Below are 57671 nucleotides of genomic sequence, written 5' to 3' on the forward strand. Positions count from 1 at the left end.
CGCCTGTGCTGCGACCCCGTTTTCCGCCATCTGGTTCTTTAGTTTCTCATAGACTAGTCGTTCGTGGGCAGCGTGTTGATCGACAATCACGATCCCATTTTCGGTCTGGGCGATGATGTAGTTTTCGTGCACCTGCGCACGCGCTGCCCCTAATGGAAGGTGTGCAGGCTCATCTTCGACGACTGGTTCGACGCGCCCTGATGGTGCTTCTTGGAAACCCGGTGCTTGGGCCTGAAATGTCATTGAACGGGCGCTGAAACTTGGGCGCGTTGGTCCAAGGCTCTTTTGGTCCATTTGATAGACGCGCGGTTCAGTTGGCGGCTGTTGTGGCTGCATCGCACCCAGCGTTGCCGTTGCGACAGTCGTCGATGCCCGGTGCCCTGCGCCAGCAAGCGCATGGCGTAGCCCGGATACGATCAACCCACGCACGGTACCGGGATCGCGAAACCGGACCTCGGATTTGGCAGGGTGGACGTTGACATCAACCAAGGTTGGCTCGCAGTCGATAAACAGCGCAGCAACCGGGTGCCTATCGCGCGACAGCACATCCATATAGGCGGCGCGCAATGCGCCCAGCAGCATTTTGTCACGAACCGGACGCCCGTTAACGAATAGGAACTGCGCAATCGCCGCACCGCGCGAATACGTCGGCAAGGCCGCATAACCTGTCAGGTGAAAACCATCGCGTTCGGCGTCGATTGCCAATGCGTTTTCTGCAAATTCGCGTCCTAGCACAGTTTGCAAACGACCGTGCAGCGCGTCGAATAAATCGCCAGTTTGCGCATCGGCGCGGAAGGTTGTCCGGTTGTCGCCATTTGATGCGTCACGCAGGATGAAGGTGATGAAAGGTTCGGCCATTGCGAGCCGTTTGATCACGTCACCTACGGCTTGTGCTTCCGCGCGGTCGGTGCGCAGGAATTTCAGCCGGGCAGGGGTCGCATAAAACATGTCACGCAATTCAACGACCGTACCGGATGATAAGGCGGCGGGGCGAACATCGCTCATCTTGCCGCCCGCTACGTCGATGCTTGCGGCATCTGCATCGGGGACACGTGATGTGATGGTCAGGCGGCCAACGGCACCAAGCGACGGTAGGGCTTCTCCCCTGAACCCAAATGAATGGATGTTCAGCAGGTCAGATCCGTCAATTTTCGACGTGGCATGCCGGGACAAGGCGAGCGGCAAATCACTTGCCGCGATCCCACATCCATCGTCGGTGACGCGGATCAGGGTCTTGCCACCATCGGCAATCACAACCTCGATCCGGGTTGCGCCAGCATCTACAGCGTTTTCAACAAGTTCTTTCACGGCCGAAGCCGGACGTTCAAGAACTTCGCCCGCCGCAATCCTGTTGATCGCGGCGTCATCAAGCTGCCGAATTACCGGGCGAGGCTTTATTTGGGGGTCTGCTATGGCCATGCCACAAACTATAGCATGAATGCGCGATTCTGCGAGAGGTTTGAAACAGCTTTACATTTTATCATATATAACTTATATATTATATAATGAATGAATTACATAATGGACCTCTGGTCACCAAGTTTGCTGCATTATCTGACCCGACGCGCTTGGCTATTGTACAGCGGCTGGCCGAGGGCGAAGCAACAGTGACGGAGTTGGCGGCACCGTTCGCCATGACGCAGCCCGCCGTGTCACGGCACCTAAAAGTGCTGGAAAGCGCAGGGTTGATCACACGGCGTGTGGATAAGCAACGGCGCCCTTGCCGATTGGCCGAAGGGGCCTTGGATAATTTGGACGAATGGCTGGCGATGTTGCGCCAAACAATGTCCGCCCACTACGACCGGCTTGATGATGTGTTGGCCGAAATGCAAACCAAGGATGATAGGACGACGGAATGACCAAGCTTGATCTAAAGCTCGAAGGCGACACCCATGTCATCGTCACACGACGGTTCAAGGCACCGCCAGAGTTTGTCTATCGCGCCCACACCGACGCAGAGTTGATCAAAAAGTGGCTGTACGGTCCCGATGGATGGGTGATGACGAACTGCCTCTATGATGCGCGTCCCGGCGGCCAAATCCGATTGGATTGGCAGGACGCGAATGGTGAGAACGCATTCTATCTGACCGGAGAGTTCATTGCGCTGACGCCGAATAAACGGATCGAACATGTAGAGCGTATGCATCTACCCGATCCCACGCCTGATAATCACATAGTCACAACATTTGCACCCATTGATGATGGGACGCTGCTAAGCCTGCGGATGACCATGCCAGACGCAGACGCACGCGCAATGATGCTTGAGACCGGCATGGAGGAAGGCATGGAAGCCAGCTATGTCAGGGTTGATCCACTGTTTGCATTGGCGGATTAATTTAGCCCTTCAGGTTTCCCAACGACGACGAAATGCAGGTTGTCTGGCTGCAGCAGTTCACGCGCGACCCGATTGGCATCTTCCAATGTGACTGCTTCGATATAGTCGTTTCGGTTGGTCACATATTCCGGTGATAGGTCGATCATTTGCATGCCGACCATGATGTTGGCGATCTCGCTGTTGCCATCAAACCGCAGCGGGTACTCGCCCGTCAGATAGGTTTTGGCGCGGTCAAGCTCTGCCTGCGTAATTCCGTTTGTGGCAGTGTCGGCCCAAACGTCGCGCGTCACTGCGATCGCTTCGGCGATGGTTGCGTTGGATGACGCAACCGAGCCAAGCATCATTTCAGCGTGGAACTTGGGCACAAGATAAGTCCCGATCCCATAGGTCAGTCCGCGCTTTTCACGCACTTCGTTCATGAGCCGCGATTCAAAACCACCGGACCCCAGCACGTTATTCAATACATAGGCTGCAAAAAAGTCTGGGTCGTCCCGTTTCATGCCTGAATGGCCAAAGAATGCGACGGCTTGCGGGGTATCGTAGTCAATGACTGTCGTGCCGCCATCAAGGCCAAAGGCGATATCATCAGGGAGTTTTGGGCCTTGCGCCGGTAAATTACCCAATAACGTATCAAGCATCGGCCCGACCTCAGCTGCAGTGATGTCGCCGACAACCGATACGTAAAGCCGGTCATGGGTTAGCGCGTTTTGATGTGCGTCATGCATGTCGGATTGGGTTAGGCTGTTCACGCTTTCAACCGTGCCGTCGCTGTTGGTGCCATAGGGGTGGTCGCCGAATGCTGCGGAATTGAAGGCTTTGCTCGCGATGCTATTGGGTCGCTTTTCTTCGGATGCGATGTTGGCCAGAACCTGTGCCCGAACGCGGTCTAGGGCATCTTGGTCAAACGTGGGTTCAATCAGTGCTTGGCGCAAAAGTGCGATTGCCTCGTCCTGATTTTCAGTAAGGAATTGGGCCGAAACACCAATTGAGTCGTCATAAGCCGAAAACCCGTAACTTGCCGCTAAGGCCTCGCGCGCAGTCTGGAATTCTTGGGCGTTCATGTCGCCTGACCCTTCCTCTAGCAACCCCATCATCAGGTTGGTCGCGCCGCGTTTGCCTGGCAAATCCAACGATGTGCCACCCCGAAAACGGATTTCCACGGCAATGAAAGGGATGCTTGGTTCTTCGACGACCCATGCGTTGACCCCGCCGGGGGATGTTACTTCGATGATGTCGATTTCGGCGCTAGCCGTTGTAGCAAACAGGGCAAGCGTAAGGGCGATAAACGAGCGAAACATTAGCGGGCGTCCTCTTGGGTGGCGACAACCCAGCCGGTGACGGCCTGATCGCGGTTAAATACTTTGGCTGCGACGGCTTTGATGTCTTCTTCGGTGACAGATTGCAGAATGTCAGGCCATGCTTGCACATCTGCGACGGTCAGGCTTTGACTAAGCGCTGCACCGTATCGCTGGGCGAGACCCTGGGTGTCATCCAATGCATAAATCTCAGAGGCCCGCAGTTGCGTACGTATGCTTTCCATGCGCGCTGGATCGATATCGTTCGCGATGAAGTCTGCGATAACCTGATCCATTGCTGCTTCGGCTTCCGATAATTTTACTCCGGTCGCGGGGGCGACAGAAACGCTAAATGTAGCGGTATCCAACGAGTTCCCGTTATACGAGGCACCTGTGTAAAGGGCGGTTTGCGTGTCGAATTGAAGCGCAATGCCGAGGTCGGATGTGAAGGGTGAACCGCCCAAAAGCTCGGCTAAATACACTAGCGCTGCGGCCTCTTCTTGGGCGCCGGGGTCACGTTCGGGGGCCAAATAGCTGCGGATCAGATAGGGTTGGCTCACCCGTGGGTCGGTGTATGTGATCCGACGTTCCGCGCGCTGCGGTGGTTCTTGGGAGCGGATGCGTTCGGGTAGATCGGGTTCAGAAGGGATAACACCGTAGTAAGTTTCCGCCAATGCGCGAACATCATCGGGTTGCACATCACCGGCCACAACCAACACGGCGTTGTTCGGAGAATAGTACAGGTCATAAAAGGCCAGCGCGTCGTCGATATTCAGCTGCTCCATCTCGTGCTTCCAGCCGATGACAGGCACGCCGTAGCGGTGGTTTTGATACTGCGCTGCATTGAACTGTTCGCGGGCTAATGCGCCGGGATTGTTTTCGGTCCGTTGGTTGCGTTCTTCCAGCACGACATTGCGTTCAGTCGCGATGTTGTCTGCAGTGATGGCCAGATTGGTCATCCGGTTGCTTTCCATCTGCATCATCAGATCTAGCCGATCAGCAGCGATGCGTTGGAAATATGCAGTGTAATCGTAACTGGTAAAGGCGTTGTCGCTGCCGCCGTTCGCGGCAACGGTCGCTGAAAACTCACCCGATTCCAGAATGTCGGTTTGCTTGAACATCAAGTGTTCAAAGAAATGCGCGACGCCTGATGCACCGACGGGTTCGTCTGCTGAGCCGATTTTATACCAAACCATGTGTACAACAACGGGCGCGCGGTGATCTTCGATCACGACGACCTCCATCCCGTTGTCTAGGGTGAAGGTTGTCACCTCTTCCGCCTGCGCGGCGGCAGTTGTGGTGATCATCGCCAAAGCGGCAAGCAAACGTTTCATAGGCACCCTTCCGGTTTCGTCAGATGCAAATTGACGTCGGGCGCCGCGATGTTCAAGCAGACATACGGGGATGTGAGGATTGTTTTACTGTTCCGCAGGTGCGGTTGGCACGATGATGCCTAGCGCAGCAAGGCGTGCTAGCTCTGCATCGGCATCAAGCGCCTGACCTGCATAAAGTGGAAAGTACCGATCTCGGTTCAGTGGGTTGAACACGTTCGACAGTTTTTTGCGCTTGCGTGCGGCTTCATCACGCTCGGCCAGTTCAGTACGGATATTTGGGTTTACACCATAGCGGGCCGTTTGCGCGACAAGCGCGGCTTCGCTGGTTCGGATTCCACCAGCGATCTGCACGGCAGGGTTACCACCAAGTGCGCGGATAGCATCAGCTTTGGGTGTTGGATCAGCACGATTCACGCCGCCGGGTGTTGGTGTAGGCAAGGCCGTCGTCGCGGGAAGTTCTAGCGGGCGAGACGGAATGACAGAAAACTCATCAGGACCGCCGTCAGATGTACGCGTGTCGCGCAACGGGCGTTCTGTGTTTCCGCAAGCGGCAAGTGTGACAAGCGTCAGAACTGATAGAATAATTGCACGCATTAAAGCACCCATTGAAAGTATCGCGCTCTGTGTAACCTAAGCCCGTGGCGACGTCACGCGCTCTTCTTCTTGGGGCTGGATTTGTGATCTTCGCCCAAAAACGCAAGGCCAACGGCCCCAATAAAGATCGCGACATCAGCGATGTTGAAGGAATAGGGGTTGTTGAAACCACAGCAGGACATGTTCAGGAAATCGGCGACTGCGCCATAGAAAATCCGGTCAACGACGTTACCGATTGCACCACCAATCAGAAAACCCGCTGACATGTAGACCCATTTCGATCCACCGTTTTTACGCAGCCACCAAAGGACTGCGGCCGAGATGACGACCGCAAGCCCAATAAGAACCCAACGCATGTCGAAACCGGAAAATAGGCCAAAGTTGACCCCACGATTCCAAGCCATCTGGAATTCAAGGTAGGGCGGGAAGACCTCGATCTTGCCCCGCCCGGGATTTCCCAGACCAAGCCAATGCACCACGTAGTATTTGCTGGCTTGATCCAGCAGCAGCACCCATAGCCCGGCCCAGAAAGTTAGACGCATATCCGCCCCTTAGTGTTTAAAGTGGCGCATGCCGGTAAAGACCATCGCGATCCCGGCTTCGTCAGCTGCGGCGATGACTTCGTCGTCGCGCATTGAACCACCCGGCTGGATCACACATGTCGCACCAGCTGCGGCGGCCTCTAGCAGACCATCAGCGAATGGGAAGAACGCGTCAGACGCAACAGCCGAACCAATGGTCAGCGGCTGTGGCAGTTCCATGGCTTCGGCCATACGCTCTGCTTTTTTCGCAGCGATCAGGGCAGAGTCCAGACGTGACATCTGGCCAGCGCCTACGCCAACGGTTGCTTTGTCTTTGACGTAGACAATCGCGTTGGATTTCACGTGTTTCGCGACTTTCCATGCGAACAACAGGTCTGACATCTGTTCGTCTGTTGGCGCAACTTTGGTCACAACTTTCAGGTCGTCCATGCCAACGTAACCAGTGTCTTTGTCCTGAACCAACATGCCACCGGCGACCTGACGGTATGTGGTGATTGGTGTTTTTGGATCAGGCAGTGCCTCTGTTGTCAGAAGACGCAGGTTTTTCTTGGCAGCGAATACAGCTTTGGCCGCGTCTGATGCACCGGGGGCGATCACGACTTCGGTAAAGATTTCGACGATTGCCTTGGCTGTTTCTTCGTCCAACGGCTGGTTCAACGCCACGATCCCACCAAAGGCAGAAGTCCGGTCGCAATCGAATGCGTTTTTATATGCCTCAAGCAAGGTAGCACCACGTGCGACGCCGCAAGGGTTTGCGTGTTTGATGATCGCGACGGCTGGGCCGTCCGCAGGGTCGAATTCTGCCACCAATTCAAACGCAGCGTCTGTGTCGTTGATGTTGTTATACGACAGAGCTTTACCTTGGTGCACAACGGCGGTCGCAACGCCGGGGCGGTTTGTGCCGTCGGTGTAGAACGCAGCAGACTGGTGGCTGTTTTCGCCGTAGCGCATGGTTTGCTTGAATGTGCCGCTGAACGAACGACGGCGTGGCTCATTCTGGCCAATCGCGCCAGCCATCCAAGTGCTAACGGCAGTGTCATACGCAGCTGTACGTGCATAGGCGGTTTGGGCAAGACGTTGGCGCAGCGCCATTGTTGTTTGGCCGTCATTCGCATCTAGCTCTGCCAGAACCGCATCGTAATCTTCGACATCAGTCACAACAGTGACAAACGCGTGGTTTTTCGCAGCAGAACGGATCATTGCTGGGCCACCAATGTCGATGTTTTCGATGCAAGCCGCGTAATCGCCGCCTTTGGCTACGGTTTCCTCAAAAGGGTACAGGTTCACGACCAACAGATCGATTGGGCCGATGTTATGTTCGACCATCGCATCGCGGTGTCCATCTAGATCGCGGCGGGCCAGCAGGCCACCGTGAACAACGGGGTGTAGCGTTTTCACGCGGCCGTCCATCATTTCTGGGAAGCCAGTGACATCAGCCACATCGCGAACTTCTAGTCCTGCATCGCGCAATGCTTGGGCAGAGCCGCCAGTGGACAGCAATTCAACGCCGCGATCAGCAAGCGCGCGCGCAAGATCAACAAGTCCAGTTTTGTCGGATACAGAAAGAAGCGCGCGGCGCAGTGGTGCAAGGTCGGTCATTCAAAGTCCCCAGGTGTATATTCCACGTCGTCCACAAGATCGGTCTGGACAAGATCACGCAGGGCAGTCGGCGTATCTTGCGCCTTGGCCAGAGACCAACGGACGCGTGTCGCATAGGACATCGCGCGCCCAGATAAAACCACTTGATGCGTGCCAAGCGGCCTTAATCGACCATTTTGTAGGTAAACTGAGGGGATAATCGACAGCTCAGCGGCACCATCATGGGTAAATACCCATGTTTCGCCTGATTTGAGTGCAAGGAACACGTTTTGATGATCTAATGTCGCAGTGACGTCTGGGTGCAGGTGAAACCTGATTTTATAGCCCACACCATCGGTGCCACGCGCGGCGTCAAACTTTGCATCATCAGTATCGTCGAGCGTGGTTAGCAGGTCTTCACAAGTGAGTTGCCTGCCATCGATGGATAGTTGTAATATTCGCGCGTGGGTCAATCCATGGCCGGTTTGGTATCCGTTGTGTGATAGCTCGGCGCATCGTCCGCCTTCGACAATGGGTGCGTTGTAACGCACGGTGTCAGGCGTTTCGCTTAGTTCTGCGTTGTCAGTGTTCAGGCGCGAAGATGACACACCGTCAAGACCTAGCGTGGAATGGCTTGCCGTTGCACGGCTCGCACGCCGCCATTCAGCCCCAAAGCGTGCGCCAGAACCGCTGTTGACGATGATCGGCCGACGGCCAGAGTTTAGTTCAAACCCTAACGTACTTGCGTGCCCTTTGAGAGATGCAGCGCCGGTCGGCGGAGGGGAGGCATCGATGATAAGTGACGTGCGCCCGCCTGTTAGTTTCGCAAATCCCATATGCAAGCCCACATCCGGTGCCGTCCTAACGCCGGAATCCGCGAAAGCCTGATCGAGCCAACCTTCAAGTCCCGACCCGCCACCGTGAAACCGTGTTAGGCTTCCATCACTATGTCGAAGTGCGCGCAATGTCGGTACGGTTGTATCGATCGCTTGAACGATGCTGCGTGGAATACGCCGTTTTGCGTAGGTTAGTGTCTGTGCCGCAAGGTTTAATAGGGTCAGGATTTCCAATAATTCTTCGGGATTGCGCGTGGCAATCGCCCCATCGCTGGAAATTTGTGATGCGCATTCAGCCGCGAGCGCTTTGACGGCGCTGTCGACATGGCGGTCCATGCCACTCAGCATGAGGCCAGCATAGATAAGGCCAGCCAAGGTTTCGAACCGTGCAAGCCCATGTGGGGCAGCCACCCAGCGTCGCGATAAAAACAGGGTTTGCTGCCCAAGTGAACGCATGAATTGATCCGTGGCGGGCTGATCTTGTCCGCGCAAGATGAAAGGGCCGTGATTGATAAACCGTGTTAACCTGCGCCCGGTAACACTTGGTTCCCAGCCTGCGCTTCGTCCATTTCCGTACCGTTTAATCCAATCATAAACCCATGTTTGGGCACGGGTCCGTGCCTTTTCATCGCCAACCGCAACAAGGTCATCCATCCAAGCAGAGCCGTGGATCTCGTTCATCACATCTGGATTATCATGCGCGATGTCCCAGATTGATAGGTTGGGACCTTCAACGAATAGGCCAGAAAATAGAAAATTGCCGGTAATCAATTGCCGGCCACGGCCGACGGCACCAATTGTGCGCGGTTCGGGCGGTGTTACGAAGCTTGGTGTTACATCAGAAAACGCCGCACGCCGGGCGTGCACCCGGTTCATAAATGTCGTCCGGCGATCCCGCCATGTGGTCGCTTTTGCCAATTCTGCGCTGCCTCGGCCAATTGTTATTGAGCGCAGGATAGGAAATGATTGCCGTTAAGTCACTAAAACTTCTTAGCCTAAGCGTGGACCCGCCAAGGCTATGATGTCGTTTGAAAAAAACACGTCCTATGAATGGATTATTCTGCTTTTTGTAGAACGGCCACATAAAACCCGTCCATTCCACCAAGGTCGGACCAGTAATCAGGGCGCAGACGTAGCCCGCCCTCTTGGGTGATCCATTCTGGATCGACCCCGGGAATGCGCAGTACATCAGTATCAACCGTCAGCCCCGAATGGCGTGACAGTGCTTCTTCGACTTGGACTTCGCCTTCGTCGGGTAGCAATGAACAGGTGCAAAACACCAGCCGTCCGCCGGGTTTCAGCAAACCCAGCGCGTGATCAATCATCGTTTCTTGTTGGTCGATCAGTGCGCCGAACTCGGAGCCATCTTTTGCGTAGGGCAGGTCAGGGTGCCGACGAATAGTTCCGGTTGCTGAACAGGGTGCGTCCAACAAGATTGCGTCAAACCCAGTTTCTTCAAACGCAAATGCGTCGCTAACTACGGTGCGAGCCTTAAGGCCGACACGCGTTAGGTTCTCTTGTACCCGCTCCATGCGCCGTTCGGACAAGTCTACTGCGGTGACATCTGCACCTGCGGCAGCCAACTGCATTGCTTTGCCGCCGGGGGCTGCACAAAGATCGAGAACCTTACGGCCTTTCACATCACCCAGCAGTTTTACTGGAATAGCTGCGGCAGCATCTTGGACCCACCATTCGCCCGCATCATATCCGGGCAACGACGTCACCTGACCAGCGTTTGTGACACGTACGGAACCCGTTGGTAGAACGGTGCCGCCAGTTGCCTTGGCTACAGCGTCGGCATCTGTCTTTGCTGTTAGATCAAGTGGAGCGCCACTAAAGTGTGCTGCTTCCATGCCAACAACTGCCTCGCGGCCCCATGCCGCGACCAATGGCTGGCGTAGCCAACCGGGTGTCAACGGAACTGCACGCTTTTCCCAGCCCTCGGGGCCTTCAGCCGCGATTTTACGCAGGACCGCGTTGGTCAGGCCCTTCATCGCTTGCGTGCGTTTGTTCCGCCCCACGATTTCAACATAGGCATTCACGACGCCATGCGCCGCTTCGCCACCGCACAGTTCGATAACCCCAAGGCGAAGCGCATTCATCACGTGATCTGGTGGCGTCTTTTTAAGGTATGGCTTTAGCATCCGGTCGGCACGGTCCAACCCACGCAACGCGTCTGTCGCTAGGCGTTGGGCGCGCGCGCGGTCATCATTCGCTAGCTGGTTCAAGGCGCCGCCAGCAATCAATTCTGCCATCAGGCGACCTTCGGTCGTGATCTGCATCAATAGATGATGCGCGGTACGTCGGGCAGGCAAACCTGTTTGATTCATGGGGTATCTCTTGATGCTGGGTGCCAGCGGCGTATATCAAAGCCATGCCGCCGACAAGGAGAGTCCAAATGCCCGATCAAGACAAAGACCAGTCTACCCCAGCGCAACGTGCACTTGCCGAAGCCGAAGAACGACGTAAAAAAGACGCAGCGCAGGGCCTGCCGACAGAATTGGGTGGACGCGATGGCCCTGAACCGGTTCGCTTTGGTGATTGGGAACGAAAAGGGATTGCCGTCGACTTCTAAACGCGGGAATCGGCAACATTTTGCCCTCTCTAAGCGGATTCCGGCATGAAATTACCGACCTAAATTATACGTATTAGGTTTTCGTAATTCTTTGGCTACATCGGTTTTGAACCACTCACGGTTCTAACAAAAAGGGATGTAACCTATGAAAATCGAGGCACTTATTACTGCGATTGCTGTGTGCGTTTCTTCAGCCGCTTATGCGTCGGACGAATGCACTTCAGAGCTTGTAGATGTCAAACTTGAGCAGGCAAAAGAAGCAATCCAAATCATCGGCCAAAACGACCCCGATCTTATGTTTGCTGTGGTAAGCGAGTTTCAAGAAAATATAACTGTTGCCAAAGCTTCTGTTGAAATGGCACCGCTTTGCGAGACATATGACGCTGTGATCGCAGCTGTCGAAGGGTAAATTGTTTCGGCAAGGGGGCACTTTGTTCCCTTGCTTTTGTACCTTTGTTGGAACCAATTTGCCACTATCACCTATTTTGTAATTTTTCACTCTCTCTTTTCACGGTTAATTAGGATAATCGTGGAAAAAAATGATATCGTCATCAATGAATGGCGGTCGATTGATGGAGAGAGCATGCGTTTCACTTTGCATCGGGTCCTATTGCTGGGCCTGTCTTTGTTGACTGCTGGCTGCAGTCTTCCACGTGGTGCCGGATTTCAATCCGAGGTTTTAGCTGCGTCAAACGCAGGCAATCGGGAGGAGGGTGAAGAGCCGGTTTACGACTTCGAAGTCATTGAAGTTACCCGCGATACCCTTCCTGTTATCAATGCTTGGCCCAACCATGATTTCCATCCATATCCTTGGATCGCAGGGCAGGAACAGCCAGCGTCATTGATCATAGCACCCGGTGACACGGTTCAATTGACGATTTGGGACGCCGAAGAAAATTCGCTTTTGTCTGGAACTGGTCAGCGTGCAACGCCTTTACAAGAAACGCAGGTCGGGTCTGATGGTCGTATCTTTGTACCTTATATTGGTGACATGCGGATTTCCGGCATGTCTGCGATGACCGCGCGCGCGCGTGTTGAAGAAGAACTGAGCAAAACGATCCCGTCTGCACAAGTCCAGCTTGTCGTGACGCCGGGACGCCAAAATATGGCGAACCTAGCTTCTGGAGTGGGTGCGCCTGGTTTATATGAATTGCCTGACCGAAACTTTAAGCTATTAGATTTGCTTTCACTGGCTGGTGGTGCGAACCCTGCCCTTGCAAACCCACAGGTGCGTTTGATCCGGGATGGTCGAACTTATGGCATATCGCTTGAGCGGCTGTTGGAAGAACCTGCCCAAAACACAACCATGCGAGGCGGTGATCGGGTTATGATCATTGCGGATGATCGCAAATTTTTGTCATTGGGTGCGACGGGCACCGAAGCCGTGCACGAGATCACGGAAAAAGACATGACCGCGCTTGAAGCAATGTCACGTGTCGGTGGCGTTAGTGACGGGACCGCAAACCCAAAGGGGATTCTAATTATGCGCGAATATGATGCGTCAGTTGTGCGGGACGATACGACAGGCCCCGCGCAAGAACGCGTTGTGTTTACGATAGACTTAACTTCTGCTGACGGTCTTTTCTCGGCTGGCAAGTTCATCATCCAAGATGACGATCTAATCTATGGCACCGAAAGTGCACTTGGGCCCGCGCTCACTGTATTTGGACTGGGTCAGTCAATCGCATCGCTTGCAAACTGACTGCTTCAGAACAACGCAATATCATCGGCAAGCGCGCTGGGATCGGTCACGTCTTCGATCACCAGCGCATCACCGCCACCGAAATCTATCGTCATCTGACTGCCATCGAGATGTCCGTAGACCAAAAGCAAATCATCAACTGAGGTAAGTCCGGTCCACAGGTCCGGGCTGAGGGTGATGTGATCTTCGCCTTGGGTGAAGTCGCTGATCGTGTCGATGCCCCCATTGAAGATGAACTCATCTGCGCCGGCATCACCGAATAAAATGTCATTTCCAGCACCGCCGTCAATCACGTCATTGCCGGCGCCACCGCGTAAAATATCTTGCCCGGTGCCGCCATTCAGGGTGTCTGCGCCAGCGCCACCAAACAGAATGTCTGCACCAACGCCACCAAATAGCGTATCACTGCCGCTTCGGCCTAGAAGTGTATCATTACCGTCTTCGCCAGAAATGATATCATTCCCGCCGCCGCCTATGATGACATCGTTGGCAACGTCACCATTTAAGTTATCGTCGGTGTCCTGCCCTATGATAACGGGTGCGTACCCCGCTGATGTATCAGCGTGTCCACCCATAGCATCGCGCAACTCGTTAAGGTTTCCAGTTGTGATGACACCGATGCCGGTCACCGGATTAATGACTGCGGGATCGTCATTATCGACGGTTGGGGGATCAAGGTCGGGCGGAGGCGTATATGGTCCAGGGTACCCGGGCGTCACAGTCTGCGGAATGCGCGTAATTCCAATCAAGTCGGCGTTGGTGAAATCGCGGTAGTCGATAGGTCGACCGTCCACACTTTGAACGATTAATACCTCTTCTCCGTAACTGACCTGAACGCCGTTTGTTAGCATTGTCATCGTCAGCTGACTTGCGTCACGCAGCATCGGCCAAAGGGATAAATCAATGGTATCTTCGCCCAGCGAAAAGTCAGTGATCGTGTCTGTCGCGCCATCTGCGGACAAGATAAACACGTCAGCACCCGCCCCACCGGTTAGCGTATCGCTGCCACGGCCATCGCGTAGAATATCGTCACCTGCACCACCAAATATGACATCATTCCCAAGCTGACCTTGTAATATATCACCCCCATCCGACCCTAGCAGTACGCCACCTGCAAGGGTTGCTGTCGCGGTTACGCCTGCTGGTCCCGTTGAAAACCGCAGTTTTGTTATCCCGATTTCACTGCTGCTTGCGACGTAGATATCTAAACCGTTTCCATGTCCGTTGACCGCAAGCGCACTAATGTTGTCTAAGCCCATTTCTGTCGTGTCGGCGATGTGGCCGCGCGGCAAAAGTTGACCACCTTCAAGCAGAATAAACACGCTTATCCCGTCATCTGCCCCGCCTGCGATGACAAAGGTTTGCCCATTATGATTGATTACCTCTAGCGCTGAAATTCCACCGAAGCGTGTCTCAAGACCATCGAGCACATGATCGCGCAAGATCATATTGCCGTCTGGATTTAGCTGCATGACCGAAATGCTGTCGCTTCCGGCAGCCCCCAACAGCACATAGGTCTGCCCGTTCACGACGGTGGTTGTCATCACTGTTGGTACATCAATCCAAAGTTCTTGATCAGTCCCTAGATTGTCAACGGCTGATAGCGCTCCGGTTTGGTCAATTGACCAGCTGGTAACGCCATTGCCTGTCATACTGGCGGTTAAAAGAAAGTTTTGCCCATCTATTGCTGTGGTGGTCGTCGCCGATATTTGGTCGGTATATGTACCTGCAATTCCAGCCGTTGTTGTTTGCGCGGAAATTGTACCTGATCTGTCGAAGGTGATTTGCCCTAAACCATCTGCACCAACCAGACCTCCGTAAACAGCAAATCTGCTTGTTCCTAAATCCACAGTGGTGAAATGTTGATACCCGGTCAGTTGCTCGACCGATACAGCCGTATCGAGGTTAAATGCGCCGTTCGAATCAAGCGTGATAATTTGCGGAGCCGATTGGGTGCCGCCTCCGCTGAACAGCGTGACAATGCCATCATCGTTCAGCACGCTCAGGTTCGCTACACTACCAGCTTGCAGCGTTCCGTCAAAAGCTTGGCTATCAATATTCGCGGGTGTTGTTCCATCGATGTTCCAACTGCTTAGAACACCGCTACCGTCAGTGGTGCTGTACAAAACTTGTCTGCCGTTAACTAAAACCAAAGCAAGGTCTGTTACATGTGAATGTGCGAACGCGGCCCCAGAATTGAGGTAAGTTATCAAAGTGATTTGTGACATGTGTGGTCCCCCCAGGACCTGAAACAGTCGTCTGGGGTTCAGTATTGCGCTGTGGGTCGTCGCTTGCGTGTTTCAAATGCGGCAGGACTGGGGATATTGCCTTGAAATTGCTTAAATATTTTGGCGAATTTTACCGAATTCTACTCGCGCATCAGCTGCTTTTGTCCGTGCGGAAATCTGTTATTTTTAACGACGAAAGTTTATGATGCCCCCGAAATTCGGCACGAGCGGCCTGCGTGGATTGGTCACAGAATTGACCCCTGATTGTGTGGCCAAGTATGTCACCGCGTTCATTTCAGCATGCCCAATCGGTAGCGGGATATATGTAGGCCATGATTTGCGCGAATCGTCACCTGACATCGCAAAGTCTGTCGCAACGGCAGCGCGTGATGCGGGTGCAGATGTTACGATGTGCGGTGCGGTGCCGACACCAGCGTTGGCGTTGGCCTCTCAAAGGCAGCGCGCTGCTGCGATTATGGTTACAGGTAGCCACATCCCCGCTGACCGGAACGGACTGAAGTTTTATACGCCCAGCGGAGAAATCACTAAGGCGCATGAAAAACGGATTCTTGCATCGCTTGGGGGCAGCGGTCCTGTAGGTATTGGTCGTACGGTTCGGAACACGTCGGTTAACGATGAATATTGCGCGCGGTATACAGTTGCTTATGCGGATGCCCTATCTGGAATGCGTATCGGGTTATACGGTCATAGCGCTGTCGGTCGGGCAATGCTTGGTGAGCTTTTAGAAGCGCTTGGCGCAGATGTTGTGATGCTGGGTTGGTCTGATCAGTTTGTGCCCTTGGATACAGAAGCGATTCCCGACGAAACACGTGTGCAATTGCGCGCGTGGGCGCAATCATTTGGCGTTGATGCGATTGTGTCGACCGATGGCGACGGTGACCGCCCCATGCTTACTGACGGGAACGGCAATATCGTACCGGGTGACATTCTTGGGCAGATAACAGCGCAGGTTTTGGAGGCAGAAAACGTGGTTACGCCTGTTTCTTCAAACACGAGTGTTGGCCTTCTTCAATGCTTTGATAGCGTTGTACGGTCAAAAATTGGGTCGCCATTTGTGATTGCAGCAATGAAAGAGATGTCCGGCAAAACCGTTGGTTACGAAGCCAATGGCGGTTTTAGGGCTTTGGGACCGAACGGGGTTCTGCCGCCGCTAATGACACGGGATGCTGTTCTTCCCGTTGTTACAGTTCTTGCCGCGAGCCGTGAACATGGTGTGGCTGAGCTGGTTGCAGCGCAGCCAACGCGATTTACGGCGGCAAATCGGTTGCAAAATGTCCCAACGGAACGCGGGCAAGCGTTAGTGCAGCGGTTGACGGATGACGACAAGGCGCGCGCTGAATTTTTGCAACATTTAGATGCGGCCGAAGCTGAAAGCGATTTGACAGACGGTTTACGCATGACATTAACAGACGGTCGCATCATTCATCTTCGGCCCTCTGGAAACGCGCCTGAATTAAGATTGTATGTCGACGCGCAAAGTATTCAGGATGCTCAGACGACCTTATTTGCAGGCATATCGCTAATTTCCACACAATTAGATAGATTGAGTGCCCCTAGGTTAACCTTTGATTAACGTAGATAGTGACAAAACGCACAGACATTTGCCTACGGCCAGACCGTAGTCAAAAATAGGGCACGTTAGATTGGTTGACGTTTAACAATTTATGTCTGTGGGCTTCCCGTGCAGTAACGTGCGGGAAGCTTATTCTTTAGTTGTCATATCCGTTTGGATTGGCCGATTGCCATGCCCAAGTGCTTGCCGTCATGTCATCCAGGCCATGTGCTGCGCTCCAGCCAAGTTCTGCGGCTGCGCGTGATGCGTCGGCCTGCATCGCAGCGATGTCGCCCGCCCGTCGCGCCGCTTGTTTTGTGGGGATTGGGTTCCCGCATGCGCGTTCAAATGCTGCGATCATGTCGCGGACGCTATAGCTTTGGCCTGTGCCGATGTTAAATGGTCGTGCGCCGGTGGACTTTTCAGCGTAATTTATCGCAGCAACATGCGCGCGGGCCAAATCGACAACATGAATATAGTCGCGCAAACCTGTGCCGTCGGGTGTGTCGTAGTCGTTACCAAATACGGTCAACGCGTCCCGCTTGCCCACGGCGACTTGCGCGATGAATGGCATTAGGTTGTTTGGAATGTCTTTTGGGTCTTCACCAATTTTCGCAGAATGGTGCGCGCCAACTGGGTTAAAATAGCGCAGCAACACTGCTGACGTACCTGCGGTGGCTTTAGCCCAATTGGTTAGAATGTTCTCGGCCATCAACTTTGACTGACCGTACACCGACATTGGGGCTGTTGGATGGGCTTCGTCATAGGGGAGGTAGACCGGTTCACCGTATACCGTGGCGGACGATGAGAAAATGATGTTCTTACAGTCGATTCGATCCATCGCATGAAGGAGCGCGAGTGTTCCGCCGACGTTTACATCGTAATACAACAGCGGTTTTTCTTCACTCTCACCGACAGCTTTGAGCCCAGCAAAGTGAATCACTGCTTCGGGACGGAATTCTTGCATCACGCGGTCTAGGATCGCTGGATCACGAACATCGCCTGTGAAATCCGCGACATTTCCGTTCGATAACCCGCGCACACGGTTAAGAACTTCGGGTGTGGCGTTAGAGTAGTTATCGAGTACACAGACATCGTGGCCTTGGGCCATGAGTTCAAGAAGAGTGTGACTGCCGATATACCCGGCGCCACCTGTTACAAGCACACGCATTAGAGAATAAAATCATCCGTACTCAGACCCGTTACCCCAGTGACAAGAATCGCTATCTCGGCTGTGCCATCAAGGTCGCGGTCAATTTCAATTGTGGTGTCAAAACCGTTGTCGGTTACGACTAATGTGCTGGGTAACGTAAAATCTGTACCGAATCCAGAAACATCGATGAAATCAATGCCGACCTGAAAGTCAGTAATTGTGTCAGCGTGATCTGCCCAACTGTCACTAGCTGCGGCAAAGATAAATGTATCCGCGCCAGCACCACCCGTCATGGTATCTTGGCCCATACCACCTAAGATTCGATCTGCCCCATCGCCGCCGCTTATGGCGTCGTTGCCACGTCCGCCGGATAGGTCATCGCTGCCGAAATTGCCGTTGATCGTGTCGTTCCCGCTGCCGCCAAATATCGCATCTGCACCTGAACCGCCGTTCAGCGTATCATAACCACTTCCGCCATAAATGGTGTTCGTTCCACTCTCGGTTTCAACCGTATCGCTGCCAGAGTTCCCATAAAGTGTATCGCTGCCGGTTCCGCCGACTAAATGATCATCACCGCCGTTCCCGGATAAGGTATTGGCACTGTCGTTGCCGGTCAGCGTGTCGTTTCCAGATCCACTGCTTGCGTTTTCAATCACGACGCCATTGGCAATTGTGTAACCGCCGGAAATTCCGTTAGCAGCTGAAATAAAGCCGCCGCCGCCTACTTCGTATTGTAGCGTTGCAGGGCGAAGGTCGATGTTTACATCGAGGTTCCCGGTGTAGCCGATCGTATCGTCTCCGCCAGTGTCCCAAATAGCCAGCCAGCCTGTGCCACTGTTGGCACTGTTGCTGTCGGGTAATTCGTAAAAACTGTCGCCACTGGCATAGGTCGTGTTGGCACCATATATTTCTTGAAGTGCAGCGATATCCAAGGCCATCGGTCCAGCGGCGTCACCGTATGAAAAACTGCTCGATGGGGCTTCGTTATAACCACCGTTATAGGACATTATTGTATAGACGGCTTGGTTTAGGTCGTAATCGCCATAATCCCCAAAAGGAAAATCTGAGGCGCTGGGATCTAAACCGCTTAAGATCGAAGACCCGTCATGGGGGTGAGCAAGGCCCATTCCATGAAGTGCTTCGTGTACTATCGTGGAAAAACCCAGTCCCCCAGCTTGCAGGCCGTTCGTATCCCATCCAAATCCGCTGGCATTAAATACGCCGATGCTGGACGAAGAGCCGCTCGGGTAATAGAAATATCCAAGCAAGCCATCATTATTCAGTTCATTTGAGTCGAGAACGACTTGGAAGTCAGCGTTTGCATCAGTGGATTCTACAAACGTGACATCCGTAACGGCAGAAATGGATGCGAGTGCGGACATAAACTGCGAACGTTCGTAGGCGGACCAACCTTCAGATGTGATGCCATCGCGTTCGTCGCCGTTGGTAACAAAGTAAACCGTGATAGGCTCGTCGGTGTCGGTGCGCTGTGTTCCACCATCAAGTGTGTCGACTGGTGTTGGCGCAGTTACTGCAGTCGCACCAAGTCGATATGTGCCTGAGCCGTTGTCATCATACGCTGCTGCTTCAATAATAGAATGTACCACCTGTCTCATCCCCGATTGTCGTCTGTGAATTATAGTTGCCGCCGCTGTCATCGTCTTGTGCGATGAGGCGGCTCGTTGAGTCATAAACACGAAGATAAGGGTCAGCTAAAGAAACCCCGGTCAACGATAGTTGAACATATTCTCCAGGATCTAGGTCAATCCTGATCCAGTCTCGGTCACCGGAGGTTTCGAGCGTGTCTGAGTAAGTCCCCCCAACGCTGAGTGTGGCGGTTGTGGTGTTGTTGTTGGGAAGGTCAGGCATTCGGTAATCTCTTTTACGCAAGTACTTGGGCATATGCGCACTGAATTTCGCCTGAAAATATGGCGAAATTCAGTGCGCAGCACATATTCGTTGACGCACTTTCTACAAGCAGAAGCACACTGTCAAACTTTGCTATTAAATATAGCGGTTTATCGCGGATCAGGTTCTTGCATAAACATCTTCGTGACGAATAATATCGTCTTCGCCAAGATACCCCCCAGTTTGCACCTCGATCAAAACCATGTGCAATTTGCCGGGGTTTTCAAGGCGATGTTGTGCGCCAAGCGGTACGTAGATTGACTGATTCTCGGACACCAAACGAATACTTTCGTTTACGGAAACTTTGGCAGTTCCCTGAACGACAATCCAATGTTCTGACCTGTGATGATGGGATTGCAATGACAGCGATGCACCGGGGTTTACGACGATCCGTTTAACTTGAAACCGCTCCCCCATCGCAAGGCTTTCAAACCACCCCCATGGCCTATGATCCTTTGGAAAGTGCTCAGCTTGCGGCGCATGGTTCTTTTTCAAAATTCTGACGGCGCTTTTCACATCTTGCGTTCGGCTTTTGTGAGACACCAGCACAGCGTCAGGCATTGCAACTGCGACAATATCGTCTAGCCCAATCGCGACGATGGCTTGGCCTTCGACTTCGGACCGTAGCAATGTGTTTTCACAATCAATGGCGGTGGCTGCGCCAGATAGTGACAACCCTTTGGTTTCGGTTTCACGCCAAACGGCTGCCCAATCGCCAAGGTCGGACCAACGCCCACCATAGGGGACGACAGAGAGGTTGCTGGCCTTTTCCATCACGGCATAGTCGATCGAGATGCTTGGCGCGGCGGCCCATGGTTCGGGGGCGAGGCGGAGAAAACCAAGGTCAGGCTTAGCCTCATTCACGGCAGTATTTACCGCGGCATACATGTCGGGCGCATTTGCGCGATATGTGTCCAGGATCGTCTGGACCGAAAACAAAAAGATGCCTGCGTTCCAAAGATAGCAACCCTCTGCCATCATCGTGGCAGCATCGGTTGCGTTTGGTTTTTCTACAAAAGATTTAAGGGGGCGTGGTTCTTGGGTATTTCCGGGGCGGTGCTCTAATTCAAGATAGCCGTACCCTGTTTCGGGTCGATCGGGTTTAATCCCGAACGTAACAAGGTCGCCCGCTTCTGCGGCGGGGACAGCTGATGCGATGGCGTTCGCAAATGCATCGTCGTCAGGGATAACGTGATCTGATGGTGCAACAAGCATGAGCCCTTTGGGGTTGGTTTCGGCAATGTGCAGCGCAGCGGCTAAAATGGCAGGTCCTGTGTCTTTCCCTGTTGGCTCGATCAGAACTGCGCCCGGGTCGACACTGATTTCGTCTAATTGCTGGACGACAGTGAAGCGAAAGCTATCGCCCGTTACGACGACGGGCGCAGCATAGCGTGCTCCGCTTAGCCTTTTTACGCTGGCTTGGAACAGACTCGTTGCACCAATCAAAGGTGCAAACTGTTTCGGATAGCTTTTACGGGAAAGTGGCCACAGTCGTGTGCCTGAGCCGCCGCATAAGATGACCGGAGTAATTGTTTGTGATTCCATTATACGCACCTTTGGGGCGCGCCCGACTTTGTTTGCTCAACATACCAGTCGTATGTTGAGCTGAGCCCATCACGCAGGTTGATTTGTGGTTTCCATCCAAGATGGGCCAATTGGTCTGTATCAAGCAACTTGCGCATCGTCCCATCGGGTTTGGTGGTGTCAAATATGATCTTTCCTGAAAATCCCGCCGCATGTTTGATCATTTGGGCTAAGGCACCAATTGTTATGTCTTGGCCTGTTCCGACGTTGATGTGGCTTTGCATTGGTAGCGTGGCGTTGGCGTATGCGTGTTGCTCTAAATTCATCACAAACAGAGCAGCCTCTGCCATGTCGTCCACGTGCAGGAATTCTCGTTTTGGGGTGCCGGTTCCCCAGATGGTTACGCTGTCATTATTGTTCTGAACTGCAGCATGAAAACGGGTGATCAATGCGGGCAAGACATGTGCGTTTTGGGGATGAAAGTTGTCGCCTGGGCCATATAGGTTTGTTGGCATGATGGACCGGTAGTCTGTGCCGTACTGCCGGTTATAGCTTTCGCACAGCTTGATCCCGGCGATTTTCGCAATCGCGTAGGGTTCGTTCGTGGGTTCGAGCGGACCAGTTAACAATGCGGCTTCTGTTATCGGTTGGGCAGCTTCGCGCGGGTAAATGCATGACGACCCAAGGAATAGTAGTTTGTCGATTCCCGCTGCGTGGGACTGGTGAATCACATTTGCCGCAATCATCATGTTTTCGTAGATAAACTGTGCGGGATAGGTGCCGTTTGCCATGATCCCGCCAACACGTGCGGCTGCAAGGATCACGGCATCTGGGCGTTCACGTTGTAGAAACTGACGCACGGTACTTTGGTCGGTTAGGTCTACTTGTGCACGGGTGGCGGTGATGACCTCGTGCTTAGCTTCCTTTTGTAGCTGCCGGACAATTGCGCTTCCGACCATGCCAGTGTGACCGGCTACATAAATACGCATGTTATGCCTCGACCGTCATGGGTAGGCTAAGCCCGTGTTCCTGTAGCAGCGCGTGACGTCGTGCTGTTTGTAGGTCTTCGGCCACCATTTCAGCGCACATCTGTTGCGCTGTGATTTCGGGCGACCAACCAAGCTGCGCTTGCGCTTTTGTTGGATCGCCTAGCAATGTGTCCACTTCGGCGGGCCGGAAATAGCGTGGGTCGATTCGCATGATCACGTCACCGGGTTTGACCGATGCGGCGCAGTCGCTAGTTACGGCTGTCACGGTCGCCGTTTCGTGGATGCCTTGCCCTTTAAATGCTAATTGCAGTCCCAACTCTGCCGCGCTCCAACAGATAAAGTCGCGGACAGAATGCTGGATGCCGGTGGCGATCACGTAATCCTCTGGGGTGTCTTGTTGCAGCATCATCCACTGCGCACGTACATAATCTTTGGCGTGGCCCCAATCGCGCTGGGCGTCGATGTTGCCCATGTAAAGGCAGTCCTGAAGACCCATCGCGACATTGGCCAGCCCGCGTGTGATCTTGCGGGTCACAAAGGTTTCGCCGCGGCGGGGGCTTTCGTGGTTAAACAAGATCCCGTTGCAGGCAAACATCCCATAAGCCTCGCGGTAATTCACGCAGGTCCAGTAGGCGAACATCTTTGCAACGCCGTAGGGGCTGCGTGGATGGAACTCGGTCTGTTCCGTTTGGGGGCTTTCGCGCACTTGGCCATATAGTTCAGATGTCGATGCCTGATAGAACCGCGTCTTCTTTTCTAGCCCAAGAAAACGGATTGCTTCGAGAAGCCGGAGCGTACCCATTGCGTCCACATCAGCGGTGTATTCCGGAGCTTCAAAGCTAACGGCGACGTGGGATTGTGCGCCAAGGTTATAAACCTCGTCCGGCTGCACCTGTGCGATGATGCGGGTAAGGTTCGAACTGTCGGTTAGATCACCATAATGCAGGATGAACCGTGCGTCGTCTGTTTGTGGGTCTTGGTAAATGTGATCGACGCGGGCGGTGTTGAACTGCGACGCGCGCCGCTTGATCCCGTGCACCTCGTACCCTTTTTCAAGTAGTAGTTCGGCCAGATACGACCCGTCTTGGCCGGTGATCCCGGTAATCAACGCACGTTTAACCATTAATAGCCTCCGATGCCGCGTAGCGATTCGTTAACTACGTTGGTGCCGGAGAGGTCTTAACGACGCGTTAACCGTCGTACGGTGGGTTTAGGGATCATTTACGCTGTGGCCGCAATACTGCGCTGGATTTCACATTTCCCGAAAGGCGCGATTGTTTCCATGTCCGATCAAACTCCAAATCTGTCTTTGCCGTTCATCATGCCTGCACAGGCGCAAAAACACGTTACCCATAACGAAGCGATCGAGCTTCTTGATATGATGGTGCAGTTCACCTTGGAATCAAGCATGGCGATTGCACCGCCATCGGCTCCAACCGAAGGCCAAGCTTGGGCGCTGGGCGTCGGTACGACGGGCGACTGGGTAGGGCAGGATGGCCTGATTGCAACGTGGCGGGGTGGGGGGTGGCTATTTGTCGCGCCTCGCGATGGCTGGCTGGCATGGGTCCGCGATATCGGTGAATTGCAGGTGTTGAATGGTGGTCAGTGGGTGACCAAGGGCGCGGCTGCTGAAACCCAGAATTTACCGATGGTTGGGGTGAATGCGACCGCTGACACTACCAACCGATTGGTCGTGTCGAGCGATGCAACATTGCTTAATAACGCGGGGGCTGGGCATCAGGTGAAAATCAACAAAGCGGGGGGCAGCGATACGGCTTCACTGCTCTACCAAAGTGGTTGGTCTGGCCGGGCCGAGATGGGACTGTCTGGCAGCGATGATTTCAGCATTAAAGTCAGTGCAGACGGGACAAGCTGGGCATCGGCCATCGTGATCGATAGCGCTGATGGACGCGTGCGTATCAACCAATTGCTGCATGTGACGCCGGGTGCGGCGCCCGCAAATCCCGAAACTGGTGACATCTATTTCGATTCTTCAGCGCTGAAATTGCGCTGTTATGACGGGACCGTTTGGCACGACCTTTTCTAAGGTCATCGACACAAAAGTAAGATTCGAGGGCGTGGCCATAATTGGCCGCGCCCTTTTTCTTTGCCGTGCCAAAATCGAAGTACGCTGATTGTATGCAGAAAAATGGTGACACAAATGCATATAGGGTCTGATATGCTGTGGATTAACCGTGCAGGGTGCTTGCGACAACATAGTTGCTCTGCTACATCGCGCAGGATTTTGACGCTTTCGTGATCCACGGGGGCCAAACAAGTTGCCTGTTTGCTGTCCGCTGTTGGACGGTGATCTGGGCCTAAGACATCGGAAGGGTGGACGTGTCCGAAACTGCTGGTATCTCCACAAGCATTGCATCGCGTTATGCGACCGCAGTGTTTGACCTTGCCAAAGAAGGCAAGGCCATCAAAGCGCTAGAAACTGACGTAGCTGCTTTGGAAACTGCAATCTCCGACAGCGCCGATTTGCGCACGTTGCTGACATCGCCGCTGTATAGCCGCGAACAGCAGGGTGCAGCAGTTGGTGCTGTTGCGAAGAAAATGAAATTGTCTGCGACAACAAGCAACGTGATGTCTCTGCTCGCGAGCAAGCGTCGTTTGTTTGTGTTGCCGCAGTTGCTGAAAGTGCTGCAAGACATGTTGGCTGAAGAGCGCGGCGAAGTGACTGCAGAAGTCACAGCAGCGAAAAAGCTGACAAAAGCGCAAGCTGATAAGCTAGCCAAAACACTCACTGCCCAAGTGGGCAAATCTGTCACCATCAAAGAAACCGTCGATGAGTCAATCATTGGCGGTCTTATTGTAAAAGTGGGCTCTAAGATGATCGATACGTCGATCGCCTCCAAGCTCAACGCACTCCAGAACACTATGAAAGAGGTCGGATAAATGGCGATCCAAGCGTCTGAAATCTCTGCGATCCTTAAGGACCAGATCAAAAACTTCGGTCAGGAAGCCGAAGTGGCCGAAGTTGGCCGGGTACTAAGCGTTGGTGATGGTATCGCCCGCGTTTACGGCCTTGATAACGTTCAAGCCGGTGAAATGGTTGAATTCCCCGGTGGTATCCGCGGGATGGCCTTGAACCTTGAATCTGACAACGTTGGTGTTGTTATCTTCGGTTCCGACCGTGACATTAAAGAAGGCGACACCGTTAAGCGCACCAAGTCCATCGTGGACGTGCCCGTTGGTGACGAACTGCTGGGCCGCGTTGTTGACGGTCTTGGCAACCCATTGGACGGCAAAGGTCCAATCAAAACGAAAAAGCGCGCAGTTGCTGATTCCAAAGCACCGGGCATCATCCCACGTAAATCGGTTCACGAACCGATGGCGACTGGTCTGAAATCTGTTGACTCCATGATCCCAGTTGGCCGTGGCCAGCGCGAATTGATCATTGGTGACCGTCAGACAGGTAAAACAGCGATCGCACTTGATACGATCCTGAACCAAAAGTCTTACAACGACGCTGCTGCAAGCGATTCAGACAAGCTGTACTGTGTGTACGTTGCTATTGGTCAAAAGCGCTCGACAGTTGCTCAGCTGGTTAAAAAGCTCGAAGAGTCTGGCGCGATTGAATATTCAATCGTTGTTGCTGCGACAGCTTCTGATCCTGCGCCGATGCAGTTCCTTGCACCATACGCTGCGACTGCAATGGCAGAGCACTTCCGCGACGCTGGCCGTCACGCGCTGATCATCTATGATGACTTGTCCAAGCAAGCTGTGTCTTACCGTCAAATGTCCCTGCTTCTGCGCCGTCCACCAGGACGTGAAGCTTACCCAGGTGACGTTTTCTACCTCCACTCCCGTCTGCTCGAGCGTTCTTGTAAGCTGAACGAAGACAACGGTTCTGGTTCTTTGACTGCTCTGCCAATCATCGAAACCCAAGGTGGTGACGTTTCTGCGTTTATTCCAACCAACGTGATCTCGATCACTGATGGTCAGATCTTCTTGGAAACAGAACTGTTCTACCAAGGTATCCGCCCTGCGGTGAACACTGGTCTTTCAGTTTCTCGTGTTGGTTCTGCTGCGCAGACGAACTCTATGAAATCTGTTGCTGGTCCAGTTAAACTTGAGCTTGCTCAGTACCGTGAAATGGCTGCGTTTGCGCAGTTTGGTTCCGATCTTGATGCCGCGACACAGCAGTTGCTGAACCGTGGTGCCCGTCTGACCGAGCTGATGAAACAGCCACAGTATTCGCCACTGACCAACGCTGAGATCGTTTGCGTGATCTACGCTGGTACCAAAGGCTACTTGGATAAAGTTGGCGTCAAAGACGTTGGCCGTTTCGAGGCTGGTCTTCTTAAGCACCTGCGTACAAACGCAGCTGATGTGCTTGAAATGATCACCAAAGAAGATCCAAAGATCAAAGGCGACGCTGAAGCCAAGATCAAAGCTGCTTTGGACACATTCGCTGCCGATTTCGCTTAAACCGTAAGATAAGGAGACGAACACGTGCCTAATCTTAAGGACCTTAAAAATCGGATCGCGTCGGTCAAATCGACCCGTAAGATCACGAAGGCCATGCAAATGGTCGCGGCGGCAAAACTGCGCCGCGCCCAAGACGCAGCCGAGGCATCACGCCCCTACACAGAGCGTTTCAACGCTGTGATGGGCGGGCTTGCTGCTTCGGTTGGCGGTTCAGAAAGTGCACCTAAATTGCTGTCCGGTACGGGCAGCGATCAGGTACAGCTTCTGGTCGTCATGACGGCTGAACGTGGTTTGTGTGGCGGCTTCAACGGCAACATTGCCAAGCTAGCCAAAACACATGCGCAAAAGCTGATCGCTGAAGGCAAGACAGTGAAAATCATCACTGTTGGTAAAAAAGGCCGCGACGCGATCAAACGCGAGTTGGGCGAATACTTTGTCGATCACGTCGACATGAGTGGCGTCAAACGTCTCGGCTATGTCGATGCGCAAAACATTGCAAAGGACGTGCTGTCCCGCTTTGATGATAACGAATTCGATGTCGCGACTATCTTTTATGCGCGCTTTGAAAACGTTGTTACTCAGCACCCGACTGCACAGCAAATCATCCCAGCCAGCTTTGATGTGGCTGAAGATGCTGAAGCTGCACTTTACGACTACGAGCCAAGCGAAGAAGAAATTCTTGCTGACTTGTTGCCGCGCGGTGTTGCAACAGCAATTTTCAGCGCTCTGCTGGAAAACGCGGCCTCTGAGCAGGGCGCACGGATGTCTGCAATGGACAACGCAACACGCAACGCTGGCGACATGATCGACCAACTGACAATCGAGTTTAACCGCTCGCGTCAGGCTGTGATCACCAACGAGCTGATTGAAATTATTTCGGGCGCGGAAGCGCTCTAGACCCCGGAGAAAACCATTATGGCAAACGCTAAAGGTAAGATCACGCAGATCATCGGCGCCGTCGTTGACGTGCAGTTCGGTGACCACCTGCCAGAGATCTTGAACGCCCTAACCACTGACAACAACGGCAAGCAACTGACACTCGAAGTTGCTCAGCACCTTGGTGAAAACACAGTTCGTACTATTGCTATGGACTCCACTGAAGGTCTGGTTCGCGGTCAAGAAGTGACCGACGAAGGCACAACAATCACAGTTCCAGTTGGCGACGCCACACTGGGCCGGATCATGAACGTGATCGGTGAACCAATCGACGAACGTGGCCCAATCGGTGAAAAAGATCGCCGTTCCATCCACGCTGACGCGCCAGCTTTCGAACAGCAGTCCACTGCGTCCGAAGTTCTGGTAACAGGCATCAAAGTTATCGACCTTCTCGCGCCTTACGCGAAGGGTGGTAAAATTGGTCTGTTCGGTGGTGCGGGTGTTGGTAAGACAGTTCTTATCCAAGAGCTGATCAACAACATCGCTAAAGTGCACTCTGGCTACTCTGTATTCGCGGGTGTTGGTGAGCGTACACGTGAAGGTAACGACCTTTACTACGAATTCATCGAATCCAACGTTATCAACATGGAAGACCTGACCAAGTCCAAAGTGGCTCTGGTTTACGGTCAGATGAACGAGCCTCCCGGTGCGCGTATGCGTGTTGCGCTGTCTGGTTTGACAATGGCCGAAGCGTTCCGCGACCAGTCCGGTACAGACGTTCTGTTCTTCGTGGATAACATCTTCCGCTTTACACAAGCTGGTTCCGAGGTGTCCGCGCTTCTGGGTCGTATTCCTTCTGCTGTGGGCTACCAGCCAACACTGGCAACCGACATGGGTGCGATGCAGGAACGTATTACGTCGACCAAAAACGGTTCGATTACTTCTGTTCAGGCTATCTACGTACCTGCGGATGACCTTACCGACCCTGCACCGGCAACATCGTTTGCGCACCTTGATGCGACAACCGTTCTGAACCGTGCGATCTCTGAAAAGGGTATCTACCCTGCGGTTGACCCGCTCGATTCAACATCACGTCTGCTGGACCCAGCAATCGTTGGTGAAGAGCACTATGCAGTTGCTGCTGACGTTCAGCAGATGCTTCAGCGCTACAAGTCGCTTCAGGATATCATCGCGATTTTGGGCATGGACGAACTGTCAGAAGAAGACAAACTGACCGTTTCACGTGCACGGAAAATCGAACGCTTCCTGTCGCAGCCGTTTGACGTTGCTGAAGTATTTACTGGTTCACCAGGTGTTCAGGTTCCGCTGGAAGACACAATCGCGTCCTTTAAGGCCGTTGTCGCTGGCGAATACGATCACCTTCCAGAAGGTGCATTCTACATGGTAGGCGGCATCGACGAAGTGAAAGCGAAAGCCGAAAAAATGGCTGCAGCCGCAGCTTAATTGTTGCGGTTAGGAATTAGAAAAAGGGGCGCATCTGCGCCCCTTTTTGCGTTCTGTCATACTGGTAGATGTTTATTTCGTTTCGTTGGCGTTATTCTTGAAGTTCGTGAGCTAGCTATGACCATGTCGTCGACACTTAAAACTAAAAAATTTCAGGAACTGTTATGACCTCTTTAAAACGACTTACGTGGTTTTCGTGGGCATCGGTCGCTTTAATGATAAGTATCGGGTTGACCTATTTTATCAGTGCTGAGAATGGTCGCGATTTTGCGGGGCTAGTACTCGGACGGGATTTTTTAAATCTATACACAGCAGGGGGACTGCTCGCGGAAGATAAGGTGGGCGTCTTGTTTTCTCAGAATGCATATATGGAGGTTATCACCGAGCGATATGGTGATGACTACAGTGCTCATAATTGGTCATACCCTCCTACAGTGTTTTGGGTAGCTATCGTAGTGGCTAAATTGCCCTACATGCTGGCGTTGCTGGGATGGTATATCGTCGGGGTTGCTTTGATCGCTGTTGCTGTGCGTGCCTTGGAACTTGATGGAAAGTGGGTGCTATTTATTGTTCTATCGCCGGCCGGTTTGTTGAATATCATCGCAGGGCAAAATGGTTTCATAACCGCGTCATTATTATGTTTTGCATTTTGTTACAGTCAGCGCAGTGTGGTGCGTTCGGGTGTTAGCTGGGCGCTCCTGACATTTAAGCCACATTTGGGTATTGTTGCAATTCCGATGTTAATTGTCCGGCACGAGTGGCGGTTGATTGGTTGCGGTGCGATCGCCTTCGGTTTGCTCGTTTTTGCGACAGTATTGGTTTGGGGCACCGAACCATGGAATATGTTTTTTTCGATTACAGCTGAGCAGCAACGACTTGTTCTTGAAAATTGGCGAGGGGCTATTAATCTTTTAGTTCCAACAGGTTTTATGCAGGGCCGAATGTTTAATTTTGGAACTGGTGACGCATATTTGCTACACGCAGCTTACGCTCTTGTTGCTGTATTACTGTCTATTAGAGCGTTACCGTTGCGAGATGTATGTGTTCGCAGTTGGCTAACTTGGTTCACACTTACGACATTTTCAGTTCTTCCATATTACTTTCTATACGACCTAGTAGTCTTTCATATCATGTTGGCAATGTATGTTCGGGATCCAGAAAAACTCTTTGGCTTGTCGCCTAAAGCATCAGAACTTGCTTGGGCGTTCATGTGGTTGATGCCTGTAATCGGCACGGTGATCGCATTGGTCTTATCGGTTCACTTATTTCCATTACTATTGCTCTGTATGCTCTGGCAGCAGCGACTGCTGCGACATCAAGAGCGCCAGTTGGCGCTTGACCCTTTGGCAGAGACTAATTAGTCGAGTGTCGTCAATGTTTCCTTTGTAAAGCGATAGCATTTGGCAGTGACGAATGGTATGAACGCGGCAAATGCTGAGGTCCGGACAGCCCGGTACAGCTAAGCTGAAAAAACCTGCAAGGAGCCGACATGGCGAACCTACAATTTGATCTAGTATCTCCTGAGCGCCGTTTGGCGTCTGTCGAGGCGACCGAGGTCCAAATCCCCGGTGCCGACGGTGACATGACCGCGATGGCGGGCCACGCACCAACCATTACGACACTGCGCCCAGGTATCTTGAGCGTGACACACGGTGGCACCACTGAAGAATATGTTGTTCTTGGTGGTTTCGCTGAAATCAGCGCGACAAGCATCTCTGTGCTGGCTGAACAGGCCCTGCACCGTGATGAATTGACCCAAGAAGTCTACGACCAAATGATCGCAGACGCTAAAGAACTGTACAAAAAGCATGAAGAAGTGTTCGAAAACGAACCTGGTCCTGTCGATGACGCGGCTAAGCTGATTGCCGATATGGTAGCAATCGGGTCTCATATCGGGTTGGATCCGAACCAATCTAACTTCGGTTAAGGTTGCGCAAATTATTGCCATTGGCCCCGCTGTGCGGGGCCTTTTTCTATTGTGGGGTCGCGTTTGGTGTTTAAAAGTGAAATACAACCATAAGTAAGTTTCTAGTTCGCGAACAGTATGCACAGATTAAGCAGTGGAACAATTGGAATAGACCACGGAGAAGTGGTTCTTTTTTCCGATTTTGAAGACGATGGCGCGATGTGGCGCGGCGAAGGCCCGCGCCAAAGTCGTGCAACAGTCAAATTTAACACGTCCTACGGGGCTGTGCCGCATGTCCAAGTTTCTATGTCTATGTGGGACATATCGAATTCAACGAACACCCGCGCTGACGTGCAGGCAGAGAATATCACCAAAGACGGGTTTGAGATTGTGTTTCGGACTTGGGCCGACACACAAGTGGCACGCGTGCGCATCGCTTGGACGTCGTTCGGAGAGCTGCCTCACGACGAAGGCTGGGAGCTCTATTAGAGAGAAAGGGCGCCGAATGAATCGACGCCCTGAATGCTTTATTTCGCGGCGTATAGGCCTTCGTAGATTGGGCCAAGCGTCTTGTGATCGAACAATGATGACACAGATGTGCCGTTCCATGTGTTCAGGATCGCTTGTGCGAACATCGGTGCAGTCGGGACGATACGGATGTTTGGTGCGGCTTGAACAGCCTCTGTCGCGGCGATCGTGTCGGTGATGACTAGGCTTTTCATCGCTGAATTCGTGATGCGTTCGACCGCCGGGCCAGACAAAACGCCATGTGTGATGTATGAATGAACCTCTTTCGCGCCGTTATCCATAAGGACTTCAGCGGCTTTGCAAAGCGTACCAGCTGTATCAACGATGTCATCGACGATGATACAAACCCGGTCTTTTACGTCGCCGATAACAGTCATTTCAGCGACTTCACCGGGCTTACCGCGGCGTTTGTCGACGATGGATAGGGGGGCGCCAATGCGCTGCGCCAGATCGCGGGCACGGGCCACGCCACCAACATCAGGGGACACAACCATGACGTCATCCATGCAAGACCGGAAGTTATGCATCGCGTCCAGTGCGTAAATTGGGGACGCATAAAGGTTATCGACAGGAATATCGAAAAAACCCTGAATCTGCGTTGCGTGCAAATCCAGGGTAAGGATACGTTCGACGCCGGCTTCGACCAGCATGTTCGCGACCAGCTTGGCCGTGATCGGTGTGCGGGCCTTGGAACGGCGATCTTGGCGCGCGTAGCCAAAGTAAGGGATCACTGCGGTAATGCGGGCCGCTGATGAACGGCGTAGCGCGTCAGCAATAATCAGCAATTCCATCAGGTTGTCGTTGGCGGGGTTTGATGTTGGCTGGACGATGAACATGTCCTCACCGCGGACGTTTTCGAAAACTTCAACAAAGATTTCGCCATCGTTGAACCGTTCAACACGGGCATCGACAAGTCCGACATCCATGCCGCGATGCATCGACATCCGGCGAGATATTGCTTGGGCTAGAGGCTGATTTGAATTTCCAGAAATCAGCTTTGGCGCAGTCATAGTTGGCATCAGTGGGGTCCTTTGGCAGAAGGCAGTAACAGAGGCGTGACAGATTCGAGGCGTTGACACCGACTAACACAGGGTTACCGTCACGCAAACAATTCGCGCACTCTAGGAGACTAAAAATGGCCCATATCGACTATTTCTTTGCGACCATTTCGCCGTTTAGCTACCTATGCGGGACTCGCCCAGCCGAAATCGCGGCGAAGCACGGCGCGACCATCACTTATAAGCCGCTTGATATCATGAGCCTGTTTTCCCGGACCGGTGGCACAGCGCCCAAAGATCGGCACCCCAGCCGTATGGAATACCGTGCACAAGAACTGCGCCGTCAGACTGCCCAGACGGGCATGCCATTGAAACCAAAGCCCGCGTTTTGGCCAACGAATCCTGCGCCATCGTCCTATGCGATCATCGCGGCGCAAAACGAAGGTGGCGACGTTGCTGCGCTCGTCCATGCGATTGGCGCGGCTTGTTGGGCCGAAGATCGCGATATTTCCCAAGATGATGTCATTCGTGACTGTTTGACCAAAGCAGATTTTGCACCGGATCTTGCGGACAAACACATGCTGACCAGCGCCGATACCTACGCCAAGAACTTGGAAGAGGCCGTAGCACGTGGTGCGTTTGGTGCGCCGTTCTTTATTACCGACACGGACGAAAGATTCTGGGGCCAAGATCGTCTTGATGACCTCGATGCATATTTGGCTGGGCGCGGCTAAATGCAAAATATCATGGGGCATGACATTCATGCCGATACAGTCGGAGAGGGATCTCCGGCGCTTGTCTTGCATTGTGCGCTTGGCCGATCCGAAGCAATGGTGCCGCTGGTCCAACAGCTTGGTTATCGGACGAATTTGTTTGATCTGCCCGGTCATGGCCAAAGCGGCAAATGGGATGGGGCAAGCGACTATCAACGGCTGACCACCGATGTTGCTGGCCAGTTGTGTGATGGGCCGACGCATGTGATTGGCCATTCTTTTGGTGCGACTGCTGCCTTACGGCTGGCTGTAGAGCGCCCTGAATTGGTAAGCCGTCTAACCTTGATAGAGCCCGTCTATTTCGTGGCGGCCAAGGGCACTAACGCTCACACGGAATTCGCAAAAGGGTTTCGCCCGTTTGTCGCAGCGATGTTGCGTGGGGAGGAAGACGCCGCCGCCAAGATGTTCAATGAAATCTGGGGTGGAATGCCGTGGGATGCGATGTCGGATCGGCGTAGGCAGTACCTGACAGACCGCATTCATTTGGTCGTAGCAGGTGCTGCTGAGATCGAGGAAGACGCGGCTGGGATCACATCAGAGCAGCGGCTAGGCGCAGTGGAACTACCCGTCACACTTATCCGTGGTGGTGCGTCGCAGGCTGTCATGGCTGATATTCACGCCACGCTGGCTGCGCGATTACCGAACGCGACTGATCATGTGGTGCCGGGTGCAGGACATATGCTGCCGATGACCCATGCTGATCAGGTTGCCGAAATCATCCGTTCAGCAGCTTGATGAACTGCTGAACCCCGTCTTCGGTCATCGACCAATCGGTGACCAGACGGCCCGTTAACAGCGCGTCTGGGTCGCCCTCATTGGGATCGCCATTCATTACATAATAGAATGCGCCGCCATCCAGCATGCGCTTGTGTTCGCTGCGCGGCATGTCGAAAAAGATGATATTGGCCTGCGGGTCGTATTGGAGCGTCAGCGCGTTATGCCCGCGAAGCCCTTCGGCCAATTGTGCACAGCGAGCGTTGGCCGCGCGCGCAGTGTCTAGCCATAGCCCATCGGTTAGATAGGCCTGCATCTGCGCGGATAGAAAACGATGCTTGGACAGCAGGTGGCCGCCGCGCTTGCGCCGCAGTTCAAATTCCCATGCAAGGTCAGGATCAAAGATCACGCAGGCCTCTACGCCCATCGCACCGTTCTTGGTGCCACCAAAGCTGACGGTGTCGATGCCAGCCTTCCATGTCATCTCCGCAGGGCTGCAATCCAGCGCGACCAATGCATTTGCAAACCGGGCGCCGTCCATATGGGTTTTCATGCCAAAGCCACTGGCGATGTCAGTCAAAGCTTTGATTTCGTCGAGCGTGTAGATCGTGCCTTTTTCGGTCACTTGCGTAATCGACAGCGGCCCACGTTGCGGGCCATGGACGCCGCGGTTCTGTTCTGCCTCAATTTTGCTGCGCAACACGTCTGGCGACATCTTCGCGTCGTCAGTCGGGACGAGCGTTAGCTTAGCCTGTGAATAGAACTCTGGCGCGTTGCATTCGTCTTCTTGGATGTGGGCGACATCGGCACAAAAAATCGTATCCCAGGGCTGGGACATCGTAGCAAGCAGTAGGGCGTTTGCGCTGGTGCCGTTGATGACCAGATAAACGGCGGCTTCTGGGGCCTCGAACACATCTCGTACTTGTTGGCGTACCGTGTCCATGATCGCGTCCGCGCCATAGCCTGGTGCATAGCCGGTGTTGGCAGCCATGACGGCTTCGATGACTTTTGGGTGCGCAGGACCGGCATTATCGGATGAGAAAAACATCTAGGTTGGTTCCTCTATGACGTGATCTTCCCAGTCGTCTTCATCGACCTCGAATTCAGGTACGGTCATGCCCTTTACGGAAACGCCTGCACGGTGAACCGATTCTGGATCGCCTGTAATCAGCGGGTGCCAGTCGTACAAAGGGCGACCTTCATAGATTAGGCGATAGGCGCAGGTCTGGGGCAGCCAATACATCGTCTCTTGGATCGTCTTGGGCGTTAAAACGATGCATTCAGGGACGAATTGATGGCGGTTAGGGTAATTACTGCAAAGACAGCTTTCGTCGTCCAACAGACGGCAGGCGACGCGTGTCATCACAACCACGCCAGTGTCTTCGTCCTCGAGCTTATTCACGCAGCATTTGCCGCAGCCATCACACAAGGCTTCCCATTCGGGTTTGTTGAGCTTGTCCATCGGTTTGGTTTCCCAAAACCGGTCCGCTAGACCCGCGCGAGTGATTTCATTCGACATCTTGCAGAATCTTTCGGGCAGTGTCGCAGTCAGCATCCATTTGAGCGATCAGCGCGTCGAGCCCATCGAACTTTAGTTCTGGCCGTAAGTACTCGACCAAGGCGACAGATAGGGTCGCGCCGTATAGGTCACCCTTAAAGTCGAAAAGGAAGCTTTCGCAATTTGGAACCTCGCCATTGAACATGGGGCGCACGCCAATGGATGCGGCGCCATCGTATGTACCCGCATGCGGGCCATCCAGAACGTCGACCTTCACCGCATAGACGCCAAATTTTGGTGGGTGCAGCCCGGTGATCGACATGTTTGCCGTCGGAAAGCCAAGGTCGCGACCACGCTGGTCGCCACGAATGACCTCGCCTTCGATCCGGTGCCAGTGACCTAGCATCGCGGCGGCATCGCGCGGTTTTCCATCGGTCAGCGCCTGACGGATCGCGGTGGAGGACACGTTGGCGGCGTCAACAGTTAGGATCGGTGCGACAGTCACGCCAAAGCCCATTTCTTCGCCAAATGCCTGAAGGTCAGCGACCGTGCCAGCGCGCCCTTTACCAAAACAAAAGTCTGCGCCAACAACCACGTGCTTTAAGCCCAACCGATCAGTGATGACAGATTGGGCGAATTCGCGCGGGGTCAGATTTGCGAGTGCTTCGTTAAACGGAACCTCATACAGTTTTTCGACGCCTAGCTTTTCTAGGCGGTGCGCGCGCGCCTCTGCGTTCATCAGCCGAAACGGATTGGGATCGCGCGAAAAATAAGTGCGTGGATGGGGTTCAAACGTCATGACGCCCAATGGCGCATTCGCGGCCTTTGCCGCTGCCCGCGCAAGATCAATGACGGATTGGTGCCCGACATGGACCCCATCAAAGTTGCCAATAGCCGCGGCCGCGCCGCGGTCGCTAGGGTCAATAAATAGGGTATCTCGGATGATGCGCATGGCCTTGCGTAGCGCGGCCTGCGGGGGGCTGCAACCCTAGTCGAACTTGCGCGACGGAGCGAGAACGGTCGCATCCCCCACCAACACCTTTTTGTCGTTCACAAGGCAGCGGGTGTTCATCGTCACCCGGCGTTTCGCGTGATCAATGTCGACGACTTCGACTTCTGCCAGAACCATGTCGCCGGGGCGAACCGGCGCAAGGAACTTCAGGCTTTGGCCTAGATATACTGTGCCATGACCGGGTAGTTGTTCGCCAATTACGGCTGATACGAGGCCAGCAGTCAGCATCCCGTGCGCGATACGCCCACCAAAGATCGTGTCTTGGGCATAGTCGTCGTCAAGATGCACTGGGTTCCGGTCAGTTGAGACTTCGGCGAATAGCTCAATATCACGGTCAGTTACGACCTTGCGCAAAGACCGGACCATACCGATCTCGATATCTTCGATACAGATCGTTCCGCGTGGGGCGTTATCTAGCATGTTGCGCTCCATTGAGTAACAAAAAATCCCATATGCCGTTTGGCTTTGAAATTTTATTACTTTGCAAGCGCAGAAAAATCAAGCGTTACGTTACCGCAAGTGGCCGATAGCGAAGGTGGCGCTGATCTTTTGATCATCCAGATAGGTTTTCAGCGCATCCGGGTCAGGTTGCGTCGTCGTTTTCGTTTCGGTAGCGGCCAATCCGCCTGAAATGAACAACACATCCAGATCTTCTTGGAGCGCGCCCAGTACATCAGTGTGCGGGCCGTCGCCAATCGCGATGATGGACGCGTCAGATGGTACCTTGTTCAACGCCGCTAAACGGCGGCGCGCAAGGTCATAGATGGGTGGGTGGGGTTTGCCGAAATACAGGCTCTCTCCGCCCATTTCAGTGTAAAGCTGGGCCAAGGCACCCGCACACCATTCACGAACGTCGCCACGATCAACGACGATATCAGGGTTGGCGCACAGCAGCTTTAGGCCCTTTTGTTTGGCGTAAAGGAAGTCGGCGCGGTTCACAGCAAGGTCGGCCATCGGGTCGAACGGGCCGCAGCAAACGATGCCTTCGGCCTGATCCAATGGAACTCGCTGAATGTTAACTGGTTTGTCGATAATCTGGAGAGGTTCAAAAAAGGCATCATCGCGCGGGCTTTCACCCATGAAGTAGACCTTTTCACCGACGATGCCGCGATACATGGCAGCACGCGCGCTGTCGCCCGATGTCGCAATCGCGTCCCATGCATCCTCTGGAATGCCAAAGTCCAAGATCTGATGCGCAACTGATTCCCAAGGGCGGGGTGAGTTGGTGACAAGCACCACAACACCACCCTGCGCGCGATAGGCTTGCATGGCCGCAACCGCGTCTGGCAGGGCTTCAACACCGTTGTGCATGCAGCCCCAAAGGTCAACAAAGGCCGCGTCATACTGGCCCGAGATGTCTGCGAAAGTTTCGATAATCCGGGTCATGGCGCGGCCTTTGATAATTGTAAGGATGGAACGCCCCGGATCACCTCCGGGGCAGGCAGTTTAGGCCTTAAGGTTCGGGATGATCTGCTTTTTACGGCTCATGATGCCGGGCAGAACAACGCTGTCACCTTCGACTTTGGCGTCGAATGATTTCTCAGCAACCGTTTTCACAACGTCATTCGGGATGAACATTGTTGCTTCTTCGTTCAGGATGTCCACGACGAACAATAGAACCTCGTCTACGCCGTCTTCTTTGGCGACTTTCGGCATGGTTTCCATGATGGATGCCTTACGGTCCAAGATGATCTTGGGCGCTGTGGTTTCCAGAACCGACACACGGAATTTCTTGCCGTCTACGCCGTATTCTTTGCTGTCCATGCGCAGCAGTTCCGCGTCAGAGAACGCAGAAACGTCTGATTTTGCTTCGAACATTTCAGATGCGTATGCTTCAAGATCGATTTTCAGATCTTTGGCCAATGCTTCGGCAAGGTCCTTGTCCATGGATGTCGTTGTTGGTGAACGGAAGGCAAGCGTGTCGGACAGGATGCAAGACAGCATCAGACCTTTGATGCCTTCTGGCATGTCGGCCGCTTTGTCGCCCATCATCTCGTGCATGATTGTCGCAGTACATGCGAGCGGACGAATTGTGATGTTGATTGGGTTCTTCGTTTCCAGACCACCGGCCAGTTTGTGGTGGTCGATGATTGCCAGAACGTCAGCGTTGTTGATGTTCGCTGGCAGCTCTGCAGGGTTGTTGGTGTCAACGATAACGCAAGACTGGTCGTCTTCGACATCTGCAATAACGTCTGGCAGTTCAAAGCCCCAGCGTTTGGCAACAAAAGCGGCTTCGGTGTTTGGAGTGCCAAGCAGGGCGGCTTTGGCTTCGATGCCGGTGTGGTTCAGGAACCATTCCCAGATCAGTGGGGAACCGGTGCTGTCTGTGTCAGGTGCTTTGTGGCCGAAAACAAGAGTTGTCATTGCTGTCACTTTCTAAGGGAGAATTTGGCCGTCTTATAGAAGTGTCCAGCCACCCTGTCACCCCATCGCGTTGGTTTGACCGAATATCGGCGGTGTGGTAAATTGACTTACCGAAAAGGAGGAACCTAACAATGGACCAGAACGCTTAACCGCCTCGCCATTCTTGATGGGCACTACCGTCGCCCGACCCTTTTTGAGAGGAGCACCCTGACAATGGACATGCTGCAGTAACGCCGTTTTTGGCGTGTCGCTTGGCCGTAATGGCCCCATGATCATTTACCAAAAGGTGCAGATATGCCCCGTAAATCACCCAAACCCCGCAAGCCGGGCCAAAACCCGCTGTCCGCTCCGAAAAATCGCCGTGCCGTGCGCCCTGAACCGGGCGGCCCCCGGCAGGGGCGGCCCGTATCAAACCTACAGCGCCGTGCGCGTATTGATGCGCGAACACCGCGGTTTCCCGGTCGTTTAGGCGGCCGATAGATACCGTTCCCCATCGCTGTCATGGCGGTGGGGCTTGCCTGCGTGGCCAATTTCGTTTTGTTTGACCGCGTAGGAGACCATTTTGCGCGAAGCCGATCTATACCCCCCAATCAAAGCCCACCTGCAACGGCAGGGCTACGACGTTAAGGGAGAAGTCGGCGCAGCAGATGTTGTCGCGCGACGTGGCGATGATTTGGTGGTGGTCGAGCTAAAGCTTGGATTTTCGCTAGCCCTGTTCCATCAGGGGATCGAACGGCTGCTGGTCACCGATCACGTTTATGTCGCCGTGCCTGCTGGTGGGCGGGCAAAGGCGCTCAAGGCGAATGTGAAACTGGCCCGCCGCGTTGGGCTAGGCGTTATGACAGTCCGCGAGCGCGACGGATTTGTAGAGGTGCTTGCTGATCCGGCGCCTTACACACCCCGAAAATCCAAAAAAAAGCACACCCGTTTGGTCCGGGCCTTTGATCGGTTGAAGGGTGATCCAAATTCCGGCGGTGCGACACGCCATGGAATCGTCACTGGATACCGCCAAGACGCCGTACGCTGCGCACGCTTTCTGGCAATCCATGGCCCATCCAAGGGGGCAAAGGTCAAAGAATGGACCGAAGTCCCACAAGCCACCCGCATCATGGCGGATGACCACTATGGTTGGTTCGAACGTGTCGAACGCGGTGTCTATGGCCTAACCAAAGCTGGCCAAAAGGGGCTTGCTGATTTTGGTGACGATTAATCGTCGCGTGTGATGGTCCAGCCTTCGTTCTGCAACAGGCTAAGAATTCCGTTTTCACCGATCAAATGCGCTGCACCGGCTGCTATAACAATCTTATCATTTTCGGCTGCAGCCTGGGCAATCACGGGAATCCAATTTCGGTTGCGACCGTCCAGCATTGCCTCTTGGGTTTCGTCAAAAAGCTGGGTTGCGGTCTCGGCATCCATGTCGGGTAAATCATCCATCGCAATACGCGACATTTGCCACAGCGTTCCGATGTCTTCGGCAAAGTAGCGGTCAAGCATACCCACGAATATCTGTTGCTGCACATCGGGCATCATCAGGCTCATGCGCAGAACGTCTAACTGTTCCTCCAATGGCTCCGATTGGAAAATGGAAAACATCGTTTTGAAGTTCTCCAGCGACTGTATTGGAATATTGGCTTCGGTCGCGGCACCCATGATCATGTGATCCAGCCCAAGTTCACCTGCGATCATGTCTTCCATCGCGCAAGAGGGTATTGCCAGAACGATTGACGCATACCAAGGCTGCATTTTAGCGATCATAAAGCTTGGAATGTTTCGATCAGCGGCGGCAGTTGATAGCAACTCCCATGTTTCATCACCAAGAAGCTCTGGCAGTGTTGGTCCTTCGGTTAGGAACAACTGGCCGGGGTCCGTTGACATAAGCTGCTGTAGGGCTGCCTGATCTTCAGGGGATGCTTCTACAAGGATCAGGTCGGCATTTACCACATCGTCAGACAGCTTCGCATAAAGTGTATCTAGGCGGGGATCGTAGATGTGCATCGTGCCAACGATTTTCAGGTCGTGGCCATCTTTATGGGCATCCCAAATCAAACCTTGCGAAAAAGGAATTTCCTCAACGGCGGCATTCAGCCGCGCATGTTGTTCGACCGAGAGTTGATCCAGATAGTTATCGCCGACGCATAGGGCAGCAGCGGGGAAACCGAGAGCTGTTAAAATCACGGTCGCGGCAGAGCGAAAAAACATCGGCATTCCTTTGGGTTGTGACGTATACAACGTAGTCACTGACCGCCCCGGGTCAATTACCCTGGGCGGTTTTCTAATATCATGCGTTGGCCAATCCTGATTAACCAGCGACCAATAACGTGACGCAAGCTACGTTGCGGTGCTGGAACAATCTGCAGCCGTGGCTTTTCCGCGACTAACATCCCACTAGGCAGCCTGATCAACTGCGGATTTGTGTCAACCTCGGGGATGAAAGGCACAGGGGGCCAGCTGCTTGCTACAGGTGAAATCTGCAACCGTTGTGGTTGCGTGCGCCGCTTGGTCGTCCGCTCAGAATAATCGTTATGATTTTCAGGGCCGACCTTGTGGTCGACGACATAAAACGGGGGATGCATGTGCTATCCGATCTACAAATCTTTGAAGTATTAGGAGAAAAATGCGCTGAGCGAATGGCACAGCTGCGCTGCTTAGCTGGGTTACCAGCTGAGATGGATGAAATCCTTTCGTTCCATAAGCAGTCTCCTTGATTCGCAGTCGTCTACCGGTTGTGTAGCTCAAACGTAGGTCTTCGCCAAAGCGTTTTTTGACAATTACTAAAACTGTTCTTTTTAGGCAAAAATGAGCTGTAAGATGAGAACCGTTGTAACCAGCAGCCCAACAACGCCTTCTGGTCCAAACATACTGAATATTCTCATAATCGTTACCTGTTCTTTAATAATTAGGCTTCTGCCTAACAGTTGTTGCTCATATTCTATGTGCGTTAACGCACCGTTAAGAAAGTTCTTTGGATAATCCTTCAGGATCGAGAATTTCGATCCTTTGTCGCGATGATTTGACCACGCCCAGTCTAGATAATTTGCTGATTGATCGGCTAACCATTTCGCGGTTGGCGCCAATTGTTCCCGCGATTTCAGCGTGCGTCGGTGCATTTTCGATAACTGCACCTGCAGCCAATTTGCCGTGTTCTGCGGCTAAGCGGAACAAATAGGTGCCGACACGTTGTTCGACCGACAATGTGGTCATTTCCATATTACGTTCAGTTAAAATACGAATGCGTTCCACAAGCTGTCGAGTGATCCTGTCACGAACTGTAGGGACTTCATTAAACAGCTGCAAAAAGCACTCACGCTTTAAAATAAGCACCTTGGCCTCCGTTTTCGACACGGCAGCAAGTGACCGGCTTGTGCCATCTAGGGCTGCCAACTCTCCGAAATATGCGCCAACTGGAAAACGTGAAAACACGATTTCGCGGCCTTCGGTCGTCCAGTAAACAGCTAGCAGTGATCCATACAGCAGAAAGTATAAATCGTAAGAACTGTCATCTTGATCAAAAATCGTCTGCCAAGCGCTGAAAGTTTTTTCAGTTACGGATATCGGAATTCCGGACAAATCATCAGCGGTTATTCCAGAAAACAGCGGCAGATCAAAACTGAGCAGTTCTTCAACGGTCATATGTCTGCCAGTATCTCTTTCGCCGTGATGATTTCAGGCGGCGTTGCGTTTTCATGGAACATTTCGACAGCGTGGGCTAACTCGGTTTTTGTAATCAGCCCGGCTTTGAATTGATCAAGGCGTGTGCGGATAAGCCATAGGCGCGCGTTTTGTGATGTCGCGATGTCTGCGGATTTTGCAAAGGCGGCGGTGGCGGCTTCGGTTTGTCCGGCCATAATGCAGACCTGCGCATGAAGCCGCAGCACCTCGGCGAGCCAGCAATTCAGACCCGAAGCCTCATTTTCAATGACGGCTGACATGGATTCTTGCAATGCGGTGTCAATCTCACCCTGCCGGGCTAGCGCCATCGCATAATGTGACCTGAAATACGGTAAGCCGACCCGAGCGCCGCTCATTTCATGGATGTTTAGAACCTGACCAAACGCTACCAAGCCATCTTTGGTGCTGCTTTGAGATGGGTCCATAACGTTCAGCCAAGCCGCGCCTGTTACCTGCCAAAATGCAGCACCTTGTTCATGGGCAGCCTCTATTCCTTGCTTTACTCGCGCTACGGCCCTTGTGACATCCCCAGCGTAAAATAGCGGAACAGAACCCCAGATTAACGAATAAGGCAGCATGACTGGAATATTTAGCAAGTCTTGATGGGCGTCCGATTCGGCAACAAGATCGCGGATAGAATGGGTTTCGCCACAAATTGATCGGCCAACGCTGTCGAACATTTGCGTCGCTGCAAATGGATCGACACCGTATTGCGTGATCATCGCACCATGTTTGTCGATGTCGTATAAGTCGCGCAGCTTGGCAAACTCGACGAAAAGCTTTTCGAAGTTACCGCTGTAGCAATGCAAGCATGCTTCGACGTTTAGTGCTGCGAGTTGTACTTCTCCGTTGGTTTCGGACACCGGAACATGTGCTGCGGTTTCTAATAGCAGTTTGCAAAATTGATCTGCGCCGGTTCGATCCCCTGAAATAATCGCGTGAGAGAACATACCGCAAAACGCCGGCCCGTTCGCGGCGGAATAGCCTTGTTGCGTGGATGCTAGGTCCGACACTGCTTCAAAGGCTTCTTTTACCGCGAGAGTCATGTAACCGCCTAGCTGGACGCGGATCGACGCAAGCGCTGTGTAGCACGCAATTTTCAGGTCATGTACATCGACGTCGGTGGGCGCCTGAGAGCACAAAGAAATTGCAGCGAGGATATGTGTCTCGGCATCTTCGAACGCCCCTTGAAACAACGCCCACTGACTGACCGTAAGATAGTTTTGAATTGCAGGCACATGTTGCTGCGCAAGGCTGAGATGGTCAGTCAGGATCGCAGGGTTCCGTCTCACAGCGTCAGCATGGTTTTCTTGAAGATGTGATGCGATTTGGCTGTGAAAATCAACGCGCGTACGTCGCAACAACCCGTGGTAGGCGGCCTGATGCAACAGAGCATGCGAAAACGTCCAGCTGTCGTTTGATTGTTCTGTTAGCACACCGCGTGCGCAGGCCTTTGCTAAATGCGGTTGTAGAGGTTCGTAATCTTTGGCGATTGCACGCAGCATTTCGATGTTAAAATTGCGCCCAATGACAGACGCGCATTGCAGCACCGGCTTTGAGGTACCTGTCGCGTCGATTTGACTGGCAAGAAGATCCATCAACGATCCTGGAATGCCTTGGTCATTGTCTGACAGGGATCGCTGAAAGAGCTGCTCCAAAAACAGCGGAACCCCTGCTGCTTTTTCGATCAAGGCTTCGCGATTTTTCGCCTGTGTTTTGCCTGCTGCGAGCGCATCAAGCATGTTTGAGGCGTCGACGCGATCCAATGCATCTAACGGGATCAACGATATCGGTAAATTGTCTAGGTATTTGCCGATCTTTGTGTCTTCGCGGCTTGTCATCAGAATTTGGTAGTGGCCCGCTTCGGGGCTTTGTAAAATGTTGACGAGAACGCCAAAGCTCGCGTTATCTAGCCAGTGCAAGTCTTCAAAGACCAATATGCCGTCGGGTTGGATGGCTTGGATTGCCTGCCAAATAGCATCTTCAATAAGTGCTTTCAGCGCGACATTAGATTTTTCCGCCAGCAATCGCTGCCCATCTGTAAGCCCGAGTACCAGTGCTAAGGCGCGCTGCGCGTCAGTAGATAGCCCAAAGGGTTCAAAACACCGTTGAATATCAGAGAATTCAGGCAGGGAGGTGCGCGTGTGTATTGCGATCCAGTCTTTGAAAGGCTGATAACTGGCGCGCGTATGTACCCCGTTTGCGTTAAATGTAGCAATTCGCGATGCGGATTGGGCGACATAGCGGCAAAGTGCAGTTTTCCCGATACCCGCTGGGCCGATGACAAGGCTCGGTTGGTTGCTGTTCTCGATGCGGCTAAGTTCATTTGTGCGGCCGACAAAAAATGGCTGCAGTTGATTGTCAGGTCGCGCGATGGTCGCTGTGGGTTGGTAAAGCGTTTGGATTTCGGCAAATCCCTTAAGCTTTTGGCCTGGAATGGCTTTTGCGACAATGGTTCCCCGAAGAAGGTCCTTTGTGCTTTGGGCAATCATGACACCGCTAGGGGCTGCACGTTCCTGGATACGTTGGGCGAGCGTGGTGACCATACCGGTTGCGCGCGGTAGGTTGCTGGCGTTTCGTCGCCGTACAGCAACTTCGCCAGTTGCTACGCCTGCGCGTAGCTGGATGTCTCCGCCGTTCTTATATACGGCATCAATATTTGCAACTGCGGCAAGCGCAGCATTTACCGCTTTTGATGCAGTAAGTTCGTCTGCATGTTCAAGGCCGAAAAGCGCGACAACACCGTCACCCAGATATTCCGTTACCTCGCCATCGTGTTCTTCAACAATGGATCGCGCTTGCGCATAAAATTCTTCAAGCCACTGTTCGAGATCTTCAGCGTCAGCAGTACTTGCGATGTCGCTAAAGCCGACGACGTCGATAAACACCGCAGTGACTTGTTTTCGTTCGCCCCTGCCAACCGAAGCAGGGGATCGTTCCGAGTGGTTCATACCGCGCTCCCGTGCCCCCGGAGGTCACTATAGGCGGTTTCTTGCCGCTTCCAAGCGCGCAATGCGCCCACTGTCGAATGGGTTTGACAAAGTCCAACTTGTCCAAATGCGGAATGCGCCGGGCAAAGCCGATTGTGGGCTGTTCTCTCCTGCATTTATCTGAAGAGGTTGCGAAATCATCTTGCCTGCCGGAAGGTTAGCCAGTTCTGCATTTTGAACGTCAATTTGGGCATGTACACCAGCGACTTGGGCGGATGTTAAACCGAAATCTAGATTTGAAAATTGCCATTTTCCCCATTTATTTAGGGTTACTACGACCTGATTGGCACGACGGGCCACGTCGCCAAGAGCGCCATAGTCAGTTAACGGACGTTGCATGTCGCGTTGGGCATATTTTGCCGACCAAATCGGCGACCCTTGCTCGGTTGCAACCGTGTAATGATCGTTGCCCATGCTTAGTTTACCAAGTTTTTTATTGTAACCGTAAAACCACACTCCGGCGAGCCGCGGTAGATTGCTATTCAGGTAAAGGTTGGGAAGATAGGCAAAGACACCGTCGTGACCTTCAACTTGAACGTCGTTGATTGCGATGATCGCCTCGTTGTAATTTCGAAAGCCAAGTAGGCGAGGCAGGATTGTCGGGCGCACACCAATTTGTTGATTGGCAAGGATGGAAACAGGGTGTGTTCCTTCGGGGGTGGTGGCTTGCGGATGCAATGTCATGCCCTTGGGCAACACATTTTTAAGTGTGGTTGCGTCGACGGCATGGAAGCTAAAGAAACCATCCAATTCACCGACCCCGAAAAACGGTGTTAACGGCCAATTCGCGCTTTGGGCGTATGGGCTGGCAAGTCGGGCTGCGTCACCGGGGCCGTTATCGATGATAAGATCACCTTCACCGACAATTTCGATATCCGCGCCGGTCAAACCACGTGCGGCACCTAGGCCCGAAATTGTCGCGGCCTCGACACAGCCAGCGTTGATACCGCAACGTGTCCAATCGCCGGCGGCGTATAGGTTTTCAAACCCGGTGCCATCTGGGGGTAGGCGGTATTGCACGCTGCCGGGGACCGATAACACATATCGTTCAGACCCATAAAAATTTTGACGAAAATACTGTGACTTGAATTTCTCTGGACCGGTTTTGGCTTTTCCAGAATGAAGTAGGTCTAGATCAAATTTACCGTTCTTTTCTGCCTTCGGCCACATTTGAAGCAGGGAATTGTTGGCCCACTCCAGTACGCGATCTTCGAATGGGATCGGGTCAACGCCCGCGTCTTTTGCCGGGCTACAGAAATACGCGATCGACGCAGGGCCGGGGTTGCTCCAGTCCTCGCGGCCAATCAGGTCTGACATGTCGGCCCAAGTATCAAGTGGTTCGATAAAACTGGTGATGACGGTTTTCAAATCTGAGGGAATGTCACCGATATTGTGTTTGGCGACAACATCGTTCCAGCCCATTTCAGCAGCGGTTTTGTCGACCCAAAACTGTGCGGCCTGCGTCGCGACGGTTTGCACCTTATCCAACATCAATTTCCAACGGTTGCTGGCCGCGACAAGTTCGGACGCCATATAGGGGAGCGAACCTAATGACGCGCCAAGAATGATTTCGTCGAAATCTTTGCCGCGTTTCAGGCTGTAAGCTGTACCCGTTGGTGGCTCTTTTTCGCATTCGAAATCGATACCAGATGCTTCCAATTCAGCACCATTCTTAAGCTGCCCCCATAGCGGTTTCGATGGCCAACAAGGCAAGCCCTTAACCGGAACAAACGGGTCATAGTCGCCGCTGTTGACCACAGCCTGTTCGACCATATCTATTCTGTCGACGAATGTTTTGCTGTCGTCCAACGCCAGATGGGTCGCCGCATTGAAGAATTTGAATTTTACGCCGCGATGCTTGAGTATCTGATAATAAGGGCCAAATATCGTGTCCCCCATCCCAGCCATCATTTTGTAAAACAACGATCCTTTATAGCTGAACGCGAGCCGTAGCAAACCTCGGATTGCGGTGCCTGCGCCAACGCTTCGATGGTCTGTCATACCTCCAGGGTAGCCGAACACGTAATCATAGCAGCCACGAAAAACAGCTGAATAGACCGCTTGATCGCTTGCGCCATAGTCAAGCAACCATTGGCTAATTTCGTGATCGTCGATCGCATTGAAGCCATGCAAAAATAGACCGTTGTCGATTGTGCCACGAAAAAATGCGAGCGATAGATCAATGATGTATTTAAAGCGGCGGGCCTCGTCGGACAAAACGCCGTTGATGTCTTTGTCACTTGCTAGCCAGTTTTGCGCATGGCGTGCCATATCGGCAAGTACCATCAAATCGCTTTGCGTATGCTGGTTAGCGTCCTTGGGCATTGCATGCGCATAGTCGCGCATCTGATGAAGCGGTGAACGTTGCTGTGTGGCAAGGCCTTTACGCTTTAGCGCGGGCTTGAAGCGGTCGGGCGTAACGTATGATTTACCTTTTTCAATTTCCTCGAGAATCTTTTCAATAAAATTAACAACCGATTCCAGTAATTCCTGAAAGTAAGAAAAGGGTGTGGGAAGCACCCCACCGGTTCCCGGTGTTTGCCCGTTAGGTGCGAACTCAATGAGCCATGGATGGATTGTTTTCTTGCCATCTGTTTCAATTTCTTCGGCCAGTAAAAAACGATTAAGACCAGTAAAGGCCTTTTCGATTGTTCCCAATGGGGCGTTAGGGCTGCGTAGTCCGGTACTGTTTAGCTGGTCATAACAATCGCGCATCAGTCTAAAGCCGTTTTCGTAGAAGCCAGCCCAGATATGTAATCCGTGTTCTTCAATACGTGCCGCGTGATCCATATTGCGGCCGCTTGCACCTTTGCCGCCAAGACGCCACCCAAGTTGATAAAGCGTGATGTCGTATTCGTCTTGCCAATTGGGTAGCTGTGTAATCGCGTATGCCGATGTAATTGCCCCTACGCCGCCGCCGATTACCGCAATCTTCTTTTTTCCTGTCATTTAATGCCTCCGGATTTATTTAATTTAATTGGGGCAATGGTTAAGCTTAATACCTATAAGTTTCCTGATTCTATTTTTAGTATTAATGTATGTGAATTGTATTTGGTCGAAAAAAAAGGCTGCCAAGCAATTTGGCAGCCTTTTTGTATTCGTTATGTCACGGAAACTATTCGTAGCTATGCCACGGTGCCGCGACGCTGATGGATAAAACGGGCGCAGCATCCTGTTGGGCTTTCATTCGAAAGTTACCGTGATGTGTTTTCCCGGTCGCAGCAGTCGGTAAATGCTCAAGTAACGCTTTATAACTGGGTAGTTTATTGCCGCCGCAAGCGCGCACGCGCTTTTCAATGGTGGTGTCGTCTTTGAATAGTTCTTTAGAGCTAAATGACAGAGATAAGATTGGTAATGTACCAACACTGCCCATTGTGTAGCTAAAGCCTAAAGTAGCTGTTGGAAACGCGATCTGTGGCGGGCCATTTGTCATGCCATCAATCGACATCGATAACACATCTGGTGACACCTGCGCAGGCATGCAAAGCGCGGGGAGAATTGTCCGTTGGACGTTGTCTGCCTCACAGTGAATCGTGACTTGCTGTGTAAGCGTATCATAGGCCAGCATCGTTGCGCGTGCTGATGGGCCGTAGTCCTGTAAAATTGGGGAAAACGGGGTTTCGGACATAAGCGGTGATAGATCCGACGCTGACGCAGGGATTTCCGCGAAGAGGGTTATGCCCAATTTGTTTCCGTCATGACGCAGACCTAGACGTGCACCATATTCCAGATTTGATAGCCCTTGAGCCGCGCTAATAACTTCGCGAAGCTGGATGCTGGGTCCGGTTCCGCCTAAATCCACGATTGTTTTACACGCTTTGGCAAGCCGGGTTACTGGGTTGATGGCGGGGTTATCTACTTCTGTCGTGAGGGCAAGCGCCCTGTCGTCAGTCGAAAATTCGACGGCGACTGGTGCGCCCGTATCCGTTAACGTGCTGGGGTGCCAATGCGCCCATCCGCTGGGTTCCATTACGCCGATATCGTGTAACACACGTTCAAGTGCGTCGCCCGCTTGCCCATGGCGGCGTAGATACCAGCACCAATCAAGGTCACTACGTGCAGGAATTGCGGGAGCTAAGTTGAACATTGTACGTGCCTTCTGAGCTGTAGTTCATACGAGAGAGTCCCGTATTTTTGCTAAGCGTAGTCCCGATAGGGGCAGGTTATTGTGCGTTTGGACACAGAATGATCTTTTTTTACCAAATAGAAAGAAATTCTTACCCAGTATTAATTTCGTCTTGGGAATTTTCCTGTGATTGCAATGATATAGTTGATGCAAAGTGTGGGCTGCATATTGTCGTCTGTTGCGTCGATGCTACAGGTGTTTGGGGGCGTAGATAGTATTTTTGAATTGGAAATTAGCGATTTATGCTCTGAAATCTGCCCCAAGTTGCGCTCTGATCCCATTTTGTCGCCGGCCCTGCGTGAGGTGAGGGCTGGGCCAGTCCCGGCGTGCATAGGGACGCGGCCTCGAAGGTCAGGTAATCCGAACTGTGTGTGCCCATCACCACCATAGATCGTACCAAGGATGGCAAAAAGTGCCTCGTTTGACTTAATATCTAACAGTTGCCCGTCACAAAACGCCCAGCCGCGCGGCGCGAAATTTCCGCTAAAAAGGATCACTTGTCCTAGTAAAGGTTCCATAGGAATGCGGGACTCCAATTTATGGTCGCAAACTAAGCGAAGACGTTATGTAATATGGTGTGCTGTTAGCTGGGAAAAGTCTGTGATATTTCGCACATAGGTGTTTGAGCAGAACGAAGCGGAATGGTCGCGGTACGGTTTGTTGGGCACCATGAATGGGCTGGTGTATGGCTAAGACTCTTGCTGTTAATGTTTTTGTGTTCTGTCACGCATTTACTGATGGGTTGTTTTGGTGTGACGCAAGGTAATGCTCTGATTGCAAGATTCGACGGTTGCGGAATTAGTATACACGTATAGGGTGTATTTATATTGCGCCTTATCGTATTGCGTGACGGTGAATGTTGTAAAATTGCAGCATATTGTTTGTTGGGATTCTACTCATCCGTGACACAGTTTTATCTAGTGCTCTGTATTTGAAGTAAAATTTCTCAAAATTGTGGGTATTTGTCTGCGTTCGATCGATAGATTTGGGAGTTTATGTCTATTAACCCATTGTTTTTGAGAGTTTGTTTGCGCAATCATCGAGGTGTTAAGATTGTATTAATACATGCGTAGAGGCGAGCAGGGCTTTGTGCAAAGGGACGTAAAATGGCAGACGATCGAAAAACGGGACAATATTTTGCTTTGCTAGAAGAGCATTCGACTGATGAAACTATTGCCCAGCTTGGCCGTAATGATGACGTGACCTCTCATGAACGCTTCCCAGATGTGGAAGACATTTTGGACCGGTTGGCCGTGAACGTAAGAGCCGCAGAAAAGAAGTAAGGCTCGCGCCTCAAGCTCAGTATTGTTAGTCTGCCGCAAACAACTACCCTGAGGCTCCGACATGCGGCGTTTAACTTATTTCGTCATCTTTCTTGCCGCGCTTTATAGCATTTATTGGCTCGTCGGCTCCCGCGCTGTGGAACGCGGTGCCATATCGGCCATCAGCCAAGCCCAAGACGACGGTTGGGATATCTCTTATACAGATTTAAACACAATTGGTTTTCCATCGCGATTTGATACGACGGTTACGGAATTGTCGGTGTCACCTGTCGGTGATCCATGGCGTTGGGATGCGCCGTTCTTTCAGGTTTTTGCACTTAGCTATCAGCCCAATCGCGTGATTGCAGCATTTCCGGATGAACAACAGTTTGCTGTTGCGGGGCAGGTCATCACGCTCAATGCTGATGGTTTGCGGGCAAGCGCTGGGGTCGCTGCGAATGCCGATCTAAGTTTTGATGACGCGACGATCGAGGTCGGGCAGCTCACCGCAAAATCAGACATGAGTTGGCAGATGAGTTGGGACCGTGCGCTGGGCGCATTTCGTACGCAGCCATCTGCCGAAAATCGCTATGATGCGTATTTCGAAGCCGATGAGATCATATTACCTCGGGCGATTGTTGAACAAATTGATCCTTCGGGTAGATTGGGGCCTGCATTGACACATGTGGTTCAGGATAGCGCAATTACCTTTGATCAGCCTCTTGACCGTCATGCGTTTGATGGTCTTGGGCCGGCACCAGTTGCGACCAATTTTACACTTCGGAATTTTACCATTCGCTGGGGTGCGGTTACCGTTCAAGCGCAGGGTGGTTTTGATATCGACAGGCAAGGAATTCCAGATGGGCGCATCACTTTTCGATCAGAACAGTGGCGTGAGATGATCGAAATGATGGTTGCCGCTGGCTTGATCGATCCCGGTATTGAAACGACAGTTATGAATGTCGCTTCGACGATGGCTTTGGGTAGTGGTGGGCTCGAGCTGCCATTGGTGTTTAGGGGCGGTTCGATGTCGATCGGCCCGCTTCCGATTGGTCCTGCGCCTCGTTTTCGTTAGAACTACCCTTTTCCGAATAACCCTGTCAGCGCCCTGCGCAGCAGCGCCGTGACTGATGGCCGTTGGGCGGCATGGAAGGGAAGCGGTCTGCAGACTTCGATAGCTGCGACGCCAACGCGTGCGGTTAGGGCGCCGTTTATGACGCCTTCACCAAACCGGCGCGATACTTTGGACAGAACACCCCCGCCTGCGACTGATCCAATCAGATCATCGCCCACAGCAACCGCGCCCGTGGCGACAAGATGGGTCAAGACAGAGCGTGTCAGTCGCCAGCTTCCCAATGTGCCTGCCCGGCCACCGTAAATCTCGGCGATGCGGCGGATCATGCGTAGGTTCGAGGTAAGAGCCGTGAATAAGTCTGCCAAGGCAAGCGGAACGATAGCTGTGACTGTCGCAACCTGACGAGCTGCTGCTTCGACCTCGCGTTGGGCGCGCGCGTCGAGCGGGGCAAGCAAACTGTTTTCGGCCAACCCGATTAAGCCATCCGCATCAAGCACATCGTTGCTGCGTGATTTAAGCTCTGACCGTCCCCATGATGTGTCATCGCGGTGGGCATAAAGTTTATCAAGCGCGGAAATGACAGAACGCGCCGACTTTAGGTCGCCACTGTTAAGCGCATCTGTTGCCTGTCGTTGGATCGTGTCCAGCCGTTTTAACCGCCCAAATGCGGCAAGCTCTCGCAATGCAACAATCGCTAGAACGAGGATCAAAAGGCCAATCAATGCAGTGGCGATTCCACCCAAGATAGGCGACCGCGCTAGCAGCCCATTCACATAATCCCAAGCGGCGAGCGATACGATAAAGCCCACAAGCGAAACAGCGATTGACCAGAACCAACGCGCAAGTCGCGATGGCTTGCGGGCAGCTATCGCCGCGACCTGCTGCATCGCTGCCCCTTGTGGGGTCGTCACAAGATCAGGGACTGGCGGCGCTGTGTCCGGCTTGGCTGTTTCGGTTTCATCAAGGTCGATCAGGACGGGGCCGTTTGTCATAGCCTGTCTCCCAACAAGAATTGAACGGCCTTATCGAGCCGAATATGTGGTGGCCCATCGCGGGGGCGTAGGGTCAGTGGGGCAGGGGCGAACCGCATCACGCTGTAATCGGCATCGAGCCACTTTTCCGCGCCCGAGCGTGCGGGCGATAGCAGATGCGCTGGGTCGTCAGGCAGCTTTCCGGGATAGAACGCCGCTTGTTTCCCGGTATCAAGCAAACGCCCCCTTACTACGTCCAACTGCTTGCCATCGTGATCGACGGTGTCTTCGACCGTGGTACGTAAGGATGCGATCGACATTGCCGTGGTTTTTGCACCCGCGAAATCCGCTCGGTCACGGGCCTCGCGCAGCAAGGCCTCAGTAATCGCGGTAAGTTGCGGGTGTTGGCTGTGGTGGAGGTGGTCGGCCTTGGTCGCCGCGAACAGGATTTTCTCGACGCGGCGTCCTTGGAATATCCGCGTCAGGAACGCGTTTCGACCGGGGCGGAATGCGCTTAGGATGCCAGCCATCGTACCGCGCAGATCGTCAAGCGCAGCAGGGCCAGCGTGGATCGCACCCAGAACGTCAACCAGCACAATTTGGCGATCAATCTTAGCAAAGTGATCCCGAAAGAATGGGCGCACGATGTTGCGCTTATAGCTTTCAAAACGACGCTCAAATTCACGACCCAGCGATTTTCTTGAAAAGCCACTGCCCGGGAGCGGGGCGAATGTTAATACGGGTGATCCGGCCAATTCACCCGGCAGCATAAACCGCCCCGGGGTGCAGTCTGAAAATCCCGCCGCGCGGCTTTCGTTGAGATGGGTCGTAAAGACCTCGGCAAGTTGTAGGGCTGTTGGTTCATCAAGCGAAGCATTCGCATCGGACACTTTGCAAAGCTGTAAGTAGGCGTCGCCTCCCGGTCGGTCTGCGGCGCGAGCAAGGGCAGCGGCAGACCATTCTTCATAGGATTGATCTAGCAATGCCAAATCAAGCAACCATTCCCCCGGATAATCGACAATATCAATATGCACAGTCCGTGGACCGGATAAGCCGGACAACAGCCCGCTAGGTTGAACGCGCAGCGATAGCCGCAATTCACTAATCCGATTGGTGCTTTCGGGCCATTTGGGTTCAGGCGCCGTCAGGCACCCTAGATGGGTTTCATAGGCAAACCTTGGGATCGTATCGTCGGGTTGCGGTTGAAGGTAGGCCGTTTGAATACTGCCGTTCGCAGCGGCAGCCAGTTGCGGCATACGCCCGCGATCCATCAAGTTTGCGACCAACGAGGTGATAAACACAGTTTTGCCCGCGCGTGAAAGTCCAGTCACACCAAGCCGGATCACCGGATCAGCGAACGGAGATGTCAGCGTATCAGTCACTTCGGCCGCGGCACGTGTAATCTGATTTGCGATAGTTGCGATAACCAATTGCGGCCCTTTCGATGCTTGCGATCAAGATAGGGCCGTGTCGGGCGGATGTGTAGGGATTGATTTTATGTACTCTCCCCCCTAATCGGGGTGAATGCCACGTTTTGCCCTTCTTATCGAATATCACGGTGCGCCCTTTTCGGGGTGGCAGCGCCAGAATGACCAACCTTCTGTACAAGGCGCGATAGAGGCGGCTTTGGCTAAGATTGAACCGGGTGAACACACCATCGGTGCTGCAGGCCGTACCGATGCTGGCGTCCATGCCACGGGACAAGTCGCACATTGTGATATGAGCCGCGATTGGGACCCGTTTCGACTGTCAGAGGCGCTCAATTTTCATCTAAAACCGCATCCGATTGCGGTAGTGAAATGCGCGCGTGTTGATGACGAATGGCATGCGCGCTTTGGGGCATTGGAGCGTCGGTATCTGTTCCGCCTTGTTGCGCGGCGCGCGCCGCTAACATCCGAGGCTGGCCAGTTGTGGCGCGTGAACTGTCAGTTAGATACTGCGGCGATGCAGGCCGGTGCGGACCGATTAATTGGCTTGCATGATTTTACGACATTTAGATCGTCAATTTGCCAATCGAAAAGCCCAGTCAAAACGCTGGATGAATTAACGATCAAAGAAATCCAGCGCCCTAATGGCATCGAATATCAATTCTATGTCCGTGCCCGATCTTTCCTTCATAACCAAGTACGCAGCTTTGTCGGCACGTTGGAACGGGTCGGCGCGGGTGCATGGACCCCTGATGATGTTACGTCCGCGCTTGAAGCAGCAGATCGGTCTAGGTGTGGGCCGGTTTGCCCTCCACAAGGGCTTTACCTTGCGGGTGTGCAATATCCTGCTGATCCGTTCGCCTGAAAACTGCTTGCGCGTATGTGAATGGTCAATCAATGGATGCTTGTTTAGTATCTAAGGGAACCAATCCGTAGTGAACCAGTTAGCCAGTGTAGGGGGCAGCAATTGACCGATTTGAAGTGGCTCGTTTTTGGTTTCATCTGTGCGGCAAGCGCCGCACAAGCGCAGGATGTACGTCTGAACAGTACGCAAGCACGCGGCGCATTAGATGACGCATCTTTGTTGCGCGCGCTGGATAATACCGCCGTCCCGCAGGACTATATTGCAGCAGCGCGGGCGGACTATCGTCGGCTTCTAACGGCGCTATATGCGCAAGGCTATTACGCGGGCCAAATCTCGATCACTGTAGATGGCACGGAAGCATCGCGCATCGCGCCGCTTTCAGCGCCTTCAAGCATTTCTAAAGTTGTTATCAATGTAACGCCGGGGCCACGGTTCACATTTGGCGAAGTTTCGATAACCCCCTTGCCAAGAGGTACTGAACTTCCTCAGGATTTGGGGCCACGCCAACCTGCGCGATCAGGGCAGATATCGTCAGCTGTGTCTGGTGGCGTAAATAGCTGGCGCGATCAGGGGTACGCGGTGGCGCGTGTGGCGTCGCAACGTATTACGGCACGCCATTTAGATGAAAAACTTGATGTTGCTGTTGCACTTGATCCCGGACCTTTGGTGCGGTTCGGTGATTTAACCGTGACAGGGAACGAAACGGTAAGCACGGCCCGCGTGCGCCAAATTGCGGGTTTACCAACGGGCGACGTGTATTCACCATCTGATATTGACGCTGTTGAGCGGCGATTGCGTCGTACGGGTACGTTCGACAGCGTGGCAGTGACCCAAGCCGATGACCTAAGCGACGGTGCAGTCCTGCCAATGACCGTTCAGTTGGATGAATCTAAGCGCCGCCGCTTTGGGTTCGGGCTTGAGATGTCGACGGTCGAGGGGCTGACAGTCTCATCTTTCTGGCTGCATCGTAACCTGCTGGGCGGCGCCGAAAGATTACGTGTTGATGTCGAAGTTGCAGGTATAGACGGCGAGACTGGCGGAACCGACTATAGCTTGCGCGGGAACTTTACACGGCCCGCAACATTCGGCCCGGATACAGAGTTTTTTCTTACCTCTGAGCTATCTCGCGAAGATGAACCCGATTACCTGATCGATAAATTTGCCGTCGAGACAGGTTTTTCACGGATTTTAAGTGACGATTTGACTGTTCGGGTTGGGGTTGGCTTGCTCACCGCACGCGAAGAAAGCGACCTTGGCACGCGGGAATACACGCTTTTAACCCTGCCGTTGGACGCAACATATGATCGTCGTGACAGCGAAACGAACGCGAAATCAGGGTATTACCTTGACCTGTCTTCGACGCCATTCATCAGCCTAGGCGCTGACGTAAAGGGGCTGCGTTTGTTTGGTGACGCGCGTGGGTATTACAGTTTTGGCGAAGAGCAAAAACTGACTTTCGCCGGGCGCTTGCAGTTTGGGAGCATCGTTGGCGCTGATATTGATCAGGCGCCTGCAGATTATCTGTTTTATTCCGGCGGTGGTGGGACGGTGCGCGGACAACCGTATAAATCGCTTGGGATCGATAGCGTCGTGGGCGGCACGGCGGTCACCACTGGTGGTACATCATTTGCTGGTGCGCAGTTAGAAGCGCGTTATCTTGTCCGCGAAAAAATATCATTGGTTGGGTTTTATGATGTTGGGCAAATTGGTGATACTGATCTGCCGCTAGAAGACGGTGACTGGCATGCCGGCGCGGGTATCGGATTACGCTATGAAACCGGGATAGGTCCGATCAGGTTGGATATCGGGACCCAAGCGAGCGGCGATGACGCCGGCGAAGACGTGCAAGTTTATATTGGGATTGGACAAGCGTTTTGAGAAAATTCCTACCGTTCATATGTGCGATGTTCTTGCCGATGTCTGTAATCGCACAGACCCAAGAGGAAGAAGACAAAGGGTATCTGACTGAACTGATCGAGGAAAATCTGTCTGGCGTCAGCCGGGATGTTAGCATCATCGGTTTCCAAGGTGCACTAAGTTCGAATGCGACGATTGATGTTCTAACTGTTTCTGATGCCGATGGTGTTTGGCTTTCGCTCGAGGATATTGTGCTTAAGTGGAACCGTAGCGCGCTTTTGCGTGGTGCGATTGATGTTGAGGAACTAAGCGCAGCGCGTATTGTTGTGTCGCGCGCACCGGTGCCCGAAGCATCGTCATCCGGCCCCGCCGCAGAAGCTACGCCATTTGCGCTGCCTGAATTGCCAGTCAGCATTGCGTTAGACGAACTAAATATCGAACAGATTGAATTGGGCGAGACATTTTTGGGGGAACCCATAACGATCAGCCTATCGGGACAAGCATCGTTGGGTGGCGGTGAGGGTGATGCCAATATCACAGCCACCCGAATTGGGGAAAAGGCGGGCGTTTTTGAAATCAATGGCGGATACTCTAACGAAACACGTGTGCTTGATCTGCTATTGAACCTTGAAGAGGGTGCCGATGGCATTGCGGCCCGTATTCTGGATCTGCCGGGGCGGCCATCTGTAAAAC

Annotated in this window: 53 protein-coding genes (2 of these 53 only partly in view); 23 read left to right on the top strand and 30 right to left on the bottom strand. The window is 53.1% G+C overall.

The genetic code is table 11. From position 1 onward, the window contains the following. Nucleotides 1–1419, bottom strand: partial view of a DNA mismatch repair endonuclease MutL gene (mutL, locus tag CLV80_RS13935; RefSeq protein ID WP_165793387.1) — the 5' portion only. Its footprint begins 420 nt before the window's first position; 1419 of the gene's 1839 nt are visible here — the first part of the coding sequence; its start codon is at nt 1417–1419; its stop codon lies beyond the left edge, outside the window. Nucleotides 1420–1505: 86 nt separating this feature from the next. On the opposite strand from mutL, the gene CLV80_RS13940 reads away from it, so the two are divergent. Further along, nucleotides 1506–1859 carry an ArsR/SmtB family transcription factor gene (locus CLV80_RS13940; protein WP_106358544.1) on the top strand — a complete coding sequence of 118 codons (354 nt, stop codon included), beginning with the start codon at nt 1506–1508 and terminating at the stop codon, nt 1857–1859. Then, a complete protein-coding gene (locus tag CLV80_RS13945; RefSeq protein ID WP_106358545.1) occupies nt 1856–2335 on the top strand; it encodes an SRPBCC domain-containing protein in 480 nt (159 codons plus the stop codon). The genes CLV80_RS13940 and CLV80_RS13945 overlap by 4 nt, the downstream gene beginning before the upstream one ends. Here CLV80_RS13945 and CLV80_RS13950 read toward each other — a convergent pair. From CLV80_RS13950 to CLV80_RS13980, 7 genes are all read right to left on the bottom strand, one after another. Further along, entirely contained in the window at nt 2332–3633 is a 1302-nt protein-coding gene (locus tag CLV80_RS13950) for a M16 family metallopeptidase (protein WP_106358546.1), read from the bottom strand. The two genes, CLV80_RS13945 and CLV80_RS13950, sit on opposite strands and share 4 nt — an antisense overlap. Continuing rightward, nucleotides 3633–4964: a M16 family metallopeptidase gene (locus tag CLV80_RS13955; RefSeq protein WP_106358547.1), complete on the bottom strand. Its 1332-nt coding sequence runs from the start codon at nt 4962–4964 to the stop codon at nt 3633–3635. Before CLV80_RS13955 ends, CLV80_RS13950 begins: the two co-directional genes overlap by 1 nt. Nucleotides 4965–5048: 84 nt before the next feature. Beyond that, nucleotides 5049–5558, bottom strand: coding sequence for a DUF3035 domain-containing protein (locus CLV80_RS13960; protein WP_106358548.1), 510 nt, complete (start codon nt 5556–5558; stop codon nt 5049–5051). Nucleotides 5559–5611: 53 nt separating this feature from the next. Beyond that, the gene (gene lspA, locus CLV80_RS13965) at nt 5612–6100 is read right to left on the bottom strand and encodes a signal peptidase II (RefSeq protein ID WP_106358549.1); all 489 of its coding nucleotides are present in this window, start codon (nt 6098–6100) and stop codon (nt 5612–5614) included. A gap of 9 nt (nt 6101–6109) precedes the next feature. Next, on the bottom strand, nt 6110–7699 hold the full coding sequence (gene purH, locus CLV80_RS13970; RefSeq protein WP_106358550.1) for a bifunctional phosphoribosylaminoimidazolecarboxamide formyltransferase/IMP cyclohydrolase: 1590 nt from the start codon (nt 7697–7699) through the stop codon (nt 6110–6112). After that, entirely contained in the window at nt 7696–9432 is a 1737-nt protein-coding gene (locus CLV80_RS13975; protein ID WP_311135529.1) for a heparinase II/III family protein, read from the bottom strand. The genes purH and CLV80_RS13975 overlap by 4 nt, the downstream gene beginning before the upstream one ends. 137 nt (nt 9433–9569) lie before the next feature. Continuing rightward, a complete protein-coding gene (locus CLV80_RS13980; RefSeq protein WP_106358552.1) occupies nt 9570–10844 on the bottom strand; it encodes an RsmB/NOP family class I SAM-dependent RNA methyltransferase in 1275 nt (424 codons plus the stop codon). A gap of 68 nt (nt 10845–10912) precedes the next feature. On the opposite strand from CLV80_RS13980, the gene CLV80_RS13985 reads away from it, so the two are divergent. From CLV80_RS13985 to CLV80_RS13995, 3 genes are all read left to right on the top strand, one after another. Then, nucleotides 10913–11089 carry a DUF1674 domain-containing protein gene (locus CLV80_RS13985; RefSeq protein ID WP_106358553.1) on the top strand — a complete coding sequence of 59 codons (177 nt, stop codon included), beginning with the start codon at nt 10913–10915 and terminating at the stop codon, nt 11087–11089. A 145-nt stretch (nt 11090–11234) separates the two neighbouring features. Next, nucleotides 11235–11498 (top strand): hypothetical protein, encoded by a 264-nt coding sequence (locus CLV80_RS13990; protein WP_106358554.1) that lies wholly within the window; start codon nt 11235–11237, stop codon nt 11496–11498. Nucleotides 11499–11672: 174 nt separating this feature from the next. Then, on the top strand, nt 11673–12791 hold the full coding sequence (locus CLV80_RS13995) for a polysaccharide biosynthesis/export family protein (RefSeq protein ID WP_106358630.1): 1119 nt from the start codon (nt 11673–11675) through the stop codon (nt 12789–12791). Nucleotides 12792–12796: 5 nt separating this feature from the next. Here the strand turns inward: CLV80_RS13995 and CLV80_RS14000 are convergent, their stop codons facing one another. Further along, on the bottom strand, nt 12797–15019 hold the full coding sequence (locus tag CLV80_RS14000; RefSeq protein WP_106358555.1) for a calcium-binding protein: 2223 nt from the start codon (nt 15017–15019) through the stop codon (nt 12797–12799). Nucleotides 15020–15221: 202 nt separating this feature from the next. On the opposite strand from CLV80_RS14000, the gene CLV80_RS14005 reads away from it, so the two are divergent. Further along, the gene (locus CLV80_RS14005; RefSeq protein ID WP_243394581.1) at nt 15222–16613 is read left to right on the top strand and encodes a phosphomannomutase; all 1392 of its coding nucleotides are present in this window, start codon (nt 15222–15224) and stop codon (nt 16611–16613) included. Between the two features lie 136 nt (nt 16614–16749). Here CLV80_RS14005 and galE read toward each other — a convergent pair whose 3' ends face one another. The 6 genes from galE to gmd form a co-directional block, all read right to left on the bottom strand. Next, nucleotides 16750–17763, bottom strand: coding sequence for a UDP-glucose 4-epimerase GalE (gene galE / locus CLV80_RS14010; protein ID WP_106358556.1), 1014 nt, complete (start codon nt 17761–17763; stop codon nt 16750–16752). After that, the gene (locus CLV80_RS14015; protein WP_165793388.1) at nt 17763–19352 is read right to left on the bottom strand and encodes a M10 family metallopeptidase; all 1590 of its coding nucleotides are present in this window, start codon (nt 19350–19352) and stop codon (nt 17763–17765) included. Before CLV80_RS14015 ends, galE begins: the two co-directional genes overlap by 1 nt. Then, nucleotides 19333–19614 carry a hypothetical protein gene (locus tag CLV80_RS18490; RefSeq protein WP_165793389.1) on the bottom strand — a complete coding sequence of 94 codons (282 nt, stop codon included), beginning with the start codon at nt 19612–19614 and terminating at the stop codon, nt 19333–19335. Before CLV80_RS18490 ends, CLV80_RS14015 begins: the two co-directional genes overlap by 20 nt. Nucleotides 19615–19773: 159 nt before the next feature. Then, the gene (locus CLV80_RS14020; RefSeq protein ID WP_106358558.1) at nt 19774–21198 is read right to left on the bottom strand and encodes a mannose-1-phosphate guanylyltransferase/mannose-6-phosphate isomerase; all 1425 of its coding nucleotides are present in this window, start codon (nt 21196–21198) and stop codon (nt 19774–19776) included. After that, nucleotides 21198–22166 (bottom strand): GDP-L-fucose synthase, encoded by a 969-nt coding sequence (gene fcl / locus CLV80_RS14025; protein ID WP_106358559.1) that lies wholly within the window; start codon nt 22164–22166, stop codon nt 21198–21200. The genes CLV80_RS14020 and fcl overlap by 1 nt, the downstream gene beginning before the upstream one ends. A gap of 1 nt (nt 22167) precedes the next feature. After that, nucleotides 22168–23289, bottom strand: a complete 1122-nt coding sequence (gmd, locus tag CLV80_RS14030) for a GDP-mannose 4,6-dehydratase (RefSeq protein ID WP_106358560.1) — start codon at nt 23287–23289, stop codon at nt 22168–22170. Nucleotides 23290–23448: 159 nt separating this feature from the next. On the opposite strand from gmd, the gene CLV80_RS14035 reads away from it, so the two are divergent. The 8 genes from CLV80_RS14035 to CLV80_RS14070 all read left to right on the top strand — a co-directional run bounded on the left by CLV80_RS14035 (nt 23449) and on the right by CLV80_RS14070 (nt 31338). Then, nucleotides 23449–24213: a DUF2793 domain-containing protein gene (locus CLV80_RS14035; RefSeq protein WP_106358632.1), complete on the top strand. Its 765-nt coding sequence runs from the start codon at nt 23449–23451 to the stop codon at nt 24211–24213. A 293-nt stretch (nt 24214–24506) separates the two neighbouring features. Next, a complete protein-coding gene (locus CLV80_RS14040) occupies nt 24507–25067 on the top strand; it encodes a F0F1 ATP synthase subunit delta (RefSeq protein WP_207766590.1) in 561 nt (186 codons plus the stop codon). Then, nucleotides 25068–26603: a F0F1 ATP synthase subunit alpha gene (gene atpA, locus CLV80_RS14045; RefSeq protein ID WP_106358562.1), complete on the top strand. Its 1536-nt coding sequence runs from the start codon at nt 25068–25070 to the stop codon at nt 26601–26603. It abuts the gene before it with no gap. 24 nt (nt 26604–26627) lie between these two features. After that, on the top strand, nt 26628–27500 hold the full coding sequence (locus tag CLV80_RS14050; protein ID WP_106358563.1) for a F0F1 ATP synthase subunit gamma: 873 nt from the start codon (nt 26628–26630) through the stop codon (nt 27498–27500). Between the two features lie 18 nt (nt 27501–27518). Continuing rightward, nucleotides 27519–28943 carry a F0F1 ATP synthase subunit beta gene (gene atpD / locus CLV80_RS14055; protein ID WP_106358564.1) on the top strand — a complete coding sequence of 475 codons (1425 nt, stop codon included), beginning with the start codon at nt 27519–27521 and terminating at the stop codon, nt 28941–28943. A gap of 164 nt (nt 28944–29107) precedes the next feature. Next, the gene (locus CLV80_RS14060; RefSeq protein WP_106358565.1) at nt 29108–30304 is read left to right on the top strand and encodes a glycosyltransferase family 87 protein; all 1197 of its coding nucleotides are present in this window, start codon (nt 29108–29110) and stop codon (nt 30302–30304) included. 128 nt (nt 30305–30432) lie between these two features. Then, nucleotides 30433–30870 carry a F0F1 ATP synthase subunit epsilon gene (locus CLV80_RS14065; protein ID WP_106358566.1) on the top strand — a complete coding sequence of 146 codons (438 nt, stop codon included), beginning with the start codon at nt 30433–30435 and terminating at the stop codon, nt 30868–30870. Nucleotides 30871–31032: 162 nt separating this feature from the next. Then, nucleotides 31033–31338, top strand: a complete 306-nt coding sequence (locus tag CLV80_RS14070) for an H-type lectin domain-containing protein (protein WP_375342202.1) — start codon at nt 31033–31035, stop codon at nt 31336–31338. A 38-nt stretch (nt 31339–31376) separates the two neighbouring features. Here CLV80_RS14070 and CLV80_RS14075 read toward each other — a convergent pair whose 3' ends face one another. Further along, complete coding sequence (locus CLV80_RS14075; RefSeq protein ID WP_106358568.1) at nt 31377–32396, bottom strand: ribose-phosphate pyrophosphokinase; 1020 nt, start codon at nt 32394–32396, stop codon at nt 31377–31379. 116 nt (nt 32397–32512) lie between these two features. Here CLV80_RS14075 and CLV80_RS14080 point away from each other — a divergent pair, with 116 nt between their 5' ends. Beyond that, the gene (locus tag CLV80_RS14080) at nt 32513–33109 is read left to right on the top strand and encodes a 2-hydroxychromene-2-carboxylate isomerase (RefSeq protein ID WP_106358569.1); all 597 of its coding nucleotides are present in this window, start codon (nt 32513–32515) and stop codon (nt 33107–33109) included. Next, on the top strand, nt 33110–33883 hold the full coding sequence (locus CLV80_RS14085) for an alpha/beta fold hydrolase (RefSeq protein WP_106358570.1): 774 nt from the start codon (nt 33110–33112) through the stop codon (nt 33881–33883). Here the strand turns inward: CLV80_RS14085 and CLV80_RS14090 are convergent. From CLV80_RS14090 to CLV80_RS14115, 6 genes are all read right to left on the bottom strand, one after another. Beyond that, a complete protein-coding gene (locus CLV80_RS14090) occupies nt 33864–34910 on the bottom strand; it encodes a threonine aldolase family protein (protein ID WP_106358571.1) in 1047 nt (348 codons plus the stop codon). The genes CLV80_RS14085 and CLV80_RS14090 overlap by 20 nt on opposite strands. Continuing rightward, the gene (locus CLV80_RS14095) at nt 34911–35381 is read right to left on the bottom strand and encodes a YcgN family cysteine cluster protein (protein ID WP_106358572.1); all 471 of its coding nucleotides are present in this window, start codon (nt 35379–35381) and stop codon (nt 34911–34913) included. Then, nucleotides 35371–36312 (bottom strand): bifunctional riboflavin kinase/FAD synthetase, encoded by a 942-nt coding sequence (locus CLV80_RS14100; protein ID WP_106358573.1) that lies wholly within the window; start codon nt 36310–36312, stop codon nt 35371–35373. The genes CLV80_RS14095 and CLV80_RS14100 overlap by 11 nt, the downstream gene beginning before the upstream one ends. Before the next feature lie 36 nt (nt 36313–36348). After that, a complete protein-coding gene (locus CLV80_RS14105; protein ID WP_106358574.1) occupies nt 36349–36792 on the bottom strand; it encodes a MaoC family dehydratase in 444 nt (147 codons plus the stop codon). A gap of 90 nt (nt 36793–36882) precedes the next feature. Next, entirely contained in the window at nt 36883–37758 is an 876-nt protein-coding gene (locus tag CLV80_RS14110; protein WP_106358575.1) for a TIGR01459 family HAD-type hydrolase, read from the bottom strand. Between the two features lie 60 nt (nt 37759–37818). Continuing rightward, a complete protein-coding gene (locus CLV80_RS14115) occupies nt 37819–38736 on the bottom strand; it encodes a manganese-dependent inorganic pyrophosphatase (RefSeq protein WP_106358576.1) in 918 nt (305 codons plus the stop codon). Between the two features lie 294 nt (nt 38737–39030). On the opposite strand from CLV80_RS14115, the gene CLV80_RS18315 reads away from it, so the two are divergent. Together CLV80_RS18315 and CLV80_RS14120 are read left to right on the top strand one after the other, a co-directional pair. Next, nucleotides 39031–39216: a hypothetical protein gene (locus CLV80_RS18315; RefSeq protein WP_133169783.1), complete on the top strand. Its 186-nt coding sequence runs from the start codon at nt 39031–39033 to the stop codon at nt 39214–39216. A gap of 79 nt (nt 39217–39295) precedes the next feature. Next, nucleotides 39296–39946, top strand: coding sequence for a DUF2161 domain-containing phosphodiesterase (locus CLV80_RS14120; RefSeq protein WP_106358577.1), 651 nt, complete (start codon nt 39296–39298; stop codon nt 39944–39946). Here the strand turns inward: CLV80_RS14120 and CLV80_RS14125 are convergent. From CLV80_RS14125 to CLV80_RS14155, 6 genes are all read right to left on the bottom strand, one after another. Beyond that, complete coding sequence (locus CLV80_RS14125) at nt 39943–40935, bottom strand: TraB/GumN family protein (protein WP_106358578.1); 993 nt, start codon at nt 40933–40935, stop codon at nt 39943–39945. The two genes, CLV80_RS14120 and CLV80_RS14125, sit on opposite strands and share 4 nt — an antisense overlap. 750 nt (nt 40936–41685) lie before the next feature. After that, nucleotides 41686–42366: a Crp/Fnr family transcriptional regulator gene (locus tag CLV80_RS14135; protein WP_106358580.1), complete on the bottom strand. Its 681-nt coding sequence runs from the start codon at nt 42364–42366 to the stop codon at nt 41686–41688. Next, the gene (locus CLV80_RS14140; RefSeq protein WP_106358581.1) at nt 42363–45356 is read right to left on the bottom strand and encodes an ATP-binding protein; all 2994 of its coding nucleotides are present in this window, start codon (nt 45354–45356) and stop codon (nt 42363–42365) included. Before CLV80_RS14140 ends, CLV80_RS14135 begins: the two co-directional genes overlap by 4 nt. A 27-nt stretch (nt 45357–45383) precedes the next feature. After that, nucleotides 45384–48344, bottom strand: a complete 2961-nt coding sequence (locus tag CLV80_RS14145) for an acetoacetate decarboxylase family protein (protein WP_106358582.1) — start codon at nt 48342–48344, stop codon at nt 45384–45386. A gap of 166 nt (nt 48345–48510) precedes the next feature. Continuing rightward, the gene (locus CLV80_RS14150; protein WP_106358583.1) at nt 48511–49482 is read right to left on the bottom strand and encodes a hypothetical protein; all 972 of its coding nucleotides are present in this window, start codon (nt 49480–49482) and stop codon (nt 48511–48513) included. Nucleotides 49483–49622: 140 nt separating this feature from the next. Next, complete coding sequence (locus CLV80_RS14155) at nt 49623–50039, bottom strand: phage tail protein (protein WP_106358584.1); 417 nt, start codon at nt 50037–50039, stop codon at nt 49623–49625. A 588-nt stretch (nt 50040–50627) separates the two neighbouring features. Between CLV80_RS14155 and CLV80_RS18495 the strand changes: the two genes are divergently transcribed. Together CLV80_RS18495 and CLV80_RS14160 are read left to right on the top strand one after the other, a co-directional pair. Next, on the top strand, nt 50628–50804 hold the full coding sequence (locus CLV80_RS18495; RefSeq protein ID WP_165793390.1) for a hypothetical protein: 177 nt from the start codon (nt 50628–50630) through the stop codon (nt 50802–50804). A 61-nt stretch (nt 50805–50865) separates the two neighbouring features. Beyond that, entirely contained in the window at nt 50866–51858 is a 993-nt protein-coding gene (locus CLV80_RS14160; protein ID WP_106358585.1) for a DUF2125 domain-containing protein, read from the top strand. Nucleotides 51859–51860: 2 nt separating this feature from the next. Here the strand turns inward: CLV80_RS14160 and CLV80_RS14165 are convergent, their stop codons facing one another. Beyond that, entirely contained in the window at nt 51861–52850 is a 990-nt protein-coding gene (locus CLV80_RS14165) for a YcjF family protein (RefSeq protein WP_106358586.1), read from the bottom strand. After that, on the bottom strand, nt 52847–54259 hold the full coding sequence (locus CLV80_RS14170; RefSeq protein ID WP_106358587.1) for a YcjX family GTP-binding protein: 1413 nt from the start codon (nt 54257–54259) through the stop codon (nt 52847–52849). The genes CLV80_RS14165 and CLV80_RS14170 overlap by 4 nt, the downstream gene beginning before the upstream one ends. Before the next feature lie 94 nt (nt 54260–54353). Here CLV80_RS14170 and truA point away from each other — a divergent pair, with 94 nt between their 5' ends. The 3 genes from truA to CLV80_RS14185 all read left to right on the top strand — a co-directional run. Then, nucleotides 54354–55121, top strand: coding sequence for a tRNA pseudouridine(38-40) synthase TruA (gene truA / locus CLV80_RS14175; protein WP_106358588.1), 768 nt, complete (start codon nt 54354–54356; stop codon nt 55119–55121). Between the two features lie 102 nt (nt 55122–55223). Next, a complete protein-coding gene (locus CLV80_RS14180; RefSeq protein ID WP_106358589.1) occupies nt 55224–56999 on the top strand; it encodes an autotransporter assembly complex protein TamA in 1776 nt (591 codons plus the stop codon). A gap of 38 nt (nt 57000–57037) precedes the next feature. Further along, nucleotides 57038–57671 carry the beginning of a translocation/assembly module TamB domain-containing protein gene (locus CLV80_RS14185; protein ID WP_243394582.1) on the top strand. 3590 nt of this gene lie beyond the right edge of the window, so 634 of the gene's 4224 nt are visible here — the first part of the coding sequence; its start codon is at nt 57038–57040; its stop codon lies beyond the right edge, outside the window.

Source organism: Yoonia maritima (genome assembly GCF_003003285.1).
In the GTDB taxonomy this organism is placed as follows: Bacteria; Pseudomonadota; Alphaproteobacteria; order Rhodobacterales; family Rhodobacteraceae; genus Yoonia; species Yoonia maritima.

Coding starts and splice junctions, on each gene's coding strand:
- CLV80_RS14085 (WP_106358570.1), top strand. CDS start 33,110: ATGCAAAATATCATGGGGCATGACATTCATGCCGATACAGTCGGAGAG.
- CLV80_RS14020 (WP_106358558.1), bottom strand. CDS start 21,198: ATGGAATCACAAACAATTACTCCGGTCATCTTATGCGGCGGCTCAGGC.
- galE (WP_106358556.1), bottom strand. CDS start 17,763: ATGCGTGTGCTTGTAACAGGTGGCGCCGGGTATATCGGCAGTCACACT.
- CLV80_RS13945 (WP_106358545.1), top strand. CDS start 1,856: ATGACCAAGCTTGATCTAAAGCTCGAAGGCGACACCCATGTCATCGTC.
- CLV80_RS14145 (WP_106358582.1), bottom strand. CDS start 48,344: ATGACAGGAAAAAAGAAGATTGCGGTAATCGGCGGCGGCGTAGGGGCA.
- CLV80_RS14065 (WP_106358566.1), top strand. CDS start 30,433: ATGGCGAACCTACAATTTGATCTAGTATCTCCTGAGCGCCGTTTGGCG.
- CLV80_RS13995 (WP_106358630.1), top strand. CDS start 11,673: ATGCGTTTCACTTTGCATCGGGTCCTATTGCTGGGCCTGTCTTTGTTG.
- CLV80_RS13985 (WP_106358553.1), top strand. CDS start 10,913: ATGCCCGATCAAGACAAAGACCAGTCTACCCCAGCGCAACGTGCACTT.
- CLV80_RS14135 (WP_106358580.1), bottom strand. CDS start 42,366: ATGACCGTTGAAGAACTGCTCAGTTTTGATCTGCCGCTGTTTTCTGGA.
- CLV80_RS14150 (WP_106358583.1), bottom strand. CDS start 49,482: ATGTTCAACTTAGCTCCCGCAATTCCTGCACGTAGTGACCTTGATTGG.
- CLV80_RS14105 (WP_106358574.1), bottom strand. CDS start 36,792: ATGCTAGATAACGCCCCACGCGGAACGATCTGTATCGAAGATATCGAG.
- CLV80_RS18315 (WP_133169783.1), top strand. CDS start 39,031: ATGCCCCGTAAATCACCCAAACCCCGCAAGCCGGGCCAAAACCCGCTG.
- CLV80_RS14140 (WP_106358581.1), bottom strand. CDS start 45,356: ATGAACCACTCGGAACGATCCCCTGCTTCGGTTGGCAGGGGCGAACGA.
- CLV80_RS14000 (WP_106358555.1), bottom strand. CDS start 15,019: ATGTCACAAATCACTTTGATAACTTACCTCAATTCTGGGGCCGCGTTC.
- truA (WP_106358588.1), top strand. CDS start 54,354: ATGCCACGTTTTGCCCTTCTTATCGAATATCACGGTGCGCCCTTTTCG.
- CLV80_RS14160 (WP_106358585.1), top strand. CDS start 50,866: ATGCGGCGTTTAACTTATTTCGTCATCTTTCTTGCCGCGCTTTATAGC.
- CLV80_RS14155 (WP_106358584.1), bottom strand. CDS start 50,039: ATGGAACCTTTACTAGGACAAGTGATCCTTTTTAGCGGAAATTTCGCG.
- CLV80_RS14125 (WP_106358578.1), bottom strand. CDS start 40,935: ATGTTTTTTCGCTCTGCCGCGACCGTGATTTTAACAGCTCTCGGTTTC.
- CLV80_RS14165 (WP_106358586.1), bottom strand. CDS start 52,850: ATGACAAACGGCCCCGTCCTGATCGACCTTGATGAAACCGAAACAGCC.
- CLV80_RS14095 (WP_106358572.1), bottom strand. CDS start 35,381: ATGTCGAATGAAATCACTCGCGCGGGTCTAGCGGACCGGTTTTGGGAA.
- CLV80_RS13940 (WP_106358544.1), top strand. CDS start 1,506: ATGAATGAATTACATAATGGACCTCTGGTCACCAAGTTTGCTGCATTA.
- CLV80_RS14035 (WP_106358632.1), top strand. CDS start 23,449: ATGTCCGATCAAACTCCAAATCTGTCTTTGCCGTTCATCATGCCTGCA.
- CLV80_RS14080 (WP_106358569.1), top strand. CDS start 32,513: ATGGCCCATATCGACTATTTCTTTGCGACCATTTCGCCGTTTAGCTAC.
- lspA (WP_106358549.1), bottom strand. CDS start 6,100: ATGCGTCTAACTTTCTGGGCCGGGCTATGGGTGCTGCTGCTGGATCAA.
- atpA (WP_106358562.1), top strand. CDS start 25,068: ATGGCGATCCAAGCGTCTGAAATCTCTGCGATCCTTAAGGACCAGATC.
- CLV80_RS14060 (WP_106358565.1), top strand. CDS start 29,108: ATGACCTCTTTAAAACGACTTACGTGGTTTTCGTGGGCATCGGTCGCT.
- CLV80_RS14110 (WP_106358575.1), bottom strand. CDS start 37,758: ATGACCCGGATTATCGAAACTTTCGCAGACATCTCGGGCCAGTATGAC.
- purH (WP_106358550.1), bottom strand. CDS start 7,699: ATGACCGACCTTGCACCACTGCGCCGCGCGCTTCTTTCTGTATCCGAC.
- CLV80_RS13950 (WP_106358546.1), bottom strand. CDS start 3,633: ATGTTTCGCTCGTTTATCGCCCTTACGCTTGCCCTGTTTGCTACAACG.
- CLV80_RS13980 (WP_106358552.1), bottom strand. CDS start 10,844: ATGAATCAAACAGGTTTGCCTGCCCGACGTACCGCGCATCATCTATTG.
- CLV80_RS14100 (WP_106358573.1), bottom strand. CDS start 36,312: ATGCGCATCATCCGAGATACCCTATTTATTGACCCTAGCGACCGCGGC.
- CLV80_RS13960 (WP_106358548.1), bottom strand. CDS start 5,558: ATGCGTGCAATTATTCTATCAGTTCTGACGCTTGTCACACTTGCCGCT.
- CLV80_RS14005 (WP_243394581.1), top strand. CDS start 15,222: ATGATGCCCCCGAAATTCGGCACGAGCGGCCTGCGTGGATTGGTCACA.
- CLV80_RS18490 (WP_165793389.1), bottom strand. CDS start 19,614: ATGCCTGACCTTCCCAACAACAACACCACAACCGCCACACTCAGCGTT.
- gmd (WP_106358560.1), bottom strand. CDS start 23,289: ATGGTTAAACGTGCGTTGATTACCGGGATCACCGGCCAAGACGGGTCG.
- fcl (WP_106358559.1), bottom strand. CDS start 22,166: ATGCGTATTTATGTAGCCGGTCACACTGGCATGGTCGGAAGCGCAATT.
- CLV80_RS14075 (WP_106358568.1), bottom strand. CDS start 32,396: ATGCCAACTATGACTGCGCCAAAGCTGATTTCTGGAAATTCAAATCAG.
- CLV80_RS13955 (WP_106358547.1), bottom strand. CDS start 4,964: ATGAAACGTTTGCTTGCCGCTTTGGCGATGATCACCACAACTGCCGCC.
- CLV80_RS14090 (WP_106358571.1), bottom strand. CDS start 34,910: ATGTTTTTCTCATCCGATAATGCCGGTCCTGCGCACCCAAAAGTCATC.
- CLV80_RS14115 (WP_106358576.1), bottom strand. CDS start 38,736: ATGACAACTCTTGTTTTCGGCCACAAAGCACCTGACACAGACAGCACC.
- CLV80_RS18495 (WP_165793390.1), top strand. CDS start 50,628: ATGGCAGACGATCGAAAAACGGGACAATATTTTGCTTTGCTAGAAGAG.
- atpD (WP_106358564.1), top strand. CDS start 27,519: ATGGCAAACGCTAAAGGTAAGATCACGCAGATCATCGGCGCCGTCGTT.
- CLV80_RS13990 (WP_106358554.1), top strand. CDS start 11,235: ATGAAAATCGAGGCACTTATTACTGCGATTGCTGTGTGCGTTTCTTCA.